General features: G+C 68.1%; 47 protein-coding genes and 2 pseudogenes (1 of these 49 running past the window's edge). 21 read left to right on the top strand and 28 right to left on the bottom strand.

Translation table 11 applies throughout. From position 1 onward, the window contains the following. Positions 1 to 757 carry the 5' portion of an ABC transporter permease gene (locus tag EJ105_RS00245; protein WP_250164865.1) on the bottom strand. It extends 59 nt beyond the left edge of the window, so 757 of the gene's 816 nt are visible here — the first part of the coding sequence; it begins with the start codon at positions 755 to 757; the stop codon falls past the left edge of the window. 121 nt (positions 758 to 878) lie between these two features. On the opposite strand from EJ105_RS00245, the gene EJ105_RS00240 reads away from it, so the two are divergent. After that, positions 879 to 1619 (top strand): GntR family transcriptional regulator, encoded by a 741-nt coding sequence (locus tag EJ105_RS00240; RefSeq protein WP_029556553.1) that lies wholly within the window; start codon positions 879 to 881, stop codon positions 1617 to 1619. Positions 1620 to 1781: 162 nt separating this feature from the next. Here EJ105_RS00240 and EJ105_RS00235 read toward each other — a convergent pair whose 3' ends face one another. The 6 genes and pseudogenes from EJ105_RS00235 to EJ105_RS00210 all read right to left on the bottom strand — a co-directional run bounded on the left by EJ105_RS00235 (position 1782) and on the right by EJ105_RS00210 (position 7310). Then, on the bottom strand, positions 1782 to 2483 hold the full coding sequence (locus EJ105_RS00235) for an ABC transporter ATP-binding protein (protein ID WP_250164864.1): 702 nt from the start codon (positions 2481 to 2483) through the stop codon (positions 1782 to 1784). Then, positions 2483 to 3241, bottom strand: a complete 759-nt coding sequence (locus EJ105_RS00230; RefSeq protein ID WP_250164863.1) for an ABC transporter ATP-binding protein — start codon at positions 3239 to 3241, stop codon at positions 2483 to 2485. The genes EJ105_RS00235 and EJ105_RS00230 overlap by 1 nt, the downstream gene beginning before the upstream one ends. Further along, on the bottom strand, positions 3208 to 4110 hold the full coding sequence (locus EJ105_RS00225) for a branched-chain amino acid ABC transporter permease (protein WP_245279443.1): 903 nt from the start codon (positions 4108 to 4110) through the stop codon (positions 3208 to 3210). The genes EJ105_RS00230 and EJ105_RS00225 overlap by 34 nt, the downstream gene beginning before the upstream one ends. A 165-nt stretch (positions 4111 to 4275) precedes the next feature. Further along, positions 4276 to 5184 (bottom strand): annotated as a pseudogene (locus EJ105_RS00220) (branched-chain amino acid ABC transporter permease); the annotation flags it as partial. A 47-nt stretch (positions 5185 to 5231) separates the two neighbouring features. Beyond that, complete coding sequence (locus tag EJ105_RS00215; RefSeq protein ID WP_250164862.1) at positions 5232 to 6395, bottom strand: ABC transporter substrate-binding protein; 1164 nt, start codon at positions 6393 to 6395, stop codon at positions 5232 to 5234. Positions 6396 to 6488: 93 nt separating this feature from the next. Continuing rightward, positions 6489 to 7310 carry a phytanoyl-CoA dioxygenase family protein gene (locus EJ105_RS00210; protein WP_024278070.1) on the bottom strand — a complete coding sequence of 274 codons (822 nt, stop codon included), beginning with the start codon at positions 7308 to 7310 and terminating at the stop codon, positions 6489 to 6491. 264 nt (positions 7311 to 7574) lie between these two features. Here EJ105_RS00210 and EJ105_RS00205 point away from each other — a divergent pair, with 264 nt between their 5' ends. Beyond that, positions 7575 to 8144, top strand: coding sequence for a TetR/AcrR family transcriptional regulator (locus EJ105_RS00205; RefSeq protein ID WP_250164861.1), 570 nt, complete (start codon positions 7575 to 7577; stop codon positions 8142 to 8144). Here the strand turns inward: EJ105_RS00205 and EJ105_RS00200 are convergent. From EJ105_RS00200 to EJ105_RS00175, 6 genes are all read right to left on the bottom strand, one after another. Further along, positions 8128 to 8319: a hypothetical protein gene (locus EJ105_RS00200; protein WP_250164860.1), complete on the bottom strand. Its 192-nt coding sequence runs from the start codon at positions 8317 to 8319 to the stop codon at positions 8128 to 8130. The two genes, EJ105_RS00205 and EJ105_RS00200, sit on opposite strands and share 17 nt — an antisense overlap. A gap of 90 nt (positions 8320 to 8409) precedes the next feature. Further along, positions 8410 to 9342 carry a carbon-nitrogen hydrolase family protein gene (locus tag EJ105_RS00195; protein WP_250164859.1) on the bottom strand — a complete coding sequence of 311 codons (933 nt, stop codon included), beginning with the start codon at positions 9340 to 9342 and terminating at the stop codon, positions 8410 to 8412. 5 nt (positions 9343 to 9347) lie between these two features. Then, a complete protein-coding gene (locus EJ105_RS00190; RefSeq protein ID WP_250164858.1) occupies positions 9348 to 10034 on the bottom strand; it encodes a flavin reductase family protein in 687 nt (228 codons plus the stop codon). A gap of 98 nt (positions 10035 to 10132) precedes the next feature. Then, on the bottom strand, positions 10133 to 11185 hold the full coding sequence (locus EJ105_RS00185) for an ABC transporter substrate-binding protein (RefSeq protein ID WP_029556544.1): 1053 nt from the start codon (positions 11183 to 11185) through the stop codon (positions 10133 to 10135). Positions 11186 to 11187: 2 nt separating this feature from the next. Then, on the bottom strand, positions 11188 to 12030 hold the full coding sequence (locus EJ105_RS00180; protein WP_029556543.1) for an ABC transporter ATP-binding protein: 843 nt from the start codon (positions 12028 to 12030) through the stop codon (positions 11188 to 11190). Between the two features lie 10 nt (positions 12031 to 12040). Continuing rightward, entirely contained in the window at positions 12041 to 12859 is an 819-nt protein-coding gene (locus tag EJ105_RS00175) for an ABC transporter permease (protein ID WP_250164857.1), read from the bottom strand. Positions 12860 to 13151: 292 nt separating this feature from the next. Here EJ105_RS00175 and EJ105_RS00170 point away from each other — a divergent pair, with 292 nt between their 5' ends. Beyond that, the gene (locus EJ105_RS00170; protein WP_245279313.1) at positions 13152 to 13895 is read left to right on the top strand and encodes a TrmB family transcriptional regulator; all 744 of its coding nucleotides are present in this window, start codon (positions 13152 to 13154) and stop codon (positions 13893 to 13895) included. 9 nt (positions 13896 to 13904) lie between these two features. On the opposite strand, the gene EJ105_RS00165 is transcribed toward EJ105_RS00170, so the two are convergent. Then, the gene (locus tag EJ105_RS00165; RefSeq protein ID WP_250164856.1) at positions 13905 to 16193 is read right to left on the bottom strand and encodes a heavy metal translocating P-type ATPase; all 2289 of its coding nucleotides are present in this window, start codon (positions 16191 to 16193) and stop codon (positions 13905 to 13907) included. Positions 16194 to 16258: 65 nt separating this feature from the next. Between EJ105_RS00165 and EJ105_RS00160 the strand changes: the two genes are divergently transcribed. After that, a complete protein-coding gene (locus tag EJ105_RS00160; RefSeq protein WP_250164855.1) occupies positions 16259 to 16762 on the top strand; it encodes a MerR family transcriptional regulator in 504 nt (167 codons plus the stop codon). Positions 16763 to 16765: 3 nt separating this feature from the next. Here EJ105_RS00160 and EJ105_RS00155 read toward each other — a convergent pair whose 3' ends face one another. Further along, the gene (locus tag EJ105_RS00155) at positions 16766 to 17806 is read right to left on the bottom strand and encodes a helix-turn-helix transcriptional regulator (protein ID WP_250164854.1); all 1041 of its coding nucleotides are present in this window, start codon (positions 17804 to 17806) and stop codon (positions 16766 to 16768) included. Positions 17807 to 18295: 489 nt separating this feature from the next. Between EJ105_RS00155 and EJ105_RS00150 the strand changes: the two genes are divergently transcribed. The 7 genes from EJ105_RS00150 to EJ105_RS00120 all read left to right on the top strand — a co-directional run bounded on the left by EJ105_RS00150 (position 18296) and on the right by EJ105_RS00120 (position 27950). Continuing rightward, entirely contained in the window at positions 18296 to 19117 is an 822-nt protein-coding gene (locus EJ105_RS00150) for an outer membrane beta-barrel protein (protein ID WP_250164853.1), read from the top strand. A gap of 123 nt (positions 19118 to 19240) precedes the next feature. Then, the gene (locus EJ105_RS00145; RefSeq protein ID WP_250164852.1) at positions 19241 to 20491 is read left to right on the top strand and encodes an Hsp70 family protein; all 1251 of its coding nucleotides are present in this window, start codon (positions 19241 to 19243) and stop codon (positions 20489 to 20491) included. Between the two features lie 122 nt (positions 20492 to 20613). Further along, positions 20614 to 23148: an alpha/beta hydrolase gene (locus EJ105_RS00140; RefSeq protein ID WP_250164851.1), complete on the top strand. Its 2535-nt coding sequence runs from the start codon at positions 20614 to 20616 to the stop codon at positions 23146 to 23148. 73 nt (positions 23149 to 23221) lie between these two features. Further along, the gene (locus tag EJ105_RS00135; RefSeq protein ID WP_250164850.1) at positions 23222 to 24076 is read left to right on the top strand and encodes an alpha/beta fold hydrolase; all 855 of its coding nucleotides are present in this window, start codon (positions 23222 to 23224) and stop codon (positions 24074 to 24076) included. 218 nt (positions 24077 to 24294) lie between these two features. Next, complete coding sequence (locus EJ105_RS00130) at positions 24295 to 25332, top strand: AraC family transcriptional regulator (protein WP_250164849.1); 1038 nt, start codon at positions 24295 to 24297, stop codon at positions 25330 to 25332. Between the two features lie 135 nt (positions 25333 to 25467). After that, positions 25468 to 26469 carry a formylglycine-generating enzyme family protein gene (locus tag EJ105_RS00125; RefSeq protein WP_394042194.1) on the top strand — a complete coding sequence of 334 codons (1002 nt, stop codon included), beginning with the start codon at positions 25468 to 25470 and terminating at the stop codon, positions 26467 to 26469. 11 nt (positions 26470 to 26480) lie between these two features. Then, positions 26481 to 27950 carry an arylsulfatase B gene (locus EJ105_RS00120; RefSeq protein ID WP_250164848.1) on the top strand — a complete coding sequence of 490 codons (1470 nt, stop codon included), beginning with the start codon at positions 26481 to 26483 and terminating at the stop codon, positions 27948 to 27950. 39 nt (positions 27951 to 27989) lie between these two features. Here EJ105_RS00120 and EJ105_RS00115 read toward each other — a convergent pair whose 3' ends face one another. Beyond that, entirely contained in the window at positions 27990 to 29429 is a 1440-nt protein-coding gene (locus EJ105_RS00115) for an ATP-binding protein (protein WP_250164847.1), read from the bottom strand. Continuing rightward, positions 29426 to 30145 (bottom strand): response regulator, encoded by a 720-nt coding sequence (locus EJ105_RS00110; protein WP_024281143.1) that lies wholly within the window; start codon positions 30143 to 30145, stop codon positions 29426 to 29428. Before EJ105_RS00110 ends, EJ105_RS00115 begins: the two co-directional genes overlap by 4 nt. A 272-nt stretch (positions 30146 to 30417) precedes the next feature. Between EJ105_RS00110 and EJ105_RS00105 the strand changes: the two genes are divergently transcribed. The 4 genes from EJ105_RS00105 to EJ105_RS00090 all read left to right on the top strand — a co-directional run bounded on the left by EJ105_RS00105 (position 30418) and on the right by EJ105_RS00090 (position 37668). Further along, a complete protein-coding gene (locus EJ105_RS00105) occupies positions 30418 to 32631 on the top strand; it encodes a sulfite reductase flavoprotein subunit alpha (protein ID WP_250164846.1) in 2214 nt (737 codons plus the stop codon). Between the two features lie 193 nt (positions 32632 to 32824). Next, the gene (locus tag EJ105_RS00100; protein WP_250164845.1) at positions 32825 to 34351 is read left to right on the top strand and encodes an efflux transporter outer membrane subunit; all 1527 of its coding nucleotides are present in this window, start codon (positions 32825 to 32827) and stop codon (positions 34349 to 34351) included. Between the two features lie 10 nt (positions 34352 to 34361). Then, entirely contained in the window at positions 34362 to 35639 is a 1278-nt protein-coding gene (locus EJ105_RS00095) for an efflux RND transporter periplasmic adaptor subunit (protein WP_394042190.1), read from the top strand. 13 nt (positions 35640 to 35652) lie between these two features. Beyond that, positions 35653 to 37668, top strand: a complete 2016-nt coding sequence (locus tag EJ105_RS00090) for a MacB family efflux pump subunit (RefSeq protein ID WP_250164844.1) — start codon at positions 35653 to 35655, stop codon at positions 37666 to 37668. Here EJ105_RS00090 and EJ105_RS00085 read toward each other — a convergent pair whose 3' ends face one another. Continuing rightward, positions 37669 to 38526, bottom strand: coding sequence for a tetratricopeptide repeat protein (locus EJ105_RS00085; protein WP_250164843.1), 858 nt, complete (start codon positions 38524 to 38526; stop codon positions 37669 to 37671). Between the two features lie 473 nt (positions 38527 to 38999). Here EJ105_RS00085 and EJ105_RS00080 point away from each other — a divergent pair, with 473 nt between their 5' ends. Both EJ105_RS00080 and EJ105_RS00075 read left to right on the top strand, forming a co-directional pair. Further along, a complete protein-coding gene (locus EJ105_RS00080; RefSeq protein WP_250164842.1) occupies positions 39000 to 41354 on the top strand; it encodes a TonB-dependent receptor in 2355 nt (784 codons plus the stop codon). A 67-nt stretch (positions 41355 to 41421) separates the two neighbouring features. Continuing rightward, complete coding sequence (locus EJ105_RS00075) at positions 41422 to 42105, top strand: Fe2+-dependent dioxygenase (protein ID WP_250164841.1); 684 nt, start codon at positions 41422 to 41424, stop codon at positions 42103 to 42105. 111 nt (positions 42106 to 42216) lie between these two features. On the opposite strand, the gene EJ105_RS00070 is transcribed toward EJ105_RS00075, so the two are convergent. The 6 genes from EJ105_RS00070 to EJ105_RS00045 all read right to left on the bottom strand — a co-directional run bounded on the left by EJ105_RS00070 (position 42217) and on the right by EJ105_RS00045 (position 49824). Continuing rightward, entirely contained in the window at positions 42217 to 42660 is a 444-nt protein-coding gene (locus tag EJ105_RS00070) for an SRPBCC family protein (RefSeq protein ID WP_250164840.1), read from the bottom strand. Positions 42661 to 42869: 209 nt separating this feature from the next. Continuing rightward, entirely contained in the window at positions 42870 to 45083 is a 2214-nt protein-coding gene (paoC, locus tag EJ105_RS00065; RefSeq protein ID WP_250164839.1) for an aldehyde oxidoreductase molybdenum-binding subunit PaoC, read from the bottom strand. A 3-nt stretch (positions 45084 to 45086) separates the two neighbouring features. Further along, complete coding sequence (locus tag EJ105_RS00060) at positions 45087 to 46037, bottom strand: FAD binding domain-containing protein (RefSeq protein ID WP_250164838.1); 951 nt, start codon at positions 46035 to 46037, stop codon at positions 45087 to 45089. After that, positions 46034 to 46678: an aldehyde dehydrogenase iron-sulfur subunit PaoA gene (gene paoA / locus EJ105_RS00055; RefSeq protein WP_250164837.1), complete on the bottom strand. Its 645-nt coding sequence runs from the start codon at positions 46676 to 46678 to the stop codon at positions 46034 to 46036. The genes EJ105_RS00060 and paoA overlap by 4 nt, the downstream gene beginning before the upstream one ends. Before the next feature lie 263 nt (positions 46679 to 46941). Then, the gene (locus EJ105_RS00050; protein ID WP_374252186.1) at positions 46942 to 48549 is read right to left on the bottom strand and encodes a DHA2 family efflux MFS transporter permease subunit; all 1608 of its coding nucleotides are present in this window, start codon (positions 48547 to 48549) and stop codon (positions 46942 to 46944) included. A gap of 21 nt (positions 48550 to 48570) precedes the next feature. Continuing rightward, a complete protein-coding gene (locus tag EJ105_RS00045; protein ID WP_394042239.1) occupies positions 48571 to 49824 on the bottom strand; it encodes an HlyD family secretion protein in 1254 nt (417 codons plus the stop codon). 153 nt (positions 49825 to 49977) lie between these two features. On the opposite strand from EJ105_RS00045, the gene EJ105_RS00040 reads away from it, so the two are divergent. Both EJ105_RS00040 and EJ105_RS00035 read left to right on the top strand, forming a co-directional pair. Next, positions 49978 to 50661 carry a TetR/AcrR family transcriptional regulator gene (locus EJ105_RS00040; RefSeq protein ID WP_250164835.1) on the top strand — a complete coding sequence of 228 codons (684 nt, stop codon included), beginning with the start codon at positions 49978 to 49980 and terminating at the stop codon, positions 50659 to 50661. 89 nt (positions 50662 to 50750) lie between these two features. Next, positions 50751 to 51377, top strand: a complete 627-nt coding sequence (locus EJ105_RS00035; protein ID WP_250164834.1) for a hypothetical protein — start codon at positions 50751 to 50753, stop codon at positions 51375 to 51377. A gap of 42 nt (positions 51378 to 51419) precedes the next feature. Here the strand turns inward: EJ105_RS00035 and lldD are convergent, their stop codons facing one another. From lldD to EJ105_RS00020, 3 genes are all read right to left on the bottom strand, one after another. After that, a complete protein-coding gene (lldD, locus tag EJ105_RS00030) occupies positions 51420 to 52595 on the bottom strand; it encodes an FMN-dependent L-lactate dehydrogenase LldD (RefSeq protein ID WP_029556515.1) in 1176 nt (391 codons plus the stop codon). After that, positions 52592 to 53380, bottom strand: coding sequence for an FCD domain-containing protein (locus tag EJ105_RS00025; protein WP_250164833.1), 789 nt, complete (start codon positions 53378 to 53380; stop codon positions 52592 to 52594). Before EJ105_RS00025 ends, lldD begins: the two co-directional genes overlap by 4 nt. 134 nt (positions 53381 to 53514) lie before the next feature. Then, the gene (locus EJ105_RS00020) at positions 53515 to 54438 is read right to left on the bottom strand and encodes a cation diffusion facilitator family transporter (protein ID WP_250164832.1); all 924 of its coding nucleotides are present in this window, start codon (positions 54436 to 54438) and stop codon (positions 53515 to 53517) included. 301 nt (positions 54439 to 54739) lie between these two features. Between EJ105_RS00020 and EJ105_RS00015 the strand changes: the two genes are divergently transcribed. Then, on the top strand, positions 54740 to 56167 hold the full coding sequence (locus tag EJ105_RS00015) for an aldehyde dehydrogenase family protein (RefSeq protein ID WP_250164831.1): 1428 nt from the start codon (positions 54740 to 54742) through the stop codon (positions 56165 to 56167). Between the two features lie 77 nt (positions 56168 to 56244). Continuing rightward, positions 56245 to 57492 (top strand): ABC transporter substrate-binding protein, encoded by a 1248-nt coding sequence (locus tag EJ105_RS00010; protein ID WP_250164830.1) that lies wholly within the window; start codon positions 56245 to 56247, stop codon positions 57490 to 57492. A gap of 9 nt (positions 57493 to 57501) precedes the next feature. On the opposite strand, the pseudogene EJ105_RS00005 reads toward EJ105_RS00010, so the two are convergent. Continuing rightward, a pseudogene (locus EJ105_RS00005) lies at positions 57502 to 57671 on the bottom strand (IS5/IS1182 family transposase); the annotation flags it as partial.

Genomic DNA, 57671 nt, shown 5'->3' with positions numbered 1-57671 from the left:
CTTGCAACGCCAAGCCCAGCAGGCAGAGTACCGCAAGTATACCCAGCACTGCGGCGCTATCGAGCCGCACGGCGGACTGCTTCATGATCGCCCCAAGATTGACGGCGGCGAGAAACAGTTCGGCGGTAATCATGGCGTTGACCGCGCGCACCACGCCGATGCGCAGCGCCGTAAACAGGAAGGGCAGGCTTTCGGGCAGCAGCACCATGCGCACCTGCTGCCAGGGAGAGGCGCCGAAGGCCCGGCCCACGGCGAGAAGCCGGGGGTCGGCGTTGCGGGCGCCAGTGCTCACCACGATGATCATGTCGAACACGCACATGATGACCACGAGCACCACGCGGGCCTCGAAGTAGAGGCCGCACCAGATCATGATGAACGGGGCCCAGGCGACGCTCGGCACCGCATAGATCAGGTTCACCACCGGATCGAGCAGATCGTTGACGAAGCGCATCCGGCCCATGAGCAGGCCCACGGGCAGCGCAATGGCACAGGCGATGACATAGCCCAGCGCCATGTGCTGCAAAGAGCCGCCGAGCGCGCGGGGCAGCTCCATGGAGAGCGTCATCTGCCACAGCCGGGCCAGCACTTTCAGCGGCGAGGCGAGGACAAAGCTGGAATATCCTTGCGCAACCAGTTGCCACACAAGCAGGCCGGCCACCAGGGACGCCAGATACACGATGCCGAGGGAGCGCTGCCCCAGGCGCGCCGGCAGCTTGCGCGGCGCGGGCGGCTGGGAGGGGACGGCGACGTCGCTCATGGGTGCATCGGCCTCCAGCTCTCGGGGCGCGGTGCCGCTGGCAATATGCGGCTGAAAGTGATCCTATATGCGTATCTGACTACGTGTCTAGTTGGCTATGCAGCTTTTTCGGGGGGCATTTTTGTCTCAAGCCGATTTCATTCCGCTCTACGTGCGGATTCAGCGCTTCCTCCGCGAGGAGATCGAGTCTGGCCGGTTGGCGGAAGGCGATCGCACGCCGTCCGAACCCGAACTGGCCGCGCGCTTCGACACCACGCGCGCCACCGTGGCGCGGGCATTCCAGCAATTGGTATTTGAGGGCGTCATCGTGCGCCGGCCGGGCAGTGGCACGTTCGTCGCCGCGCGCCCGATCAGCGCGCCCATCGATCTCACGCGGGTCCGATCCTTCGAGGAGCAGCTCTCCGCCAAGGGCGCCAGCATCGATTACGAGATGATCGGCTTTTCCCATCGTGCCGCGACGGAGGGGGAGGTCGAGACGCTGCATCTCTCCGCCAAGGCCAAGGTCTATGCGCTGGACCGACTGCGCCTCGTGGGCGGGCGGCGCATGAGCCTGGAATGCCGCATCATTCCCGATGAACTGGGCCGGCGCATGACGCTGGACATGCTGCGTACCAAGTCGATCCATCGCATACTGGACGAAGACTTCGGCCTGCGGGTGCACCGGGTGGAAGGCAAGATCCGTGCGGATCTCGCCAAGCCGCAGATCGCGGAGAAACTGAACGTGAAGCGTGGTAGCGCCTTGCTGATCCGCGATTACGTCCTTTTCAGTGCCGATCGGCGTCCGCTGATCACGGGAGAGTCCTTCTACCGGAATGACTTTCAGATCGACTATGTGGTTCAGCAGCAGCCCAATGGCTCTTGAGGGCGCGGCATTCCTGGTGAGCCAAGCCAATGCCGGATGCTACATGGAAAACAACTGCGCGCCCGTGATGCGGGGCAGTTACCGCGGCAGCGGTTTCGTCCAATTGCGTGTAGCGGCTTCAATCGGTTCCGGTTTCAGTTTTAACAGGCCACCAGACTGCCGTCAGGCGCTGAGGAAGCGCATGCGCAGGGCCTCGTCGGCCATCAGCTCCTGCGAGCTGCCGCTCCACACGATGCGTCCCTTCTCCAGGATGTGGTGCCGGTCGGCGAAGCGGCACAGCATGTCGATGTTCTTGTCGATCACCAGCACCGACTGGCCGCGCTCGCGGATGCGCACCAGCGCGTCCCAGATCTCGCGGCGGATGCGGGGGGCGAGGCCTTCCGTCGCCTCGTCGAGAATGAGCAGGCGGGGATTGGTCATCAGTGCGCGGCCGATGGAGAGCATCTGCTGCTCGCCGCCGGAGAGCAGGCCGGCACTGCGGCGGGCGAGGGTGGCGAGCGCGGGGAACAGGCCATAGACCGCCTCCAGCGTCCACGGCGATGGCGCCCGGCCGCGGTTCGCCGCCGTAGCGACGAGGTTTTCCTCCACGGTGAGGTTGGGAAACACCTGCCGGCCCTCGGGCACCAGTGCGAGACCGTTGCGCGCGACCTTGTAGGCCGGCAATCCGGAAATGCGGGTGCCGCGGAAGCTGATGTCGCCCTGGGTAAGGGAGACGAGGCCCATGATGGCGTTCACCGTCGTGGTCTTGCCCATGCCGTTACGGCCCAGCAGCGTCACCACCTCGCCCTCGGCGATGGCAAGGTCGACGCCGAACAGCACCCGGCTTGAGCCATAGGCCGCTCCCACCTGCCGCAGTTCCAGCATCACAGATCCTCCCCTTCGCCGCCGAGATACGCGAGCTGCACGCGCGGATCGGTACGCACCGCCTCGGGCGGCCCGTCCGCCACCCGCGCGCCGGAGGCCAGCACGAAGACCCGATCGGCGAGGCTGAAGACCGCCTCCATGTCGTGCTCCACCAGAAGAATGCTGAACCGCCCCTTCAGCCCGGCGATGAAGTCGATCATGCGGCGCGCCTCGGCAATGCCGAGCCCGGCCATGGGCTCGTCCAGCAGCAGCACCCGCGGCTCGACGACGAGGGCCATGGCGATCTCCAGGAGCCGCTTCTCGCCGTGGGAGAGCTGGGACGCCGGCCGCTCGGCGCACTCGGACAGGCCGAGGCCCGCGAGTTGCGCCTGCGCCTTGCGGCGCAGCGGCGCCTCGTCCGCCACCTCCCGCCAGAAATGGAAGCTGTGGCCGGCATGGGCCTGGGCGGCAAGCGCCACGTTCTCGATGACGCTCAACTCGGGAAAGATGCTGGCGATCTGGAAGGAGCGGGCGATCCCGAGCCGGGCACGGGCATCCATCGGCAGGCGGGAGATGTCCCGCCCCTCGAATAACACCGCGCCGGCATCGGGGCGGAGGGCGCCGGAGAGGAGATTGACGAAGGTGGTCTTGCCCGCCCCGTTGGGGCCGATCACCGCCACCAGCTCGCCGGCGGCGAGGTCGAAATCCACCGCATCGACCGCATTGAGCCCGCCGAACCTGCGGGTCACGCCCGCGGTCTGAAGAAGGGTCTTGCCCATCGGAATGATCCCTTGAGAACAGGCGCAGGCTGCCCTGCCGGACCCGGCGCGAACAGGGCGCTGAGCCCGCCCCGGCCGAGGAAGACGAGGAGGATGAGCAGCGCGCCGAAGCCGAGCCGCCAGTGGATGGTGAGATCGGAGAGATATTTCTCGATGCCGAGATAGGCGAGCGCGCCGATGATGGCGCCGAAGGGCGTCGCAAGTCCGCCGGCCACGACCATGATCATCAGCTCGGCCGAGCGGGTCCAGTCCATGTATTGCGGGCCGACGAACTCCGCCGCATTGGCGAGCATGGCGCCCGCCAGCCCGCACACCGCCGCCGAGAGCACGCAGGCCGCGAGCTTGTAACGGAAAGTGGGAAAGCCCGCCGCCTCCATGCGCCGCTCATTGATGCGGATACCCTTCAGCACCGTGCCGAAGCGCGCCCGCGCGAGGCGCATGTTGAGGCCGGCGAGCACCACCAGAAGAGCGAGGGCCAGATAGTAGAACTGCCGGGAATCATATAGGTCGACCAGCCCGCCGAAGGTGCTGCGGACAGCGAGGTGCATCCCGTCGTCGCCGCCATAGTCGTAGAGGCTGGAGGCGCCGTAGAACATCATCTGCGCGAAGGCGAGGGTGATCATGATGAAGAAGGTGCCGGAGGTGCGCAGCGCCACCACCGACAGCGCCGCGGCCAGCAGCGCCGAGAGGCCCATCGCCAGCGGCCACTGCACGAAGCCGCTCTCCACCCCGGCATCCGCCAGGATACCCACCACGTAGGCGCCGATGCCGAGATAGAGCGCGTGGCCGAAGCTGACGAGCCCGGTCTGGCCGAGGATCAGATCGAGGCTCAGGGCGGCGATGGCGAAGATGATGACGCGCAGCCCCATGTCCACCCAGAACGGCTGGTCGGCGAAGCCCGCGACCAGCGGCAACAGCAGGAAGGCGCCGCAGAGGAGGCCGATGGCCGGCACGCGCCAGCGGGCGAGCACGCCGGGGCCGGAGGGGCCGTGGTCGGACGCTTCCGGGGGCGCCTCGGGCCGGCGCAGGCCGGCGGCCGGGATGAGCCCCTGCGGGCGGAAGAACAGGATCACCGCCATGAGGATGTAGATGAGCATGGAAGCCAGAGCCGGCGCCACGGTGTTGGCGGCCACCGGCGAGAGGACCAGCGCCATGAGATCCTTCAGATAGGCCCGCCCGATGGTGTCGATGACGCCCACCAGCAGGGCCGCCACGAAGGCCCCCTTCACCGATCCCATGCCGCCCACGACCAGCACCACCAGCGCCAGGATGAGCACATTGTCACCCATGCCCGGATAGACGGTGAGGATGGGCGCCGCGATATAGCCCGCGAAGCCGGCCAGCGCCGCGCCGATGCCGAACACCACGGCATAGATGGCGCCGATATTGACCCCCAGAACGCTGGTCATGACGCGGTTGCTGGCGCCGGCGCGGATGAGCATGCCCATCCGCGTCCGGCCGATGAGGACATAGAGCAGCCCTGCGATGGCAAGGCCGGCGCCGATCATCGCCAGCCGGTAGGCGGGATAGGGCGCGCCGGGAATGAGCTCCACCGATCCGGCCAGAAAGGCCGGGATGGGCGCGTGCAGCGGCTCCGGCCCGAACACCATCCGCGTCGCCTCGTTGAGCACATAGACGAGGCCCACCGTGCACATCACCTGGTCGAGATGGCTGCGGGCATAGAGATGCCGGATCACCAGCCGCTCCAGCACGAGGCCGATGACGAAGGTGGCAAGGCCGGCCGCGACGAAGCCCGCAACGAACGAGCCCGTGACCAGCGCGAAGGTGACGCCCAGATAGGCGCCGAGCATGAACAGGGAGCCGTGCGCAAGGTTCACCAGATTCATGATGCCGAAGGTGAGCGTGAGCCCCGCCGCCATCAGGAACAGGATCACCCCGAGCTGAACTCCGTTCAGGAGTTGCTCGACGAACAAGAGTTGCATGGCCGCCTTCCCGCTGTGTCAGGAGTTCTCTTCAAGATCATCCGCGATCACTTCAGCGGGCATTCCTGGTAATAGGCGTCCTTGGCGTCCGTCATCACCTTCTCGACGGTCTTGGTGACAAGGGTGCCGTCCTCAGCCTTCACCACCTCGCGGACATAGTAGTCCTCGATGGGGAAGTGGTTGGTGTTGAAGGCGAACTTGCCACGATTCGAGGCGAAGTCGGCCTTCTGCAGCGCCTTTCGGATGTCGTCCTTCCGGCTCATGTCACCGCCCACCGCCTTGACCGCGCTGGAGACGAGCAGGATGGAATCGTAGGCGTGGGCGGCGTAGTCGTTGGGCAGGACTCCGTTCTTCTGCTTGAAATCGGAGACGAAGCGGGCGTTCGCGGCATTCGGCAGATCGACGCTCCAGACATTGCCCGAGCGCACGCCGATGGCATCGTCGCCCACCGCAGGCAGCGTCGCCTGGTCCACGGTCCACACGGTGTAGAGCGGCGTCGACTTCGCAAGGCCCGCCTGGGCGTACTGTTTGACGTACTGCACGCCCATGTCGCCGGGGTAGAAGATGAAGGTCGCTTCCGGCGCGGCGGTGCGCAGCGCGCTCAGCTCGGCGGCGAAATCCACCTGTCCGAAGCGGGTGTAGACCTCGCCCACGAGGTCGCCCTTGAAGTTGCGCTTGAAGCCGGAAACCATGTCCTTGCCGGCCTGGTTGTTGACCGTCATGACATAGACGCGCTTGACGCCGAGCTTCTCGAGATAGGCGCCGAGCGCCTCGGCCTGCTGGTCGTTCTGGGACGACACGTTGAAGAAGTTCGCCGAGCAGGACTTGCCGGCGATGGGCGCCGGTCCCGAAATGGGCGAGATCACGAAGGCGTCGGTGCGGGCGAGACCGCCGTGCACCGCCATCATCTCCGAGGAGAAGACGGGACCTACGAGGAAGTCCACGCGCTTCGACTTCACCATCTCGTCGGCCAGTTGCTTGGCGACGTCCGCCTTGCCCTGGCTGTCGCTCCAGAAAAACTCCACCTGCTGGCCACCGAGCTTGCCGCCCTCGTGGGCGACGGCAAGTTCAATGGCGGCCTGCATCTGCTTGGCGAGCACCGCGCCGACGCCGGTCTGGGGCAGGATGACGCCCACCTTCACCGGATCGGCCAAAGCGGGGGCGGCGCAGAGAAGGGACAGGGCTGTGCTGAAAAGAATGCTGGCTTTCATGGAATGCGCTCTCGGTTTCAAAGGGGGCAGACGGACGCGGCTTCCAGATGGCTGAGACCCCGGCCGCGGCATGAGCCGGGCCGGAGGAAAAAATCAGGCGAGGCGCGCGGCCTGAACGGTCGTTGCGTCGTCGCGATAGCTCGCCCAAACCTCCTCCATGAAGGCGAGGCTTTCAGGGTCGAGATCGAACCGCGGCTCGGGGTCCTGGTCCCAGTGGCCGTGGCGATCTTCGCCGGCGATGAGCAGGGCGGAACGGCGCCCCAGCATCGAGCGGCAATGGGCCGGCATGTAGAAGAAGGCGATGCCGATGCGCCGGTCGTCGGACATGTTGGCGGGCGATCCATGCACCGTACGCTCGTGGTGCATGGAGAACTCGCCCGGCTCGAGCGGCATGTCGACGGCGAGGCTCTCGTCCACCGTCACCTTCTGGCCGCGGGCGAGCAGATTGTCGGCATCGAACGTCTCCTCGTGCACCAGATCAGGCCCGAGATGGCTCTTCGGGATCACCTTCATGCAGCCGCTCTCGGTGCTGGCACGCGACAGAGCGAGCCAGACGGTGACTTCCTGGTGCGGGTTCAGCCCGTAATAAGCGGAGTCCTGGTGCCAGGAGACGAAGCGCGGATCACGCGCATTCTTGGCGAAGGCGGACGAGCCGAAGAGCAGCACGTCCGGCCCCAGGATGGCCTGGACGGCCGACACGATGCGCGGGTGCCGCGCCAGCTCCACCAGCCAGGGGAAGGCGAGATGCGCCTTGATCTTGAGGCGCTTGTTGACCTCCTCGCCCGACTGGGCCTCGAAATCTTCGACTTTATTGCGATAGAGGCGTGCCTCTTCCGCGCTGATGGCCCGGACCGGACAGAGGTATCCCTCGGAATTGAAATGCGCGACCTGTTCGGGGCTGAGCACGCCAGTCATTGCGCTTCCTCGCTGTGTTTGCGTATGCCTGCGCATGTGCAGGCGGTTTCGGGGCTTCACAGGAAGGCGGCGCCGGCCGACGCGCACCATGGGCTTCGCTCTCTGAATCCGGATAAAAGCGACAGTGTGTAGTTTTAATCAGCCCGGTTGATTGTCAAGTTGAAGGGCCGGCGATAATCTGGGCAAAATCTCGATGATGGGCGTCAAAATTTGAGCACGAGCAATAAAACCGTTCGCCGCCGCGGTCGCCCGCAAGGTGACGAAGTGAAGATCGCAATCCTCAAGGCAGCGAACGAGCTGCTCGAAGAGCAAGGACTTTCAGGGTTTACGATCGATGCCGTTGCAACCCGGTCGGGTACGGCGCGCTCATCCATCTACCGCTGGTGGCCAAATCGGGGGGCTCTGGCGATCGCCGGCTTTCTCGCGGAGACTGCCCAAAAGATCGGCTACCCGGTGACGGCCTCGGCCGTTGCCGACGTGAAAAGCCAGATGATGCGGGTCGCAGAGGTCTACGGCCAGAAGGTCGGACGCACGATTTCCGCGCTGGTGGCCCAGGGCCAAAGCGATCCGGAGGCGCTGCGCGCGCTCCTCGACGGCTATGTGCTGCCGCGCCGGGAAGAGGCGAAGAAGGCCCTCCTGCGCGGCATCGCCAACGGCGAACTGCGCGCCGATGTCGATCTCGACGTGGTGATCGATGCGCTCTACGGGCCGATCTGGTACCGCATCCTCGTCCCGCACGCGCCATTGACGCCGGAATGGGCCGGGCACCTCGCCGATTACGTCTTCAACGGCCTGCGGCCGGCTGCGGCGGGCGTCCTCACCGCACGCGCATGAGTGACCAATTCAAGCTCGGATCGATGTGGAGCTGCTGCATCACAGGCAGGAAGACGGGGACCACCCCGAGGATGGTCGAGATGCCCTCAAGCATGATGTGCAGCACCGTCAGGCAGTCCGCACCGTTCTCCTGCGAGCCGAGTGACGGCCTGACCGATAGACCCACATATCCCATGTGGCTCTATCGGATCGACGGGGCCTGCTCCGTCCTCGGCATCGCTGGCGAACCCGCGCGCCGGGGAGCGCAATTTGCTGAGCGACGTGCCTAGCCTTCGCCGCGGGCGATGACGGGGAGCTGTGGCGCTTCGTCGACATTGAGGCTGAACAGATCGGGCCGCGCATAGTGGCCGATGGGGTCGAAATCCAGCTTGGCGCCGATGATGTCGTCGAGGTCGACATCGGCGGTGAGGATGCCTTCCTCGTCCAGCAGCGGACCGGCCAGCACTTCTCCCAGTGGGCCGACGATCACCGAGCGGCCGTGCATCATCCAGGCGTCGGGGGCGGCGTCGATGCGGCTGGCGTAGTCTTCAGGGAAGTCCGAGCGGCGCATCACCTGGCAGGCGCTGATGACGAAGCAGCGGCCTTCCATCGCCACATGCCGCATGGTGGAGATCCAGGTCTCCCGGTCGTCGGCGGTGGGCGCGGCCCAGATCTCGACGCCCTTGCCGTAATAAGCGGCGCGCAGCAGCGGCATATAGTGTTCCCAGCAGATGGCGCCGCCGAGCTTGCCGTAGGGCGTATCGACCACGGTCAGGGTCGAGCCGTCGCCGAAGCCCCACACGAGGCGCTCCGAGCCGGTCGGCATCACCTTGCGATGCTTGCCGAGCAGTCCCTCCGGGCCGAGATAGAGCACAGTGCAGTGAAGCGTTCCGCCATCGCGCTCGATGACGCCGACCACCACATGGATGTCGTGCTCCGCGCAGGCCGCGGCGAGCTGGTCCACTTCCGGTCCCGGCACCGTGATAGCGCCGCGCACGTAGCGGACGAAATCCGCCCGCCCCTCGGCCGTCCGCCGGCCGACGCTGCAGCCGAAATCCAGCCCCTTGGGGTAGCCGCCGATGAAGGCCTCGGGGAACACCGCGATCTTCGCCCCCGTGGCGGCGGCTTCGGCGATGAGGGCGACGGTACGCTGGGTGGCGGCCGGGCCGTCGAAGGGGATGGTTGCAGTCTGGACAGCGGCCACCTTGATGCTGGGCATTTCGCTCATTCCTTGTTGTGTGCTGCGCCGTTCCACAGCGGGCGATCGAGATCGAAGAGGTCACGCGTGCGCGTGTAGGCCGTCGGGCCGTGCATCCGGGCGACGAGATCGAGGGCGAGGCCGTCCACCCGCGGACGGGCTGGATCGCCGGTCAGCACATGGGCGGCATAATGGGCGTGCAGCACCTCGCCGACGACCAGAAGCTGGCCAGGGCCGGTCTCCAGCAGATGGGTCATCCGGCACTCGAGGGCGACGGGGGATTCGGCGATGCGCGGCGGCCGCACGCCGATGCTGGGGACGGCCGAAAGGCCCGCCAGAGCGATCTCGTCCACCTCGGGCGGTGCATCCACGCAGGTCGCGTTCATGGCCTCGACGAGGGCGTGGGGGACGAGATTGACGACGAATTCCCCGGTGGCGCGGATGTTGGCGGCCGTGTCCTTCTCCGGCTCCGGCCGCGCGAGGATGCCGAGCGCCACCACCGGCCGGTCCGCGCCAAAGACGTTGAAGAAGGAATAGGGCGCGGCATTCACGACGCCATCGGCGCTCATGGTGACGACCCATGCGATGGGTCGCGGCAGCACGGTGGAGGCCAGCAGCCGGTAGCGCATCTCGGCGGAGAGGAGGCTGAAGTCGAAATGGCGCGTGGCGGGGCCATCCGGGGGCGCCGCGGCCTGTGTCTGGGTATCGGTCATGATGTCCCTGCGGCCGGCGTCAGGTGCTCCGGCCAGCTGGCGGACGACGGCCCTCGCGCGGGGCGGGGCCATCGTCTCCATGGTGACGGACGGCGGCCTCAGGCGCGAAGGATCTTCACGCTCTTCACATCGAAGCTGCCGGTGGCGATCTCCTTGTCCACCTCGCCGGCGATGGCCGTGTTGATGAACTTCGGCACGTCGGGCATACGCGGCAGGAGCTTGGCCTCCACGCCCCATTTGGCGAGGGTTTCCATCTGCGCGATCTGGGCCGGAGAGAGGGCGACCTTGATGTCGGTGAAGGTCTTCGCGCTCCACGCCGGATCGTAGCTCGACGCCTTCTGGAGCACCGGTTCGGGAATGTTCTTGGCCGGCTCCAGCGAGCGAAACCAGCTGTTCGCCAGATCATTGTTCTGCGCGGCGAAGAACAGCGCCTGCGCATTGGCGAGCAGCAGACGGCGCAGCACGTCCGGCTTCTGGACAAAGCGGTTGTTGGCGGCGAGCACGATGACCGGGCTCAGGTTCTCCGAGACGACCACGGCATTGCCCGTGCTCTCGAAGAAGCTCACGAAGGGGTCATAGGTGAAGAACGCGTCGATGCGCTGGGCGCCCACGGCATCGGCCAGTTCCGCCGGGCCGACGTTCACGAAGGTCATGTCCTTGCCGGGCACGAGGCCGGCCTTCAGCACGGCGTCCTGCGCATTCTGGAAAGCGGTGATGCCGAAGGTGCCGTAGACCTGCTTGCCCTTCAGGTCCGCCATCTTGGTGATGCCGGATTTCTTGGTCGCCAGAACCGCCGAGCGGAAGCGGGCCTGGGAGGACACGGTCGTCACCGGCGCGCCGATGGCCATGGTGGTCACGGCGGCGAAATCGGAGAGCGTGCCCACGTCACCCGCGCCGGAGACCAGCGCCTCGGTGATGGCCGGCGAGGCGGCGAGCTGGATCATCTCCATCTTCAGCCCGTTGCGGGCGGGGATGTCCGTGCGCATCAGCACGTGGGCGATCTGGGCCGACACGGTGGTCGTGTTGAACCAGCACATGCGGACCACATCCCCTTCCTGCGCGCGCAGGATGGAGGGGGCGGCCAAAGGAAGGGTGGCGGCAAAGCCTGCGGCCAGCTGGCCGAAACGGCGGCGTGAAAGTCCTGAGGTCATGATTATTCCCCTTTTTGCCATTCCGGCTTGAGCGTTTCCCACAGGTCGTTGACCGTGGAGACGAACCATGGATCGGAGCGCATCTCGGCCGTGCGCGGGCGCGGCAGCGGCACCAGAACCTCCTCGCGCACCCGCCCCGGACGCGGGCTCATCACCACCACGCGGTCGGCCAGGAACACCGCCTCATCGATGCCGTGGGTGACGAAGATCACCGTCTTGCCCGCCTCCGAGGAGATGCGGGCGATCTCCTCCTGCAGCAGCACGCGGGTCTGCGCATCGAGGGCGCCGAACGGCTCATCCATCAGGAGGATGTCGGGATCGGGCGCGAGCGCCCGGGCGATGGCGGCGCGCTGCTTCATGCCGCCGGACATCTGGTGCGGGAACTTGTCCTCGAACCCGTTCAGGCGGACCATGGCGATGAGCGCGCGGGCGATCTCGGCCCGCTCAGCCCTGCCCATGCCCTTGGCCTTGAGCCCGAATTCCACGTTCTGCTGCACCGTCATCCAGCCGAACAGCGCGTAGTCCTGAAACACCACCGTACGGGAGGGACCGGGCCGGGTGATCGGCCGGCCATCCTGGAGCAGTTGCCCACTGGTGGCGGACTGGAAGCCAGCGATGATGCCGAGCAAGGTGGACTTCCCGCAGCCCGATGGACCCAGCAGCGAGATGAACTCGCCGCGGCGGATGCGCAGTGTCACGCCATCGAGCGCGACGACGGGCTCCTCGGTCTTGGACCCGTAGACCTTCCCGACATTGCGGATGTCGATCTGCACGTCCTCGGGCGAGAACTGGGAGGAGAGACCGGAAGAGATGGCGGGAGAGATGAGTGCGGCGTTCGCGGTCATGGCTGGTTCCTCAATTGCGCTCGGAGGGCGCCCAGGCATTCACCCGCCGCTCGATCCGCTCGAGGATGGCCGACATGGCGAAGCCGACGAGGCCGATGGTGACCATGCCGGCCACCACGTTGTTGATCTGGAACAGCATCCGGGACTGCTGGATCAGGTAGCCGAGGCCGGTCTGCGCGGCGATCAGCTCCGCCGTCACGACGCACATCCAGCCGACGCCGAGGGCGATGCGCAGGCCCGGCAGGATGATCGGCAGCGAGGCGGGGATCAGCACGTCCCAGAACAGCTGCCAGGGCTTGGCGCCGAGGCACAGGGCCGCGTTCATCTGGTTGCGGTCGAGGCCGCGCACCGCAGTGTAGGTGGCGACGAAGGCGGGAAAGACCGCGCCGAGGAACACGAGGAAGTAGGACGCGGCATCCCCGAGCCCGAACCAGAGGATGGTGATGGGGATCCACGCCAGCGGCGGGATCGGCCGCAGGGCCTCCACCACCGGCCGCACGAAATCCGACACCGAGCGCCACCAGCCGCACACGAGGCCCAGCGCCAGCCCGACCACACAGGCGAGCAGGAAACCAACGGCGACCCGCTGAAGGCTGGCGGCGAGATGGATCCACAAGGAGCCATCCACGGCCATGTCCCACAGGGCCTGCGCCACGGCGAATGGCGACGGCAGGAGGAAGCCATCCACAAGCCCAAGCCCCGTCACCGCCTGCCAGAAGGCGAAGAAGGCGGCGAGGCCGAGGCCGGCGCGGACCGACTTGTCGGCGAGAAGCCGCGACCAAGGCATCTTCCGCGTCGCCGGCACCGACCTGTCGGGAACCGCCGTCATTGCGCCCGCTTCAGCGTTCGCTCCCATCGGAACATCCTCCTTCAGCCCGCCTGCCGGCGGCTCGTCCGTGCGATCAGCCATGGCCAGAGGCTAAGATATGTCGGTCAATTCCGTCAATTCGCCAATGCCGGAAAAATGGTGATTGATCGGGCAGCAACGCTGACGAATGCGATCAAAGAGGCGGCAAGCCGCACATTCTTTAAGCGCAGACATCGAATTTTTATCGGCTAAAACCGATGCTAGACCTCACCGGCCAGATCGGACATGGTGCATCCATCGGGGGAAAGTGACAGTGACGGCGGACATCGAAGAGAAGCTGGCCCGGATCGGCATCACCGGGACGCTCTACAAGCTCTATCTGACGGCAGTCGGCCTCGGCGGCGCCTCCATCACCGAGGTCGCCGCGAAGGCGGGCCTGGCGCGCACCACGGCGCACGACGCGCTGGCGAAGCTGGAGGAGGAGGGGCTGATCCGGTTCGTCGACCAGGGCAAGCGGCGCTTCGTGGTCGCCCAGGACCCCGGCGTGCTGCTGGAGCGCATCGAGGCGCGCCGGCAGATGCTGGAGGACGTCATGCCGGTCCTGCGGTCCATGTATCACCACGAGACCGGCAAGCCGAACGTGCGCTTCCATCCCGGCCCGGAGGGTATCCGCACCACGCTGTGGGACACCCTCTCCGGCGGCGACACGGTGCTGCGGGCCACCCTCTCCATGAAGGAGCTGATGGCCGAGCCGGGGCTCGACGAGATGGAGCGATACCTCACCGAGCGCGCGCGGCGGGGCATCTGGCTGCACGTGATCCGCTCGGCGGAACGCGACATCGCCCCCATCTGGCCATCGAGCGACGAACAGCGGCGCGAACTGCGCTACGCGCCGCCCGCGCACCAGTTGGCCATGACCTGCTTCATCTATGGCAACAAGGTCGCGCTCATCTCGTCCGCCCGCGAAAGCTACGGCATGATCATCGACAGCGCCGAGTTCGCCGCGTTCCAGGCGTCCATGTTCGACGCCATGTGGAGCCTCAGCATCCCGACGTGAGACGGGGGATCACTCCCCTGTCCGCCGCAGCAGCCGCAGCGCGTTGGCAGTCACGAGCACGGTCGCGCCGGTGTCGGCGAGGATGGCCGGCCACAGGCCGGTGATGCCGGCGACGGTGGTGACGAGGAACACCGCCTTCAGCCCCAGCGAGAGGCCGATGTTCTGGCGGATGTTGCGCATGGTCCGCCGGGACAGGTCGATCATACCGGCGATATCCCGGACGCGGCCATGCAGCACGGCGGCATCCGCCGTCTCCAGCGCCACGTCGGTGCCGCCGCCCATGGCGATGCCGATATCAGCCGCAGCCAGCGCCGGCGCATCATTGATGCCGTCGCCCACCTTGGCGACGACCTCACCCTGCCGCTTCAGCTCGGAGACGATGCGCTGCTTGTCCTCCGGCAGAAGCCCGGCGCGCACCTCAATGCCGAGCGCGCGGCCGATGACGGCGGCGGTTCGGGCGTTGTCGCCCGTCAGCATCATCGTGCGCAGCCCGCGTTCCTTCAGCGCCGCGAGCCCCGCCGCCGCATCCGCGCGCGGCTCGTCGCGCATGGCGATGGCGCCCGCGAGCACATCGCCGACGATGACGAGGGACACGGTCTTGCCCTCGTCGCTCAGCCCTGCGAGGCGCTCTTCCGTCTGCGGTTCGAGCGCCACCCGCGCAGCCCCTGCCGCGACGGAGCCGAGGAACACCTCGCGCCCCTCAACGATCCCCGTCACCCCCTTGCCGCCCAGCGCACGACCCTCGCTCGCGGCGGGAATGGAGAGGCCATCGGCGGCAGCACGGTCGAGGATGGCCTTCGCCAAGGGATGGCTCGATCCGCCCTCCAGAGCGGCAGCAAGGCGCAGCACCTCCGTTTCGGGCAGCGCGAGGCCGATCACGTCCGTCACATTCGGCCGTCCCTCGGTCAGGGTGCCGGTCTTGTCGAGACAGACCACAGTGACCTTGCCCGCCGTCTCCAGCACCGCGCCCCCCTTCAGGAGCAGCCCGCGGCGCGCGCCGGCGGACAGGCCCGAGGCGATGGCCGCGGGGGTCGAGATGACCAGCGCGCACGGGCAGCCGATGAGCAGGATGGCGAGGCCCTTGTAGACCCATTCGCCCCAGCCGCCGCCCAACAGCAGCGGCGGGACGGTCGCCACCAGCGCGCCGATGACCACGACGGCGGGGGTGTAGATCCGCGAGAAGCGGTCGATGAGCCGCTCGGTGGGCGCGCGCGCCTCCTGAGCCTCCTCCACCAGCTTCACCACGCGAGCGATGGTATTGTCCTCGGCCGTCGCAGTGACGCGCACGGTGAGCGCCGCATCGCCGTTGACGGTGCCAGCGAATACACCCGCGCCGACGCCCTTGGTCACGGGCGCGCTCTCGCCGGTGACCATGCTCTCGTCGATCCCGCCCTCTCCCGCGACGACCTCGCCATCGGCCGCGATGCGGTCGCCCGGACGCACGAGGATGGTATCCCCCACGGCGAGCTGCGCCGCCGGCACTTCCACGAAGTCGCCACCCCGCGCCACCAGCGCCGTCTTCGGCACCAGGGCCGCGAGCGCCTTGATGCCATCGCGCGCCCGGCCGGCGGCGAAGCCTTCCAGCAGTTCGCCGACAAGGAAGAGGAACACGACGGCCGCAGCTTCCTCCGCCGCACCAATGATGACCGCGCCCACGGCCGCGATGGTCATCAGCGTTTCGATGGTGAAGGGCATGCCGACCGCTGCGGCTGCGAACGCACGGCGGGCGATGGGCACGAGGCCGACCAGCATCGCGGCGATGAACAGGGGTGTCTGAACCTGCGGCAGGATGAGGCCGGCCAGGAAGGCCGCCGCGAAGGCGGCACCGCTGGCAAGGGTCAGTCGCGCCTTGCCGTTGGACCAGAACCCGCCCTCCCCCGGTTCCGCACCATGGGCGTGATCGTGGCCGGCGGCAGGCGCATCCCGATCCGGAGGATGGCTGGAATGGTCGTGCCCCTCGTGGGGATGATCCGCGTGATCATGCCCGCCATGGTCATGGCCCCCATGGGCACCATGATCATGATCGCAGCACGCCTCGTGCGCCTCGGCGGGAGCGGACGTGCGGGCCGGCTCGGCGTTCGCGAGGGCGAGGCCATAACCCATGGGCTTCAGCCGCGCCGGCAAGGCCGAGAGATCGGCACCGGAATCGTGCCGCACGACCAAGGTCGCCGCCGCCACGGACACGCTCGCCTCCGCCACTCCGTCCAGACGGCTTGCCACGGCCTCGATCTTCGCTGCGCAGGATGCGCAATCCATGCCTGAGACGCGATAGCGAGTCTGAACCTGCCCGGCTGTCATGATGCCGCCTTTCCTTTGGTCATGGTGGCAGCCTAAATGCTCTAGTAACTAGAGGAGCAACCCCCATGGCTCCGGTGCAGGCGCACCTCACAATCGGCGAAGCCGCCCGTATCAGCGGCGTGAAGGTGCCCACCATCCGCTTCTACGAGGAGACCGGCCTGCTGCCGCACCTGCCGCGCAGCGAGGGCAACCGCCGGCTCTATGACGATGCGCAGGTGAAGCGCCTCGCCTTCATCCGCCATGCCCGCGAGCTGGGCTTCGGCCTTGATGCCATCCGCACGCTGCTGACCTTGCAGGATCGCCCCGACCAGCCCTGCGCCGAGGCCGATGCCATCGCCGGCGCTCGCCTCGACGAGGTGCGTCGGCGCATCTCCTCCCTGAGGGCGCTGGAAGCGGAGCTGGAGCAGATGGTGCAGGCCTGCGCCCACGGCCAAGTCGCCGAATGCCGCGTCATCGAGACGCTTGCCGACCATGGTCGGTGCAGCTTCCACCGCGACATCGAGACCTCCCGCGACACGGCTCCCCACCCGGCCACGCAAGTGCACGCGAGGACAAAGGGGCGACGCTAGCGACTACTCGGCCTCGTTGCCGGTGTCCGTCCTCCCGCCGAGCGCGCTGCGCCGCAGGCGACTCGGTGAAGTGCTCGTCCAGCGCCGGATGGCGCGGCTGAAACTGGCGTTGGAGCCGTATCCCACCTCCGCCGCCACGGTCCGAATGGCGCTGCCAGTGGCGGTGAGGCGGGCGATGGCCTGCTCGGCGCGCACCTTGTCGATCAGCTCGGACAGGCTGGCCCCCTCGGCGGCCAGCCGGCGTTGCAGGGTGCGCCGGCTCATGAACGCGAGTTCGGCGATGCAGGCGAGGCTCGGCTCGGTGCCGGCTTCCATGAGGGCTGGCAGGATGGTGGTGATGGAGCCGGCCAGCGTGCCGTCGCCGCGGATCACCGCAGAACCTGCGGGGACGGCAACGTCGGCAACCTGCCGCCCGTTCACATAAGGTCGGTCGAGCACCGCATCGGAGAAGACCATGGTCACGGTGCGGTTCGCCGCCGGGACCACCTCGCAGCCGAACTGGGCGCTCATGCCCTCAACCCCGTGGCGCGGGTGAGGCGTCAGTTCCATCCGCTCGATCAGCGGACCCTCATGGCCCGTGCGCAGGGCCACGGTGCGGATCAATGCGGCCACATACTGGTGCACGAAGGACAGGTGCTCGGCATCCACGGGCACGCGAAAGGCGTGGCGTACCGCGCCGCCGCCGGGATCGGGCGTCAGGGTGAACAGCTCGTGGGAGCCGTGGTGCAGATAGGCGCGCGCCACCTTGATGAAAGCCTCCCGCGGTGTGCGGGAGGTCATGACGATCTGGCCCAGAAAACCGAGCTCCTCGATCCCGGCATGGGCGACCATCCGGCAGGGCACATCATGCCCCTCACGCCCCACGACCTCCATCAGCAGGCGGATTCCGGCCATGAGCGGGATCGGACGGTCACGGTCCTCGATCAGCCCGGCCGGCAGCCCGGCGTCGAGCAGCATCTGGTCGAGCGAGTAACCGCTATCGCGCAGCCAGACCATGAGCGGCGCGATGGCCGCGGCGCGCACCAGAGGCAGTGTCGTGGTCACGGGTGCCCTCGTCTTCCAATCTCTTTCTCGACCGGCTTGGCTTACGGCGACCCGACGTAGCGGCCACCGCTCAAGCTGGACAGTAACAGAGCCTGTTCACACGCTTTCACCGTGGCGCGCAAGATCAAAACCCGCACGGCGTGAGGACTTGGCTTCACACCCGCGCGAACGGAGGCCCTGTTACGAAACGTCAATGATTGCAAGGACGCACGTGAAAACCCGCATTCCATCAGAAATACCCTTGCGCAAGCCCACTCTGCCGTTGCTGCGTGGCCACACCCGGCCGGGAATAGCGTGGGCGGGGCAGTTCCGCCCCCGCGGCTGCGCTAGGATGGCGCGGCCGGCGCATGACAAGACCCGGCGGGGCGCCCCAGGACGGCGCCGGCTCAAGACGGGGGAATTATGGTCCGGGGGCATCAGTTCGAAACAACGGCCGCACACCGCTCGGCCGGGTCAGACGGCACAGCTCGCACGCGCCGGGGGGCGCGAGTGGGATTGCGCGCCGCGCTCGCCATGCTGGTCGCGGGCGCGATGCTGGCGATGGCACCTGCGCGTCCTGCCCACGCTGCGGACCTCAGCGCGGCGCCCGCTCCTCAACCTCAGGCGGCGTCCGGCTGGCAGTATCAGGCCACCTTGTACCTGTGGGCGACCGGCATCGACGGCAACATCGGCATCCGCCGCCTCCCGGCCATTCCGGTGGACATCACCTTCGGCGACGTGATGCAGAACTTCCAGGGTGCGGTGATGGGCAACTTCATCGCCAAGAAGGACAACTGGACCCTGTTCGCCGACGTGTTCTGGTCGCAGCTCGGCACCAGCAAGAACCTGTCGACCGCCGGCCAGCCCCTCGTCGATTTCTCCCAGCGCCTGTTCATCCTGTCCGGCGCCGCCGGCTACCGGCTGCCGGTGGGGGACGCTGATTTCGACCTCTCCGCAACCGCCGGCTTCCGCTATCAGCGTCTGTCGGCCAACACCTCCCTCAGCTCCATCTTCGTGCCCTTCGCCTTTTCCGAATCTGACTCCAAGGACTGGCTCGACCCGACCTTCGGCCTGGCGCTGCAATGGAAGCTCAACAAGCAGTGGTTCCTGAACGCGCTTGCGGACGTCGGCGGCTTCGGATTGCCGGCGAGCTCCAAGCTCTCGGCGCAAGGCCTCGTGGCGGTGGGCTACAACTGGAATGAATCCTGGTCGACGGCGCTCGGCTATCGGGCCCTCTACACCGACTATGAATCCATCACCTCGCCCACCCGCGACTTCCGCTACAACACCACCATGCATGGGCCGTTCATGAGCATCGGCTACCACTTCTGAGCACCCTCACAGTGCCCGGGCGACGGCAGTCGCCCGGGCACTGGCTGCGCTTTCTCTTGCGCTGCAGCGAGACTTGGTCTAGCTAGCCCGGCCTTCCGCACCCGCATACGGCAAGGAGGCCCGATGACCGCCTGCGGCCTCGATTTCGGCACCTCCAACACGACCCTCGGCCTGAACGGATCCAACGGCCCGCGCCTCGCGCGGCTGGAGGGCGCGTCCGACACCCTGCCGAGCGCCATCTTCTTTCCCTGGAACGGCACGCCACTGGTGGGCCGCGCCGCCATGGCCGCCTATGTGGGCGGCGAGCAGGGCCGCCTGATGCGCGCCCTGAAATCCGTGCTCGGCACGTCCCTCATCGAGGAGACGACGCCGGTCGGCCGTCGCCGGCTCGGCTTCAAGGGCGTCATCGGGGAGTTCCTCGCCGAGGTAAAGGCGCGCGGCGAGGCCGGGGCCAACGGGCCGCTGCGCGAGGTCGTCCTCGGCCGGCCGGTGCATTTCGTCGATGGCGATCCGGACGGCGACAAGCGCGCCGAGGAGACGCTGGGCTCCATCGCCCGCGACATCGGCTTCAGCGCCCTCTCCTTCCAGTTCGAGCCCATCGCCGCCAGCCTCGACTATGAGCGGCAGGTGGCCGGCGAGGAGCTGGCGCTGATCGCCGACATCGGCGGCGGCACCTCGGACTTCTCCATCGTGCGCATTGATCGCGGGCACCAGAATTGCGCCGACCGCGCCTCCGACATCCTCGCCAACGAGGGCGTGCGTATCGGCGGCACGGATTTCGACCGGCACCTGTCGCTGGCCGTGGTGATGCCCCTGCTGGGCCATGGCAGCCCGCTGAAGCGCAAGGGCCTCGCCATGCCGGCGGCGCTCTATCACGACCTCGCCACATGGTCCGCCATCAACCGGCTCTATGACGGGCGCACCGCGCGCTCCATCCGCGAGCTGGAACGCGCGGCGGCGCAGCCGGAGCTGGTCTCGCGCCTCGCCCGCGCCGTCGAAGAAGAGCGCGGTCACGGCCTCGCGCTCGACGTGGAGGCGGCCAAGATCCGCGTCGCCGAGGAGGGCGCCACGGAACTCGATCTCGCCGTGCTGGAGGCCGGGCTTTCGGTCGGCATTTCCCATGACGACCTCATCGCTCACACCGGGCTCCTCGCCGAGCGAATCGCCGGGCGGATCTCGTCCTGCCTCTCCGCCGCCGGACTGACGGCGGACGCCATCGATGCCCTGTTCCTGACCGGCGGCTCGACCCGCCTCGCCCATGTACGCGCGGCCATCTGCGCCTGCGTCCCTCAGGCCCGGGTGATCGAGGGCGACACCTTCGGATCGGTGGGCACCGGTCTCGCCATCGAGGCGGCGCGGCGCTACGGCGGCTAAGGGTTCGCGCCGCCCACAGGTTGCGCGCATCCTCCCATCGGCCATGCTTCCCTTGGACGCGCGGGCATGCTGTTCTCTCCTCCGGACGGCGGCAATGACAAAGACCGGCCGCAGGAGGAAACATGAGGTACGCCATAGCCTTGGGCCTCGCGCTCGCCGCGACGGCCCTGTCCGTGACCACCCCTGCCGCCTATGCCCAGACGCCGGCCGCACCGGCCCAGGCTGTTCAGGCGCCGCAACCGCCCCTCACCGGCACCTGCTCGCAGCAGCGGCTTTGCCAGCTCAAGAAATTCTACGAAGTTGCCAACTTCAGGATCGGCGGCCGCTACGACCTGTCGAGCCCGGACAAATGGACGAACGGCGGGGAAGGCGGCACGACGCTGGAATCCCTCGGCGCCGGCCCGGCGAAGACAGCCTACATCGCGCTCGGCACCCCGAAGCGCAACGCCGCCGGCGAGATCACCAACGCTGTGGTGATCAATTCCTTCTATTCCGGCGACGCCACCGACATGTACGCCCAGTGGGTGGAAGGCACGGCCCTTTCCGGCGGCTCGGTGATCGGGCCGGGCAAACCCATCGACACCGACCAGTATTACGTCGTGCTTGTGGACGCCCTCGGCCTGTGGGGCACCAGCAAGCCCTCGGAAGGGCTTGGGCAGAAGTTTCCGCAATACAGCTACCAGGACATGGTGCAGGCCAATTACCGGATGCTGCGCGACCACCTGAAGGTCGCCCGCGCCTCGCTCGTCACCGGCGTCTCCATGGGCGCCACCCAGACCTATGTCTGGGGCGTGATGCATCCGGACTTCATGGACGGCCTGATGCCCATCGGCGGCACCAGCCAGTCGGACGGCGAGGACCCGGTCGGCAACTGGACCTTCCAGCTCATGTCAGCCGCCATCGAGAGCGACCCCCAGTGGCGCGCCACGGGCGGCAATTACTACAACCTCCCCAAGGACAAGCACCCCAATCAGGGCGTCGCCTTCGGCTGGTCGATCCTCAACCTCACCGGGTTCGACTTCCAGCACCGCTCGCAGCAGGACTGGTCGACGGTGCAGCGGGACGTCTTCTACTGGAACCCGCCCAACCCGCAGGCCGGCGCCTCCATCGCCGCCCGCTCGCTGCTGTTCGATGCGGTGGACCTGCTGTGGCGCAACCGTGCCGGCGAGACCTACAACATCAATGCCGAGCTGAAGCGCATCAAGGCGCGCACCCTCGTGATGCACATCGAGAACGACCAGTGGCTCACCTTCGACCGCGCCAAGCGCACGGTGGAGAAGGTGCCCGGCGCGGACTTCGTGCATGAGAAGAGCCCGGTCGCCCATTACGGCGTCTTCCCCATCCTGAAGAATCGCCAGTTCGATCCCACCGTGGCCGCCTTTCTCGGCGACGTCTCCCGCCTCACCCGCAATCGCGAGATGGCGGCGAAGACCTACCGCACGCCCTCGGTCGCGGCCGACATCACACCCGACAAGTCGTTCTGGAACAGCTTCGTCACCTATCCCTTCCCGGTGAAGAAGACCAAGGCGAAGGACAGCCGCGGTGTCGAGTGGGACATCGGCTACATGGACGAATATGCCGGTACGGCGACCAATCCCGACGTGCTGGTCATCGTCCACGGCAAGGGCGCGTTCGGCGGCCACTACGGCAACATCATGCGCATCGCGCTGGAGCGTGGCCTGCGTGTGATCGCCGTGGACATGCCCCATTACGGCATGTCCGGCCCCGGCAACCTCGACAAGAGCCCGGCCCGCACCCTGCAGGACATGCGCGACGTGCTGCACGAGGTGGTGGTGGACCAGCTGAAGGTTCCCAAGGCCGCCTATCTCGGCCATTCCATGGGCGGGCAGATTGTGCTCGGCTACGCCCTGTCCTGGCCCGAGGCGGTGACCAAGCTGATCCTCGAAGCACCGGCCGGCCTCGAGGAATATCCCCGCGAGGTCACGATCGCGCCGGGCAAGAAGCTCGACCTGTTCGATCCCGCCTTCGCCCACGATTTCGACGCCTGGAAAAAGGCGTGGGACCAGACCGGCCTGCGTGAGCGGGAGAAGAACCTCACCGCCCAGCAGATCGACGACTTCTACCACTTCCGCAGCCGCGATCCCGTGACCGGAGCTGTGACGCCCCAGCGCAACGGCTACTTCCTGCGCGACAGCGAATATGCTCGCCTCCACACCGCCCAGCGCATCGGCATGATCAAGGGTGATCCGCGCGAGCTGCAGCAGTGGGTGGACGTGTTCACCTTCGACATCTACGCCATGGTGGCGGAGCTTCAGGAGAAGGACCCCAAGAGCCTCTACAAGCGGCTGACCGACATCAAGGTGCCCATCTTCCTCGCCTTCGGCGACAAGGAGCCCTTTATCCCCGGCACCGCCTTCAACGGGCTCACCGATCTCTCCCGCCAGCTCGTGCTGCCCTTCATGCGCCGCATGAACACGGCGGGGCGCGACGTGCAGGTGAAGATCTATCCCGGCACCGCCCACTTCATCCACACGGACGAGCCGGTCGCCTTCGCCGAGGATGTGGTGGACTTTGTGGAAACCGGCCGTGTGCCCGCCGGCGCGCCGGCAAGCATCGACCGCCTCATTCACGGCGCCCCCGCCGCCGCAGAGGCCGCCCCGGCCAAGGCTGCGGCGCCGACCGGATTGAACAAGTAGGCGCCGCCAAAAGGTTTGCGCTCCGGCCCCGGAGCGCAAACCGCCCTCGGCGCGCCCCTGACAAGAGGCCTCCATGCAGACGCTCGACGTGAACGGCCTTCGCCTCGCCTACCGGGAATGGGGCGCGGGGGACACGACCGTCCTCTTCGTCCACGGCAATCTCGCCAGCAAAGAGTGGATCGAGCTGGCGTCTCCCCACTTCCCGCGCGGCGTGCGCACCGTGGCGGTGGACTGGCGCGGCTGCGGCGACAGCGACAAGCCGGCGCCCGCCGCCGACTTCTCCAACTATTCCATTGCCCAGCATGCCGACGACATGATCGCGGCGCTGGATGGGCTCGGCATTTCCTTTTGCCACCTCGCCACCCACTCCACGGGCGGCATCATCTCGACGCGCATGATCCTGAAGCAGCCGGAGCGCTTTGGCCGGGTGTTCTCGCTGTCGCCGGTCGGCCCGCAGGGCATCGACTTCCCGCCCGAGAAGACCGCCTTCTTCGGCCAGATGAAGGAAAGCCGCGACCTCACCCGCCAGATCATGGCCGCGACCGCGCCCAGCCTGTTCGTGGATGAGACGCTGTTCAAGGGCCCTGCCCGCTTCATCCCCGACGCCGGCCCGCGTGCCGCCCTGTTCGACCGGATCGTCGATCAGGTCTGGGCGGTGTCCGACGGCATCTGGTTCGGTACGCCCGACACCCTCACGAAGGAAGCCAAGAGCGGCGAGCTGAAGGGGAAGATGGCGACCATCCGCCATCCCCATCTCGTGGTCTGGGGCATGCGTGACGGCGTCATCAAGGAAGCCGACATGGTGGAGATGGCTGCGGTGATGCCCGATTGCCGCTTCGTCGCCGTCCCCGGCATCGGTCATTCCATGAATTTGGAGGCGCCGGAGCTTTATGCCGGCTATTTCGGCGCGTGGTTCGGCGGGATCTGACCCTGCCGCCCTCCGCGCCTGTATCCGGGCGCGTCCAGTCCCGGAACCGGTCACTTCGCCCACCTCGAGCCCGAGCCGGTGACGCTACCGGAGCTTGACCACCGCGTCGCAGGTGGGGTTCAAAGGCAAGGGGGCGCCGGATCATCCGGAGACCGATCGCGGGCCGAGCCGCCCTGCGCATCGGCCCCTGATGCCCGCCGATATGGAGTCCGCAGCCCATGTGGGACCGCCATCCGATCCGGCTCTCGCTCGTCCACATGCTGCCCAAGGTCGCCGACGTCCAGGGCGTGCCGCTCGCACCACTGTTCGGCCGGGCCGGGCTTGCCGATGCGACGCCCCGTGATTGCGCGCTCGATGACACATCGCTCGGCGGCGATCGCGTGGTGGCCCGCGGACAGATATCGACCCTGCTGTTCCATCTCGCCCGGCGCAGCGGGGAGGCCGCCATCGGGCTTGATCTCGCCGATGCCGCAGATCCCACGCGGCTGGGCCTTGCCGGCCGTGCCCTGTTCGCCGGGCGCACTTTGCGCGACTGCTTTTCCGCCCTTCACCACCAGATGCCGGACCTGCAGGGCGGTGTCTCGGTCGCGATCGAGGAGCGCGACGGCGTCGCGCGCTGGCGTCACCGTCTCGCCGACAGCGATCCCGAGCACGCGCAGGTGCTGAACGAGGGCGTCGCCACCTTCGTCCTGCGCGCGATGCGCGCCATCGCAGGCGCGGATGCGGCGCCGCTGCACATCCGCTTCGCCCATCGCGCGAAGGCGCCGCCCACGCTCTACGAGGATCGTCTCACTGCCGGCGTCAGCTTCGGTTCGGGCGACGGGATCGAGATCACGTTCGATGCCCGATGGCTCGACAGCCCAAACGTACTGTTCGCCCCGGCACCCGATGGCGGCGGTGCGCCACTCGCCGCTGTTACGCTGAGCGACGATGCTCTCGTCGGCATGATCGAGACCCTGTTCGACAGCGCTGCCCTTACCGGCACCCTCTCCCTTGTGGATACGGCCCGAAGCCTCGGCCTGTCGCCCCGCACCCTGCAGCGGCGGCTCGCCCGGCTGGGCACGTCCTACGAAGAGCAGTTGGACCTCTGGCGGCACGCGCAGGCGCGGCTGCACCTCGGCGGATCGTCGGTGCCGGTCGCGTCGGTGTCGCGCGCCCTGGGCTATGGCCATCCCGCGCATTTCGTCCGCGCATTCCGGCGCTGGGAAGGTCGCACGCCCCTCGCCTTCCGGACCTCCGCACGGCTCGACCTGTAAGCGCCGCGTTGGCGCCAAATGGCAATTGAGAAGCCCCCGCCGCTCCCGCTAGAGCAAGAGCCGGCTAAGACCGTGACATGCGGGGGACATGAACGGGCGCAGGCCGAGCGCGGAACGGTCACTGGCGGAGAGGTCATGCACGGGCAGAGCGGCTGCGCCGTCGCACATCAGGGGACTGGCTCCGTCGAGGACGCACCAGCCGCGGCCGGCGATCCGGACATGATCCGGATCGCCGGCGGGCTGTTCCGTATGGGCTCGAACGATCATTATCCGGAAGAGGCTCCCGTCCATCAGGTGCATGTGGATGCCTTCCTCATGGATCGCACCCCCGTCACCAACCGCGCCTTCGCCCGCTTCGTCGCCGCGACGGGTTACGTGACGGTCGCCGAGCAGGCGCCCCGGCCGGAGGATTATCCCGGTGCCAATCCCGCGCTGCTGGTGCCCGGCTCGCTGGTGTTCCGCATGCCCTTGGACGCAGGCGATCCCGACGACTGGACCCGCTGGTGGCAATTCGTGCCTGGCGCATGCTGGCGCCACCCGCAGGGACCCGGCAGCGATCTAACCGGCAGCGAGGACCACCCCGTCGTCCACATCTGCCACACCGATGCGGCCGCCTATGCGGCATGGGCCGGCAAGGCGCTGCCCACCGAGGCGGAATGGGAGTTCGCGGCGCGTGGCGGGCTTGATGGCGCCGCCTTTGCCTGGGGGGACGAACTCGCCCCCGGCGGCGTTCACCGCACCAACACATGGCAGGGGCGCTTTCCGGTAGAGAACCTCGCCGAGGACGGCTTCGTCGGCACATCGCCCGTCGCGGCCTTCCCGCCCAACGGCTACGGGCTCCTCGACATGATCGGCAATGTCTGGGAGTGGACCGACGACTGGTATCGCCCGCACCATCCCGCTCCCGCGGAGAAATCCTGCTGCCTGCCCCGCAACCCGCGCGGCGGGACCATCGAAGACAGCCTGGAATGGGCCGCCCCCGGTCTCGCTTTGCCCCGCAAGGTGCTCAAGGGCGGCTCGCATCTTTGTGCGCCCAGCTATTGCCGTCGCTATCGGCCGGCCGCGCGCCAGCCGCAATCCGTCGATACCGGCTCCGTGCACATCGGATTTCGATGTGTGCGTCGCCTCACCAGCTGACGAGGTATCAGGTGACTGATCGTAACGAGAAGACTGAAGAGAAGGTCCCGAGCCGCCGAGATGTGCTGGCCGGAAGCGCCGGCTTCCTCGCGGCCGTCGCCGGCCTCTCTTTGCTCGCCCCCGGCGCACGGGCGCAGGGGACGCCGCGTCCGCACATTCTCTACATTCTCGCCGACGACCTCGGCTTCGCCGACGTGGGGTTCCACGGCTCGGACATCAAGACACCGAACATCGACCGCCTCGCCGCCGGCGGCGCCAAGCTCTCCCAATTCTATACCCAGCCCCTCTGCACGCCGACCCGCGCGGCGCTGATGACGGGGCGCTATCCCATGCGCTACGGCCTTCAGGTGGGCGTGATCCCGTCCGGAGGCACCTACGGCCTCGCCACCGAAGAATTCCTGTTGCCGCAGGCGCTGAAGGAGGTGGGCTATCGCACCTCCCTCGTGGGCAAGTGGCACCTCGGCCATGCGGACCAGAAATACTGGCCCCGCCAGCGTGGCTTCGACAGTTTCTACGGTCCGCTGGTGGGCGAGATCGACCACTTCAAGCACGAGGCGCACGGCGTCACCGACTGGTACCGCGACAACACGCTGGTGAAGGAAGAGGGCTACGACACCGACCTGTTCGGCGCCGAGGCGGTGCGGCTGCTGGGTGCCCATGATCCCAAGACCCCGCTCTTCCTCTATCTCGCCTTCACCGCTCCGCACACGCCCTATCAGGCGCCGCAGCGCTATCTCGACATGTACGCGCACATCGCCGATCCCTCACGGCGTGCCTATGCGGCGATGGTCACCGCCATGGACGACCAGATCGGCAAGGTGGTCGCGGCGCTGGATGCGCGGGGCATGCGCGAGAACACGCTCATCGTCTTCCATTCGGACAATGGCGGCACCCGCAACAAGATGTTCGTGGGCGAAGGGGCGCTGGCCGGCGATCCGCCGCCCAACAACGCCCCCTATCGCGACGGCAAGGGCTCGCTCTACGAGGGCGGCACCCGCGTGGTGGCGCTCGCTAACTGGCCCGGCCGCATCAAGCCGGGGCAGGCGGACGGGGTGATGCACATCGTCGACATGCTGCCGACCCTCGCGAAGCTCGCGGGGGCGGACCTCAAGCAGTCCAAGCCCCTCGACGGCAAGGATGCCTGGGCGGCGCTCGCCGCCGGCGCCCCCGGCCGCGACGAGCTGATCTACAACGTGGAGCCGACCACGGGCGCCGTGCGCGACGGCAAGTGGAAGCTCGTCTGGCACGTCCTGCTGCCGCCGAAGGTGGAGCTGTTCGATCTCGACGCCGACCCTGAGGAGAAGACCGACCTTTCGGCGCAGAACCCCGCGAAGGTGGCCGAGCTGAAGGACAAGGTGGTCGCCCTCGCGCGCACCATGGCGCCGCCCCTGTTCTTCTCCAATGCCCTCAAGGCCACCCTCTCCGCCCCGCTCGCGACGCCAGATGCCGGCCTCTACGAACTGGAAATGGAGGATGACTGACGCCTTGCCGCCGCCGCGGCCGGGCTGAAGAGCGAGCCTTCAGCTTTGCATGGCCGTCGGCAGCACGATCTCGGCCCGGAGGCCGCCGCCGGGGCGATTGGCGAGGGTCAGTTCGCCGCCATGGGCCTTGACGATGCTGCGGGCGATGGCAAGGCCGAGGCCGATGCCGCCGGTCTCGCTGCTGCGCGAGGGTTCCAGTCGCACGAAGGGCTGGAACGCGTCCTCGAAACGATCTTCCGGCAGGCCCGGCCCATCGTCCTCGACCCGGATGGAGACGGTGCCCGGCCCTGTCTGGCCAACCGTGACTTCAGCGCGGCGCCCATAGCGCACGGCATTGTCCACGAGATTGCGCAAGGCCCGCCGCATGGCGACCGGCCGGCATGGCAGCAGGACGTGAGCGGCCATCTGGTCCGCCATCCCCGCGTCTGCGCCGACGCCAGCGAATTCCTCCACCACGTCCGCGCACAGATCCGCGATGTCCACCGTCCGGGTCTCCTCACTCGTCGCCTCGGCGCGGGTGAAGGCGAGGGTCGCCTCGCAGATGGCGACCAGTTCGTCGATGGTCGCGACGATGTCGTTGCGCACCTCCACGTCGTCCACGAACTCCGCCTTGAGACGCAGGGTGGTGAGCGGCGTGCGCAGGTCGTGGCTGATGGCGGCGAGCAGGCGCATGCGGTCGCGCACGAACTGGCTGAGGCGCTGCTGCATGGTGTTGAAGGCGCGCGTCGCCGCCGCCACCTCGGACGGTCCCCGCACGTCGAGCGGCGGGACACTCTCACCGCGGCCGAACCGTTCGGAGGCATCGGCAAGGGAACGCAGGGAGCGGGTCTGAAACCGCACGCAGGCCACCGTAACCAGCGAGACGGCCAGCGCCGAGATGAGGAAGGAGAGCACGATGGGCCGGCTCCAGATGCCCGGCAGGCCCACCACCGCATCCACATGCAGCCAGCGCTGACCCGACAGCGGCACGCTGAGCGCCACAACGCCGAGACCCGGCCGCAGAGGGCGACTGGGCCCACCCGTGCCACGGCGCAGCCAGGGAAAATCCTCGCTGCTGCGCTCGGGGCAGCGGCTGTCCCACTGGCCGTCGGTGTCGATGTGCACCGCTGGCGCTCCGTTGCCGACGCCATGCAGGCGCCGCGACAGGAGGCGGGCGAGCCCTTCCTCCGTGGAGGTCATCTCATGCGGGTCGGGCGGGTCGGCGGAAACCCAGGCGCAGGTGCCGCGCGTGGTGAAGGCGCCTGCGAGCCGGTCGGTCTGCTCCTGCGGCATGGATTCGATGAGGCGGGTGAGCGTCACCGTCTGGCTGAGCGCCTGCCCGCGCACGATGCCTGCCACCACCGCGTCATGCTCGCTCTGGAGAACCAGCACCAGCAGCACCTGCGCCAGCGCCAGAGTCGCCACCAGCAGCAGCACCAGCCGCCCGGCGAGGCTGCCGGGCCAGAGGAACCGCAGAAGCCGGTTCGCAAGTCCTCTCACGCCTCCACCTCCACCGGCGCGGCGAAGACGTAGCCATCGCCCCACACCGTCTTGATGAGGGTGGGGTTCTGCGGGTCGCGCTCGATCCGGCGCCTCAGGCGGCTCACGAGGTTGTCGATGCTGCGGTCGAACACCTGGGCCGGGCGGCCGGCGGTGATGTCGAGCAGCTGGTCGCGCGAGAGCACCACCGAGGGGCGCGTGACGAAGGCGAGCAACAGGCGGAATTCCGCGCTGCCGAGGCGCACTTCGCTGCCGGTCTCGTCCAGCAGCACGCGCCGGCCGGGATCGAGCTGCCAGCGGTCGAAGCGGTAGAGCGCGGGATCGCCCTGCTGCGCCCGCGCCGGCCCCTGCGCCCGGCGCAGGATGGCGCGGATGCGCGCGAGCAGCTCGCGCGGATTGAACGGCTTGGTGACGTAATCGTCGGCGCCCAGTTCCAGCCCGACGATCCGGTCGGTCTCCTCCGCCACCGCGGTGAGGAGCACGACGGGAATGTCGCTCGCCTGCCGGAGCTGGCGGCACAGGGTCAGGCCGTCCTCGCCCGGCATCATGATGTCGAGCACCACGAGGTCGAAGGTGCCGGTGCGCATCTGCTGGCGCATGTCCACGCCGCCGGATGCGACGCTGACCCGAAACCCGTTCCGCGTCAGGTATTTGGCCAGGAGTTCGCGAATTTCGCGATGATCGTCGACGACCAGGATGTGCGGCGTGCGTTCCATCTTGCCGTTGGGCTGCCGTTCTCTCGGGTTGGGACGCGGGCGCCGGCCGCGTTCCCTTCGGTGCGACTTGAGCCGACCGGCAGGCGCCCGGCCACCGCGAAATTGTATCCAACTGTATCAGCGCCGCCGCGTGGGACGAACATTTACGAAGCGACCGCTGCGGGACAAATTTTCCGGACGCGGATAAGGCATGAACATCCGCAGCGAACCCCGTAGCCAGACCGCCCCGCGCGTCCAGCCAGCACGCTCAGGTTTCGTCTGGAGTTGCAAAGATGTCGTTTGCCGCCGTGCGCCGCACGCTGATCTTCCTCCACCGCTGGATCGCGCTGATCCTGACGCCCGTCTTCCTCGTCATCATCGTCACCGGCGCGGTGCTGTCCTTCCGGCCCATCGTGAACAGCGGACAGGGACCACAGCCCGGCACGACCGTGGACGTCGCCGCCCTCACCCAGATCGTCGGCACCATCGAGAGGACCGGAAAACCCGGCGCAATCAGCGTGGTGGAGGGCGGCCCCGCGCTCCAGGTCCTGTCGCAAGACCCGGCTGTCGCGGGCCGCTGGGACGTCGCCAGCGGCGCCCACACCCCCGCGCCTTCGGGCGGCATCGACATCTTCCGCACCGCCGAGGGACTGCACAAGACGCTGCTGCTCGGCCTCGGCATCGTGGTGGAGATCGCAAGCTTCCTGATGCTCGGGATCATGGTGGCCGGGCCCTTCCTCGCCTGGCTGCGCTTCCGCAACAGCCTGTTGGGCTGGCACACGGCGATGGGCTGGCTCCTGCTGCCGCTCACGCTGACCTCGCCGGTGACGGCAGTGATGCTCTCGCTGCACATCGGCACCGGATCGCGCCCCGAGCTGCCGCGTGCCAAACGCCCGGTGAGCATCACCCAGGCGCTCGCCATCGCCGGGCCTGATCTCGACCTGAGCCGTCTCGCCGGCGCCCGCCGGTTCCGTGGCGGCACGGTGATGCTGCAGATTGCGCCGGATGCGACCGGCCGGAACGGGGGCGGCTTTGTGGTCACCGATACCGGCGTCACGCCGCTTGTCGGCGGCCCGAACCTCGTCAAGCAGATCCACGAGGGCACCTGGGGCGGCGCGTGGTCGGGGGCGCTCAATTTCGGAATTTCACTGGTTCTTCTGGGCCTTACCGTCACCGGGGTCTATTCCTGGGTGCGACGCAGGGCCCGCAACCGGGTACGGCCGGTGGCGGCCGGTGGCGATATCCTCGTCGCGCACGCCAGCCAGACCGGCACCGCCGCGCGTCTGGCGGGGGCGGTGTTCGAAGGGCTGGTTGCGGGTGGGGAGAAGGCGACGCTGGCGCCCCTCGGCGCGCTGAAGCCGGCCGACATCGCCCGCTTTCCCCTTGTCCTCCTCGTGGCCTCCACCACCGGCGAGGGCGAGGTGCCGGACGGCGCGCGGGCCTTGCTGAAACGTCTGAAAGCCAGTGATCTCAAGGGGGTACGCTTCGCGATGCTCGCCCTGGGCGACCGCAGCTACGCCAATTTCTGCGGCGGTGGCCGGCGCATGAGGGAGGCTCTGCTGGCGGCGGGCGCGGTCGAGGCGCTGCCGCTTCGGGAGGCCGATGGCGAGCCATCCGGCGCCTTCCGCGCCTGGGTGGACGCGGTGCGCGGCGAACTTGCCCTGAACTGCACCATCGCCGGCCTGCCGCCGGTCTCGCCGCCGCTCGCCCTCACCGTCGCCGACCGCCAGCGCCTTGATGTGCCCGGAACCGACAACACGCGAGAAACATGGAAGATTTTTCTGCAGAGCGCGGAAGATCTCGCCTTCCGTCCCGGCGATCTGGTGCGCATCGCGGCGGGTGCGGGAGAGCGGCCGCGCTCCTACTCGGTGGGCAGTTCCAGCCGGGTCGATCCGCGCCGCATCGCCCTCACCGTCCGGCTGCATGAATGGACCACAGAGGATGGCGGGCGGCATCTCGGGCGTGTCTCCGGGTTCCTGTTACGTGAAGCGGAACAAGGGGTTATGGTCGAAGCCCGGCTTGATCCGCATCCCGGCTTCAACCCGCCGGCCGATCCCTCCTGGCCGATCATGATGATCGCCGCCGGCTCCGGCATCGCGCCCTTCCCCGGCTTCATCGCGGAGCGGCGCGCCTCGGGGCGGGCGGGGCCGGCGTGGCTGATCTTCGGCAACCGCCATCGTGACGGCGATTTCCTGTGGCGCGATATGTTCGAGACGGCCCTCGCCGATGGCACGCTGACCCGCATGGACACTGCATTCTCGCGCGATTCCGACGACGGCGCGCGGGTGCAGGACCGGCTTCGGCAGCATGCTGCGGAGGTATTTGAATGGCTCGTTGAGACGAAGGCCATCGTCTATATCTGCGGTCGCCGGGCCATGGCGGAGGCGGTATTGAAAAACCTTGCGCAGGTGCTGGTGACGGAGGGCGGGCTGAAGCCGGAGGCCGCGCGGGCGGAGATCGGGCAGTGGGTCGCCGAAGGGCGGGTCCGCGTGGACACGTTCAACTGATGGCGCATATTGGCGCACTTTCACCAGGTGTCAGGTGGGTGTCAGGGCGGCATTCGGTGCAGGTTCGGGACAAGATTCAATTTCGGGGCGGGAAGGCAGGTTGCGCGTGCATGGTTTAGACGGCCAGACCGACCCGGCGGCCCCCTCTCCGGCCGGATATCCCCCGGTCGCGAGACCCGTGGGGGAGAGACCGGTGGGGTGGCGACCTCAGCGGGCGAGATCCCTGCGGGCGACCCTGGGCGTCCTCGCCGCGCTCACCCTCTCCGCCTGCGCGGTCGGGCCGGAATACGACACGCCGGAGCTGACCCTCCCCGGCCACTGGGGGGCGACGGCGAAGACAGGGGAGCCGGCACCCAACCTGAAGGCCTGGTGGCGGCGCATGGGCGATCCCATGCTCGATGCCCTGATGGCGGAGGCGGTCACCGGCAATCTCGATGTGGCCACCGCCAAGGCCAATGTGCGGGCCGCCCGCGCCTCCTACCACCAGCAGATGGGAACGCTGTTCCCCCAGATCACCGGCAACGCCTCCGGCACGCGGGGCGACAGCGGCGGCGGGGTCAGCCCCAATGGCGACATCACCGTGTCCAACGGCTACGGCCAGTACCAGGCCGGCCTCGATGCCAGCTGGGAGGTCGACCTGTTCGGCGCCAACCGTCGCGGGGTGGAGGCGGCGGCCTACAATGTGGATGCGGTGGTCAACAGCCTCGACGCGGTGCTGCTGACGCTGGTGGGCGATGTCGCCTCCTATTATGCGGACGTGCGCGGCTATCAGGCGCAGATCGCCCTCGCCCGCAGCACCGCCGCCTCCCAGAAGGAGACGGAGGCGCTGACCCGGCGCAAGCTCGATGCCGGCGCCGCCTCGGCCGTGGACCTCGCCAACGCCTCCGGCCTCGTCGCCTCCACCGAGGCCAACATCCCGGAGCTGGAAGCGTCCCTCGCGGCGGCCATCCACCGCATCTCGGTGCTCACCGGCCAGCCGCCGGCGGCGCTCATGCTGCGCCTGTCGCGGGTCAAGCCGGTTCCGACCCCGCGCCTGCCGGTGCCGCGCGGCATTCCCGCCGACGTGCTGACCAACCGGCCGGACGTGCGCGCGGCGGAACGCGCGCTCGGCCAGTCCACCGCCCTCATCGGGCAGGCGGAGGCGAACCGCTATCCCTCCATCAGCATCACCGGCAACATCAACGCCACCGGCTCGCGGCTCGGCGATCTCGGCCGCGCATCGTCCATCAGCTGGGCATTCGGGCCGACGCTCACGGTGCCGATCTTCACCGGCGGGCAATTGAAGGCGCTGGTGGACCTCGCGGAGGCCAATCGCGACGTGTCCTTCATCGCCTACAAGGCGAGCGTGCTGACGGCGCTGGAGGACGTGGAGAACGCCTCCGTCTCGCTCTCCCAGCAGCGCCTCAAGACCGGCAAGCTGACCATCGCCGTCACCTCCTACGGGGAGGCGGCGCGGCTCTCCCGCGCGCTCTACGAGAACGGCTCCACGAGCTTCCTCGACGTGCTCACCGCGGAGCGCTCGCTTTATTCCGCACAGACCCAGCTCATCCAGAGCCGGGTCGCGACCACGAAATACTACATCGCCCTCAACAAGGCGCTCGGCGGCGGCTGGGACGGGGGGATCGACACCTCCAGACCTGAGGTGGTGGACCAGAACACCGGCCCCCACTTCGCCCGCATCGCGCCACTCGCGCGCCCCGACGGGAGCGCCCAGCCATGACGGTGCTGCCGTGAACGCCTTGCCTCCCCTCGACGAAACCCGCGCGGCGCCCGCCGCCACCCGGCCGAAGAAGAAGCCCCGCCGGCTGTGGCGCTGGGGGTTGCTCGCGCTGCTCGTCGCCGCCGGCGCCTATGGGTACAGCCGCTACACGGCCCCGGTGCCCGGCTCCGGGCTGATGACCGCCCCCGTCACCCGCGGGAACGTGGAGGAGACGGTGCTGGCCTCGGGCACGCTTAAGCCCTCCGACCTCGTGGCGGTGGGCTCGCAGGCCTCCGGCCGCATCCTCTCCATCAAGGTGAAGCTGGGGGATGAGGTGAAGAAGGGAGACCTCATCGCCCAGATCGATTCCGTGACCCAGGAGAATGCCCTGCGCACCGCCGAGGCGGCGCTGGCCAACACCCGCGCGCAGAAGGCGGAGAAGGAGGCGACCCTCGTTCTCAACGAGCAGACCCTCGCCCGCCAGAAGACCATGGTGGCGCAGAAAGCGGTCTCGCAGGCGGACTACGAGGCGGCCGATTCCGCGGTGAAGGTGACGCGCGCGCAGCTCGCGGCGCTGGATGCGCAGATCATCTCGGCGCAGGTGGCGGTGGACACCGCCCGCGCCAATCTCGGCTACACGCAGATCACCGCCCCGGTGGACGGCACGGTGCTCGCCCTCGTGGCCCAGCAGGGCCAGACGCTGAACGCGACCCAGACCGCACCCACCGTCGCCATCCTCGGCCAGCTCGACGTGATGACCGTGCGCGCCGAGATTTCCGAGGCCGACATCATCAAGGTCGCGCCCGGAATGCCCCTGTGGTTCACCGTGGTGGGCGCGCCGGACGAGCGGCACAATGCGAAGCTCGGCTTCATCGAGCCGGCGCCGGAGAGCCTGAAGAACGACAGCAGCTTCTCCACCACCAGCAGCTCTTCGTCCTCCTCCTCGTCCGCCACCACCTCCGTGGCCATCTACTATATCGGCGTGTTCGACGTGCCGAACCCCAAGGGCCGCCTGCGCACCTACATGACGCCCGAGGTGCACATCATCCTCGGCCGGGCCGAGAACGTGCTCACCGTGCCCTCCACCGCGCTGGAGCGGGCCGGCAAGGGCTGGCGCGTGCGCGTGCTCCATGGCGACGGCACCGTGGAGCGCCGCCCGGTGGAGGTCGGCCTCAACGACAAGGTGACGGCGGAGATCCGCTCCGGCCTTTCCGAGGGCGAGCGGGTGGTGACGGGCGAGGCCGTGGCCGGCGCACCCGGCGGCGGTGCCGGCGGCCCGCCCCGCCGCCCGCCCATGGGCGGGCTGTGAGGGAGCGGCGGGCATGAACGCGCGAAATATGAACCTATCCCTCGCTCCGCCTCTGGCGGAAACCGGCGAAGCGCCACTGATCCAGCTCAAGGGCGTGTGGCGCGAATATCCCTCCGGCGAGGGCACCATCGCCGCGCTCAAGGGCATCGACCTCGACATCGCCCGCGGCGAGATGGTGGCCATCGTCGGCGCCTCGGGCTCGGGCAAGTCGACCCTCATGAACATCCTCGGCTGCCTCGACCGGCCCACCTCCGGCAGCTACCGGGTGAGCGGCAAGGAGACGGCGGCGCTGGAGCCGGACGAGCTGGCGGCGCTCAGGCGCGAGCATTTCGGCTTCATCTTCCAGCGCTATCACCTGCTCGGCGAGCTTTCGGCGCTGGGCAATGTGGAGATCCCCGCCGTCTATGCCGGCGCCAATGCCGAGGCGCGGCGCGAGCGGGCGGAAGCCATCCTCGCCCGGCTCGGCATGGCGGACCGCACCGGCCACCGGCCGGGCCAGCTCTCCGGCGGCCAGCAGCAGCGCGTCTCCATCGCCCGCGCCCTGATGAACGGCGCCGACGTGATCCTCGCCGACGAGCCCACCGGCGCGCTCGATTCCCGGAGCGGCGCCGAGGTGCTGCGCATTCTCGACGAGCTGAACGCGGAAGGCCGCACCATCATCATCGTCACCCACGACATGAAGGTGGCCGAGCGGGCCCAGCGGGTGATCGAGATCCGCGACGGCGAGATCGTCGCCGACCGTCCCTCCGCCGCCGCCCGCACCCGCATGGTGAGCGTGCCCAGGGCCGCCGCCGCGCCGCCCTCGCGCATCGCCCGCTGGCGCGCCTTCGGCGACCGGCTCTACGAGGCCTTCATCATGGCGCTGCTGGCCATGAACGCGCACCGGCTGCGCACCTTCCTCACCATGCTCGGCATCATCATCGGCATCGCCTCGGTGGTGTGCGTGGTGGCGCTGGGCGAGGGCTCGCGGCAGAAGGTGCTCGCCAACATCTCCAGCCTCGGCACCAACACGCTGGAGATCTTCGCCGGCCGCACCTTCGGCGACACACGATCGGGCAAGATCACCACCCTCGTGGTGGCGGATGCCGATGCCCTCGCCCGCCAGCATTATGTGGCGGCGGTGACGCCCACCGTCTCCAAATCCACCACAGTGCGCTTCGGCGGCACCGAGGCCAGCGCCCTCATCAACGGCGTCGGCGAGGGATACTTCGCCGCCAAGGGCGTGCGGCTGACGCAGGGCCGGCTGTTCGACGCCGACAGCGTGCGCGCCCGCACCCTCGAGGCGGTGATCGACGAGAACACCCGCAAGACCCTGTTCGCGGACGTGCCCGGCGGGCCGCTCGGCAAGGTGATCCTCATCGGCGACGTGTTCGCCCGCGTGGTGGGGGTGGCGGCGCCGCAGCAGGGCGGGTTCGGCTCCAGCCAGAACCTCTCCGTCTACCTGCCCTACACCTCGGTGCAGTCCCGCTTCGTGGGCTCCACCTCGCTGCGCTCGATCACCGTGAAGGTGGCCGACGACGCGCCCATGGATGTCGCCGAGCAGCAGGTGACACGCTTCCTCCTGCAGCGCCACGGCACCAAGGACTTCTTCATCATCAACACCGACGACATCCGCAACACCATCACCGCCACCACCGAGACCATGACGGTGCTGATCGCCGCCATCGCGGTCATCTCCCTCATCGTCGGCGGCATCGGGGTGATGAACATCATGCTGGTGTCGGTGTCGGAGCGGGTGGGCGAGATCGGCGTGCGCATGGCGGTGGGAGCGCGGCAGAGCGACATCCTCAACCAGTTCCTCATCGAGGCGGTGCTGGTGTGCCTCGTGGGCGGCGTCACCGGCATCGCGCTGGCGCTGGGGTTCGGCGTGCTGTTCGCCTATTCGGGCTCGAACTTCACGCTGATCTATTCGGCCAGCTCCATCATCGCCGCCGTGGTGTGCTCCAGCCTCATCGGGGTGGGCTTCGGCTATCTGCCGGCGCGCAACGCCTCCCGCCTCGACCCGGTGACGGCGCTGGCGCGGGACTGATCAGCGCCTGCGCAGCCAGCGCCCGAAGCCGCGACGCGGGCGGGCGGCGCGGGCGGCGGCGCGGGCCTGCGCCTCGTCTCTCTCGGCCGCGGCCTGCGCCTCCTCGGCGGCGCGCACCCGCTCCAGCGCCCGCGTGGCGATGGCTTCGAGCGCAGGATCGCCGGACGCGCGCAGGCCCTCGGCCGCCAGCCGGCAGAAGTCCGGGACGGCCGTCTCGACGGAGCGCGCGAACCAGGCGCACGCCTCCTCCGCCGCGCCGTCCGCATAGCGCGTGCGGGCATAGTCGAACTGGCCGCGATAATCCCCGCCGAGCGCCGCGCGGCGATACCAGCGGCGCGCCGCCACGGGATCGGCCGGCCGGCCCCAGCCCTGCTCCAGAAACCGGCCGACCATGGCCATGGCCTTGGGATGCCCCCGCCGCGCCGCCCGCACGAACCAGTGGAGCGCAAGGGCCGGATCAGCGGCGAAATCGGCGGCATTCACCAGCAGCGTGCCGAGGTTGAACTGCGCCCACACATGCCCCGCGTCGGCCGCCGCGCGATAGCGGCGCGCCGCCGCGTCGAGGTCGCGCGGCACGCCCCAGCCCTTCTCATGGCAGCGCCCCACCATGTTCACGCCGTCGAGGCTGCCGGCCTCCGCCGCGCTGGTGAACCAGCGGTAGGCGGCTTGCGGATCGCGCGCGACGCCGAGGCCGTCGAGCAGCATCTGGCCGTACACCACCTGCGCGCTCAAGATGCCGTTGTGCGCCGCCGCCCGCACCAGCGCGACGCTCCGCGCCGGCTCCGCCGCCAGCCCCGCGCGCAGCTCATCCGCGCTCATGCCCTTCAGGGCGCTGTAGGAAATCCGCTCGTCGCCCATGCCCGGCCCGCCGCGCCCCGAGGGGCATGCCGGGGCGATAGACCGTTGCGACGCGCCTTCATGTCAAGCCGGGACGCGCAGTTCTTAAATGGAACAGTTCTTGTTTTGAATGATTTCAGGCGGTGTACCGATATGTATCATTGATTATTGCCATATCTCCATCCGCCACTTTTCGACCCACCTTGGACCAGATCAAAAACATAGTTGTTGCGCTGCGGAATGCGCGGCCTCTATACGTCACGTAACAGAATGATGACTTCCATATACGTGCCGCCGCCCGGTTGAGGGGTGGCGCGCCTACAGTCAGGCTTTGCTTCGTCATGGTCCGAGACAGACCTTAACTCCTCATTTCGCGCTCATTATTGCAGATACCGCCCTGACGCCCGTTCCGTCAGCGCTCGACTATTGCCGAAACCAGCCCGCAGCGCGCCGCCGCAAGCATCGCCGGGCATCTCACCTTACGGGGAAAGATCATGGGAGCGTTGAGCACACTTCGGCCCACCATGTCGCGTTCGACGGTGGGCGCCGGCCTGGTGATGGGCCTGTCAGCCGTGCCGTTCATGGAGGCCTTCGCGCAGCAGGCGACCGCGCCGGGCGGCGGCGACACCGACCTGCCGACCATCGTGGTCGATGCCGATGGCGAGCCGGTCAATTCGCTGGAGGCGACCACCGGCCTCTCCCGCCTGCCCGGCACCATTCAGGACACGCCGCAGACCGTCACCGTCATCTCCCAGCAGACCATGCAGCAGCAGGGCGTGACGACGCTGGAGCAGGCGCTGCGCAATGTTCCGGGCGTCACTGTCGGCATCGGCGAGGGCGGCGGTGGCATGAACGGCGACCAGTTCCGCATCCGCGGCTTCCAGGCCAAGGGCGACGTCTTCATCAACGGCCTGCGCGACTTCGGCGTCTATGTGCGCGACAACTTCGCCTACGAGAACGTGGAAGTGTTCAAGGGGCCGAGTTCCGAGAGCTTCGGTTCCGGCACCACGGGCGGCGCCATCAACATGCAGCTGAAGCAGGCGCACCGCGGCGACAAGTATGACGTGGACGGCCAGTTCGGCTCCGGCCCGCTCTATCGCGGCGTGTTCGACTTCAACAAGCAGATCGACGACACCACGGCCGCCCGCATCGTCGGCATGTTCAACGCCCAGGACATCGTGGACCGCGACCATGTGGAGGCCAACCGCTGGGGCCTCATGGGCTCGCTGGGCTTCGGCCTCGGTACCAGCCAGACGCTCTACCTCAACTATCTCTACCAGCACGGCGACCGCACGCCGGACTATGGCGTGCCCATCGTGACGCCGCTGTTCAACGATGCGAAGAAGTTCGGCGCCATCGGCGTGCCGGTGACGGAATGGGGCGTTCCGCGCTCCAATTTCTACGGCAAGGTGACGGACCGCGACATCACCGACACCAACATGTTCACGGCGAACTACAAGAACGAGATCAACGACTGGCTGACCTTCACCAACGACAGCCGCGTCGGATACTACACGCGCGATTTCGCCGCCTCGGTGCCGGGTTGCAGCAACGGCTCGACCAATACGGTACCAGCCACGCCGAAGACCTATGCCGCGAGCTGCACGGGGCAGTTCTTCGCCGGCAACAACCCGGCCATCACCTTCGGCGGCGGCAATCCGGGCTATCTGCAGGAAAGTCTCGCGGCCGAGAATGTCGCGACCATGACCGCCAAGTTCAACACCGGCTTCCTCAGGCATGAGCTGGTGACGGGCATCGACTATTACTTCGTCAACGACAGCCGCAACCTGCTTTCCCTCAACGGCTCCAAGGGCCTCTCGACCATCTGGCTCCCGGTCTACGAGAACACGACCGGCTATTATCTCTACGAGAATCCGTTCGGCAACAACGGCCAGAAGATCAGCAACAGCTATGATTTCGGCGCCTTCGCCAGCGACCGCATCTGGTTCACGGACCAGCTCTCCATCCTCGGCGGCATCCGCTGGGACAATTATTCGGCCGATTACAAATACTGGTGCGTGGACGCGCAGGGCACCTCCACCGTGCCGGGCTGCAAGAACAGCAACGGCACCTGGATCAACGCCGATTCCAACACCCGCTTCTTCAGCCCCAAGGCCTCGCTGATCTGGGAGCCGACCAAGACCCAGACCTATTATGTCTCATACGCCAAGTCCTTCAGCCCGCAGGGCGGCTTTCCCACCAACGACGTAACCGTGGTCAACCCGGTGCAGAACAATCTCGAGCCGGAAGACAACGAGACGTGGGAGGCCGGCGCCAAGGTCTCGGTGCTGGACGGCAGGCTCGGGCTCACCGGCGCGGTCTTCCGCATCAACAAGAGCAATGTCTTCTACACCGATCCCGTGACCGGAAATTCGGTGGAGAGCGGTGAAAACCAGCGGGTGCAGGGCATCGAGCTGGGCGTGACGGGCACCATCACCGACGCCTGGACCATCCAGGCCGGCTACGCCTATTATTCCAGCGAAATCCTCACCTCGACCACGCTGAGCTACATCGGCAACGAGGTGCCCTTCGTCTCGCCCAACAACTTCACGCTCTGGACCACCTACGACCTCATCAAGGGCGGCGTGGTGCGGGCCATTCCCGGCCAGCTTCTGGTGGGCGGCGGCATCACCTATGCCGATGGCTATTTCACCAACAGCGCCAACACGGCCATCATTCCCGAGACCTTCTCGCTCGACGCGCTGATCTCGTACAAGCACGACAAGTATCGCGTGGCGCTCAACGGCTACAACCTCACCAACGCGCTGAACTATTCGGCCGGCTGGGGCAACCGCGCCGTTCCCGCGCCGGGCCGCTCGTTCACGCTGAGCGTGGGCTACACCTTCTGATCGTCACGAAAACGGCGTCGGCGCGGTCGACACGGCCGGGCCGACGCTCCCCGTTTCTGGATGCGCGATGCTCGTTGAAATCCCCGATCTCCTCACCGCGGCCGAGGTCGCCCACTGCCGCCGCGTGCTGGAAGGCTCGCCCTGGGTGGACGGCCGCGTGACGGCCGGCGTGCAGGCGGCGAAATCCAAGCAGAATTTGCAGATTCCGGTGGAGTCGGCCGAGGCGCAGGAGCTGGGTGATCTCATCCTGCGGGCGCTGGGCCGCAACGGGATTTTCAACTCGGCGGCCATGCCGCTCCATGTGCTGCCGCCCATGTTCAACCGCTACGACGTGGGCATGAAGTTCGGCGCCCATGTGGATGGCGCCATCCGGGCCATCCCCGGCGCGGGGCGGCGGATGCGGGCGGATGTCTCCACCACCGTCTTCCTCACCGATCCCGCCGATTATGACGGCGGCGAACTGCTCATCGAGGACAGTTACGGCGTCCACGAGGTGAAGCTGCCGGCGGGCCATGCGGTGGTCTATCCCGCCAGCAGCCTGCACAGCGTCAACGAGATCACCCGCGGCAGCCGCTGGGGCTCCTTCTTCTGGACCCAGTCCATGATCCCGGACGATGGCCGCCGCGCCCTGCTCTACGATCTCGACCTCGCCATCATGGCCGTGCGCAGCCGCCTGCCGGACCACGAGCCGGCGGTGCTCCAGCTCACCAACGTCTATCACAACCTGCTCCGGAGCTGGGCGCAGATGTAAAGCCCGCGCGGCGTTTGAGCGAAGGCAACGGAGAAGCCCGCGCGGTGTTTGAGCGAGGGCAACACAGAAAGCCCGCGCGGCGCCTGAGCGAAGGCAACGCGAAAGCCCGGGCTACTGGTTGATCTCCGGCTCCACCAGCCGCGCCAGATTGCGCAGGGAGTCCTGCCAGCCGAGATAGCAGGCCTCGACGGGAATGACGTCCGGGATGCCGGTCTGGGTGATCTCCACCTCGGTACCCATGGAGACCTTCTTCAGCACGATGGTCACGTCGATATCGCCGGGCAGGGCGGGCGTGTCGAAGCGGTCGGTGTAGCGCACGCGTTCGCCGGGGACTAACTCGTGGAACTCCCCGCCGAAGGCATCGCTGTGGCCGGTGGTGAAGTTGCGGAACGACATGCGGAAGGTGCCGCCCACCACGGCGTCGAGATGATGCACCGTGCAGGTATAGCCGTTGGGCGGCAGCCACTTGGCGAGGGCATCGGCCTCGATGAAGGCGCGATAGACCTTCTCCGGGCTGGTGGTGAGGATGCGATGCAGGCGAACGGTGCCGGGCATGTCTCTTCTCCCTGTCAGAGCACGCGCCGATCTGATCGCATCGCGATCAGATCGGATCACGCGTTCTCTTGCTTAAAGTGAGAGGGCGATTCACCGATCAAATTGATTCAATTTGATCGGATCGCGCTCTAGAGGCGGCGGCGCCGCCCGTCACCCCTAAAGGACGAACGGCGCGCGGCACTCCCGACAGTCGCGCACGCGTTTTCCGCTCACCCCACCTCGGGCAGGCGGTGGATGTATTTGTCGAGGGTGATGGGATAGTCCCGCACCCGCACCCCGGTGGCGTTGTAGAGCGCGTTGGCCACCGCCGCGCCCACCCCGCACAGGCCCAGCTCGCCCACGCCCTTCGCCTTCATGGGCGAGGATGTGGGATCGGTCTCGTCGAGGAAGATCACCTCCTGGTGCGGGATGTCGGCGTGCACCGGCACCTCATAGCCGGCGAGGTCGTGGTTGACGAAGAAGCCGTGGCGCGTGTCCACCGCCAGCTCCTCGAACAGCGCGGCGCCCACCCCCATGGTCATGGCGCCGATCACCTGGCTGCGGGCGGTCTTGGGGTTGAGGATGCGACCCGCCGCGCACACCGCCAGCATGCGCCGCACCCGCGCCTCGCCGGTGGCGGCATCCACCGCCATTTCCACGAAATGGCCGGCGAAGGTGGATTGCTGGTAGCGCTTGGCGAGGTCGCCATATTCGATGGTGTCCTCCGCCGTCAGCCCCTCCGCGCCCGCCGCCTGCGCCAACGGCACGGCGCGGTTGCCGGCGCGCACCTCGCCATCGGCGAACACCGCTTCCTTGGAATTGAAGCCGAGGGTGCGGGCCACCTCCTCGCGCAGCTTCATGCAGGCGGCATAGACGCCGGAGGTGGCGTTGTTGGCGCCCCATTGCCCGCCCGAGCCGCAGGAGGCGGGCAGCGATGAATCGCCCAGCACCACGCGCACCTTGTCGAGCCCCACGCCCATCATCTCCGCCGCCGTCTGGGCGAGGATGGTGTAGCTGCCGGTGCCGATGTCGGTCATGGCGGTTTCCACCGTCACCCGGCCCTCGGCATCGAGCCGCACCCGCGCGCCCGACTTCATGAGGAGGTTGTTGCGGAAGCCCACCGCCATGCCCATGCCGATCAGTTGGTCGCCCTCGCGCACCTGTCCGGGCTTGGGATTGTGCCGGCTCCAGCCGAACCGTTCCGCACCGAGGCGCAGGCAGGCGACCAGCTGGCGCTGGGAGAAGGGGCGGTCGGGGTTTTCGGGGTCGCGCTCGGTGTCGTTGAGGACGCGGAATTCCACCGGGTCGATGCCGAGCTTCTCCGCCATCTCGTCCATGGCGATTTCCAGCGCCATCAGACCGGGCGCCTCGCCGGGGGCGCGCATGGCGTTGCCCTCGGGCAGATGGAGGGTGGCGAGCCGCATGGCGGTGAGGCGATGGGCGCCGGCATAGAGCAGGCGCGTCTGGTTCACCGCCGTCTCCAAGCCGCCGCCGGGCAGGTCGCCGGACCAGCTCTTGTGGCCGATGGCGGTGATGCGCCCGTCCCGCCCGGCGCCGATGCGGATGCGCTGGATGGTGGCCGGACGGTGGGTGGTATTGTTGACGATCAGCGGACGATGCAGCGCCACCTTCACCGGCCGCCCCGCCGCCCGCGCGCCCAGCGCGGCGAGCAGCGCATCGGCCCGGATGAACAGTTTGCCGCCGAAGCCGCCGCCGATGTAGGGGGAGATCAGGCGCACCCTGTCCTTGGGCAGGCCGAGCATGCGCGCGAGGTCGCTGCGGCCCCACTCGATCATCTGGTTGGAGGTCCACACCGTCAGCCGGTCGCCGTCCCAGGCGGCGGTGGAGGCGTATGGCTCCATCATGGCGTGGGTCTGGTCGGGGGTGGAATAGGTGGCGTCGAGGCGCACCGGGGCGGCGGCGAAGGCGCCGTGGAAATCGCCCACGGCCGTGTCGGCCGCCCCGCCCATGCCGTCGCCCTTCTCAGGTCTAACGGCGCCGTCCATGGCCTTGGCGAGGTCGAAGGCGCCCTCGGCGGGGGCATAGTCCACCTTCACCAGCGCGGCGGCCGCGCGGGCCTGCTCGAACGTGTCGGCCACCACCAGCGCCACTGCCTGGTGATAGTGCTCCACCTCCGGGCCGGCGAGGAGCAGCGCCGTATTGTTGTTGCCCTTCTTCAGCGGCCCCGCGTTGGCGGCCGTGACCACGGCGACGACGCCCGGCGCCGCCTCCGCGGCCGACGTGTCGAGCGCGGTGATGCGGCCCCTGGCGATGGTCGCGCCGACAACGAAGCCGTGGGCGGCATTGGGCGCCACGTCGTGGCGCTCATAGGCATAGGGCGCTGTGCCTGTGGTCTTCAGCGGCCCGTCGATGCGGGAGACGGGCTGGCCGATGATCTTCAGCTGGTCGATGGGATTGTCGGCGGCAGGGGTGTCGAACTTCATGGCTCAATTCCTCCCGTCCGCCAGCACGGCACCGAGGGTGCGCTCCACGAGCGTCACCTTGAACGCATTGTCGGGGGTGGGCTTGGCGCCGGCGAGCAGGCGCTCGGTCACGGCCTTGGCGCCCCGCGGCAGTTCGGCTTCCGCCGCCTCCACCCGCCACGGCTTGTGGGCCACGCCGCCGAGCGCGATGCGCCCGGTGCCGTCCTCCTGAACCAACGCCGCCACCGAGACGAGGGCAAAGGCGTAGGAGGCGCGGTCGCGCACCTTGCGATAGACCTGCCGCCCGCCCACGGGCTTCGGCAAGGTCACGGCGGAGATGAGCTCGCCGGGCTCCAGCGCGGTCTCGATGTGCGGCGTGTCGCCGGGCAGGCGATGGAAGTCGGCAATGGCGATCTTCCGCGTGGTGCCCGTGGGCTGCACCGTCTCCACCACCGCATCGAGGGCGCGCATGGCCACGGCCATGTCGCTGGGATGGGTGGCGATGCAGGCCTCGCTTACGCCGATCACCGCCAGCTGGCGTGAATAGCCGCCGAGCGCGGCGCAGCCGCTGCCGGGCGCGCGCTTGTTGCAGGCCTGCGCGGGGTCGTAGAAATAGGGGCAGCGCGTGCGCTGGAGCAGGTTTCCGGCGGTAGTCGCCTTGTTGCGCAATTGCGCGGAGGCGCCCGCCAGCAGGGCGCGGGAGAGCACCGGATAATCCCGCCGCACCCGCGCGTCGGCGGCAAGATCGGTGTTGCGCACCAGCGCGCCGATGCGCAGGCCGCCGTCGTCCGTCGCCTCGATGCGGTCGAGGCCGAGGCCGTTCACGTCGATGAGGTGGGCCGGCGTCTCGATCTGGAGCTTCATGAGATCGAGCAGATTGGTGCCGCCGGCGATGAAGCGGGCGCCGGGGGTCGCCGCCGCCGCGCCCGCCGCAGCGGCCGGCGTCAGGGCGCGCTCATAGGTGAAGGGCTTCATGCGCGCCTCCCCGCCACCTCGACGATGGCCTCCACGATGTTGGAATAGGCGCCGCAGCGGCAGATGTTGCCGCTCATGCGCTCGCGGATTTCCGCCTCGGTGAGGGCGATGGGCGCGGTGAGGTCATCGGTGACGTGGCTCGGAATGTCGGCCTTCACCTCGGCGAGCACCGCCACCGCCGAGCAGATCTGCCCCGGGGTGCAATAGCCGCACTGGTAGCCGTCATGCGTCACGAAGGCCGCCTGCATGGGGTGGAGCTGGTCGGGCGTGCCCAGCCCCTCGATGGTGGTGATGCTCTGGCCCTCGTGCATGAGCGCGAGCGACAGGCAGGAATTGATCCGCCGGCCGTCCACGATGACCGTGCAGGCGCCGCACTGGCCGTGGTCGCAGCCCTTCTTGGTGCCGGTGAGTTGGAGGTTTTCGCGCAGCAGGTCGAGGAGCGTGGTGCGGGTGTCCACCTCGATTTCGCGGATGACGCCGTTGACGGTGAGGGAGACCGTCGCGTGGCTGGGGCCGGATGCCCCCGGCAGGGCAGCGGGCTGGGCCTCGGCGCCGCCGGGAAGGGAGGAGGCGACCGCGGTGGCGGCCCCGGCGAGGATCACCTCACGCCGGTTGATATCGAGATCATGGGAGCGCGCCATGGGTGCCTGATCCTCCTTCGGACGGGTGCCTGTGGCTGATGGAATCGGATGCGGAGCGGCGCGAGCGCGGCCGTTGCCGTCAGGATGCGCATGGATCGGGCCGGCCGGCCAGACGACGCCTGCCGAACCGGCGTCCAACGCCGGCGCGGACGCGCGGTTCCGCACTGCGGGATCACGGAACCGTCAGGCCGTCGCGCGCGCGGGCCGGGCCTCGTCCGGGCATGAAGGTAGTGACTCCCGCCGCCTCCGGCGCCGGAACCTTCTCAGTGGCCCCCGCCGCCTCCTGCGCCGGGTTTGGGCCGCTTCATCAGAGGCGCGGCGATCACCAGCGCGACGAACAGGAAGGTGAGCAGGTAGAAGACGTCCGAGAAGGCCATCACCAGGGCCTGCTGGCGCACCATGGCCGCCATCTGCTTCAGCGCCGCCGCGGAGGCATCCGAGCCGAGCCGGGCGAGGCCGGCGGTGATGGTGTCCAGCCGCTCCACGGCCGTGGAGCTTGCCCAGTCCACATGCTCGTGGAGGCGGGCGAGGTGGAGATCCCAGCGGTTGTTCAACACCGTGTTGATGAGCGCGAGCCCCACCGCGCCGCCCAGATTGCGCATGAGGTTGAACAGGCCGGACGCGTTCTTCATCTGCGCCGGCGGCATGGTGCCGAGCGAGATGTTGTTGATGGGGATCATCGCGATCATCAGCCCGACGCCGCGCAGGATCTGCGGGATGAGCAGCTCCCAGAAGTCCCAGTCCTTGGTGATGTACGTCACCCACCACGTGCCCACCCCGAAGGCGGCGAAACCGGCGCCCATCATGAGGCGCGGGTCGATCTTGGTCATCAGCCGTCCGGCGATGGGCGCGGTGAGGAACATGGCGATGCCGGTGACGAACATGGTCTCGCCGATCATGAGCGCCGAGTAGCCGCGCACCCGGCCGAGGAAGACGGGATAGAGATAGGTGAGCCCGTAGAGCCCGATGCCCATGATGAAGCTGAAGGCCGAGCCGATGGTGAAATTGCGGTTCTCGAACGCGCGCAGGTCCACCACCGGATGATCGGTGGAGAAGACGCGGGCGAAGAAGGCGAGGGATGACACGGCGCACACGATGGCGAAGGCGACGATGGTCTGGTCCTCGAACCAGTCGTTGGTCGGCCCCTCCTCCAGCACGAATTCAAGGCTGCCGAGGAAGCCGGCCATGAACAGCAGGCCCCACCAGTCGAACTTGTCGAGCAGCGCGAAATCCGGTTCGTCGAAGTCGATCAGCGTCACCGCCGCCAGCACCACGAACATGCCGGGGATGACGTTGATGAGGAACAGCCAGTGCCAGGAGAACAGGTCCGTGAGATAGCCGCCCACCGTCGGGCCGATGGTGGGCGCCAGCGTCGCCACGAGGCCGATCATAGGCGCCACGATGGGCTGCTTCTCGCGCGGGAACACCGTGTAGGCGGCGGCGAAGACGGTGGGGATCATGCCGCCGCCGAGGAAGCCCTGCAGCGCGCGGTAGACGATCATCTCGTTGATGGAGGAGGCGGTCGCGCACATGAAGCTCATGAGCGTGAAGCCCGCCGCCGAGGCCGCGAACAGCCAGCGCGTGGACAGCGCCCGCGACAGGAATCCCGAGAGCGGGATCATCACCACCTCGGCGATGAGGTAGCTGGTCTGCACCCAGGAGATTTCGTCCGACGACGCGGCAAGGCCCGCCTGGATCTCGGCCAGCGAGGCGGAGACGATCTGGATGTCCAGGATCGCCATGAACATGCCGAACACCATGCACAGGAAGGCGAACATGCGCCGCCCGTCCACATGCGCGGCGGGGGCCGCAGGAGGCGCGGCAGGAGGGGCGCCGGCCGCGGATGGCTTCAGTGTCAGGGTGTCGGCCATGGCCGCGCCTCCGGTCCGGGCTCAGGACGCGGGCGAAGGGGCGGGCGCGGCGGCCGTGGAGGTGGCGGGGGTGGACTTGGTGTCCACCGTCGCCGTCACCGACATGCCGGGGCGCAGCTCGCGCTTGGCGAGCACCCTGGGATCGATGGCGATGCGCACGGGAATGCGCTGCACGATCTTGGTGAAGTTGCCGGTGGCGTTCTCCGGCGGCAGCAGGCTGAATACCGAGCCCGAGGCCGGCGACACGCTCACCACCTTGCCGGCGAACTCATGGTCCGGATAGGCATCCACATAGACATCCACGCTCTGGCCGGGCTTCAGGCGACCGAGCTGGGTCTCCTTGAAGTTGGCGTCCACATAAACGCCCTCCAGCGGCACCACGGCCACGAGGCGCGTGCCGGTCTGCACCAGCTGGCCCACCTGCGCCGCCCGGTTGCCCACCACGCCATCGATGGGCGCGCGCACCACGGTGAAGTCGAGGTCGCGCTGCGCCTGATCGCGGGCGGTCTTCAGCTCGTCGAGCACATGGGACGCCTCGGTGCGCTGGGCGGCGAGCACCACCACCTGCGCCTCGGCGGAGGCGATGGCGGCCTTGGCGGCCTCCACGCTGGCGGCGGTCTTGTCCTTGTCGGCGCGGGCATTGTCGACGGTGGAACGGCTGGCGAAGTCGGAGCGGGCGAGCTTGTCCTGCCGGTCGAATTCCGCCTGCGCGCGCTTCTGGTCGGCCTCGGCCGAGGCCAGCTGCGCCTTCATCTGGTCGACGGTGGCGCGGGCCGCCGTCTCCTGCTGGTCGAACCGCAGGAGGGTCGCTTGCTGGGTGGCGATCTTGTTCTCCGCCGCCTGGAGGGCGAGGCGATAGTCGCCGTCATCGATGCGGGCGATCACGTCGCCGGCCTTGACCCACTGGTTGGCCTCCACGTCCACGCTCTTCACGTAGCCGCCGACCTTGGCCGCGATCACCGAGGTGTCGGCCGCCACATAGGCGTCGTCCGTCGACACGTGGAAGCGGCCCACCTGCCACCAGTGCATCCCATACCAGCCGCCGGCCGCGACCAGCACCGCCAGCACCGAACCGAAGATGAGCGGCTTGCGCGAGCGCGGCTTCGAGGGGTCCTTGGCGTCGGCCGGAGCCTCCACTTCGACCGCAGGCGCGGCGGGATGGGTCTCCTCCCGCCGCGCCTTGAGCACGGTCACGCCGGCCGAGGGGGGTTCGGCCTGCGCGTCCGGCTGCGGTTCGGGTGCAAAAGCGGGCGCCGCCGCTTCATTCCTGATGATCTGAGCCACCTTGATCTCTCCCGGCCAGCTGGGGCCTGACTGAACGGTTTAGTCAAAACCTGGAGCCATCATATTGAACTGAACGGTTTAGTCAATTACTTTGACAAAATGTTGGAACGGTCCCATGCAGGAACCCGCCGAAGGAGGGCGGACATGAACGAGGCACTCGAACACGCCAAGGCGCGCGCCACGGACGGGAACGCCCCCTCTCCCGCCGAGCAGGACATGGAGGCGAAGAAGCGCCTCGACATCATCGACGGTGCCCGACGCGTCTTCTTCCACAAGGGCTTTGATGGCGCGAGCATGGACGAGATCGCCCGCGCGGCCTCGGTCTCCAAGGCCACCATCTACGTCTATTTCCAGAGCAAGGCGGACCTGTTCCGCGCGCTGGTGGAGGCGGACCGCCGCCAGTCCGCCGAACGGCTCTTCGAGTTCGACGAGGCGGACGCGGACGTGGAGAGCCTGCTGAAGCGCATCGGCGTGTCCTTCATGAGCATGATGATCCGGCCGAACCACATCCGCCTCGTGCGCATGGTGTTCGGCGTGGCGGAGAAGTTTCCGGCCATCGGCCAGACCTTCTTCGAGACCGGCCCCTGCTATGGCGGGCGGCGTCTCGGGGAACTGCTCCAGCGGCAGGTGGAACTGGGCCGGCTCGACGTGGACGACTGCCAGGCCGCCGCCTTCGAGTTCTTCAACCTGTGCCAGGGCAATCAGGTGAAGGCGCTCATGTTCGGCCTGTCTGAGGGACCGACGCCGACGGACATCGAGCGCACCGTCGGCCGCGCCGTCCGGGTGTTCCTCGCCGCCTACGGGCCGAAGGACAAGCCCGCCGGCTGACGCCCGCGCATTCGCGGGCGTTTCGGGTGGGCCTGACCGGCTTCCGGCCGTATCCTTGGACCATCGCATTCCCTGCGCGGGAGAACCGATTGTCCGCGACGCACCGCCAGAACCGGGTGACGCCCTTCGGCCTGTTCGAGGCGGTGCCCGCGCGCGGCCTGTTCATGGGCAACCGGGGCAATCTGCGCCGGCGGGACGGCACGCAGAAGATCTGGCACGCACGCGGCTGGGTGTGCTGCGTTACATCCTTCCGGGGCCGGCGGATCGATCTTGATGATCCGCGCCGCTACACGCCGCTCTTCTTCATGGACGAGGCGGTGGCGCTGGCCGCCGGTCATCGACCCTGCGGCGAATGCCGGCACGCGGATTATCAGGCGTTCAAGCAGGCGTGGCGCCGGGCCTTCGCCATTCCCGATGATGCGGCCCTGCGTGCTGGCGACATGGACAAGGCGCTGCATAAGGCCCGCATCGCGCGCGGCCATCAGGTGACACACGTCGCCGCCCTACGCGATCTGCCCGCCGGCACCTTCGTGGCGCTGGACGAGCGGCCGGGCGAGGCCTTCCTCGTGGAGGCCGGCGCGCTCCACCGCTGGAGCCACGCCGGCTACGGCGCGCCTGTCCCGATCCCGGATACAGACGCCACCGTGCTCACGCCCCGGCCCACGGTGGCGGTGCTGCGGGCTGGCTATGCGCCGCGGATGGCGGCGCGGGAATGAGCGGCACCGCGGTCATGAAGGTGCGAAACCGCCCTCCCCCGCTCACTCCGCCGCGGCGGAGATGGCCTTCAGCGGCCGTTCCACCTCGCGCACGAGGCTCTCGCTGGAGATTTCCGAGAGGTTGCGCGCGCCGGTGAGGGTCATGGCGACCCGCATCTCCTTGGCGAAGAGATCGAGCAGATTCTCCACGCCCTTCTGTCCGTCGGTCGCCAGCGCATAGACGAAGGCGCGGCCCAGCAGCACGCCGTCGGCGCCCTGCGCCACCATGCGCACCACGTCGAGGCCGGAGCGGATGCCGGAATCGGCGAGGATGGCGAGGCTGCCCTTCACCTTGTCGGCGATGGGCGGCAGCGCGCGGGCCGAGGAGAGCACCCCGTCGAGCTGCCGGCCGCCATGGTTCGACACCACGATGCCGTCGGCGCCGAAGCGCACCGCGTCCTCGGCGTCCTCGGGATCGAGGATGCCCTTGATGACCATCGGCCCCTTCCAGAACTCGCGGATCCATTCGAGATCGCGCCAGCCGATGGAGGGGTCGAAATTGGCGCCGAGCCAGCCGACGTAATCCTCCAGCGTGGTCTTGTTGCCGCGGTAGGCGGAGACGTTGCCGAGATCGTGCGGCGTGCCCATCAGGCCCACGTCATAGGCCCAGAAGGGATGCAGCGCCGCCTGCACCATGCGGCGCACGGCGGCGTTGGGGCCGGACATGCCGGAATGGGCGTCGCGATAGCGCGCGCCGGGCACCGGCATGTCCACGGTGAAGACCAGCGTGCGGATGCCCGCCGCCCAGGCCCGCTCCAGCGCGTTCTTCATGAAGCCCCGATCCTTCAGCACATAGAGCTGGAACCAGAAGGGCTTCTCCACCTTGGCGCGCACTTCCTCGATGGGGCACACCGAGACGGTGGAGAGGGTGAACTGGATGCCCTTGTCGAGCGCCGCCTTCGCCGCCTGCACCTCGCCACGGCGGGCGAACATCCCGCACAGGCCGACCGGGGCCAGCGCCATGGGCATGGCAAGCTTTTCGCCGAGCAGTGTCGTGGACAGGTCCACCTCGCCCACGCTCTTCAGCACCCGCTGGCGCAGGGCGAGCTGGGTGAGGTCGGAGACGTTGCGGCCCAGCGTCACTTCCGCATAGGCGCCGCCGTCGATGTAGTGGAACAGGAAGGGCGGCAGGCGCCGGCGGGCGGCTTCGCGATAGTCCGAGGCGGAGGAGATGATCACGGCGTCAGTTCTTTCTCTTGCTGGTTCTGGCGTTGGGCGACGCGGGAGGAGCGACGGCGGCGCGCCGCGTCGTCCTCGATCTCCCGCAGGGTTTCCTCGACGAATTCGAGATGCAGCAGCGCGGCCGTGCGCGCCTCTTCGGGCCGCCCCGCGATGATGGCGGCGGCGATGGCGCGGTGCTGGTCGTCCAACGCCTGCGCGGTGCTCGGAATGAGGTAGAGCTTTTCGAGGCTGCGGGAGATGGAGTGGCGCAGGAGGTCGAAGAGGCCCGCCATCACCTGCCGCATCACCGCATTGTGGGAGGCTTCCGCCACCGCCATGTGGAAGGCGGAATCGGCCTTGGCCTGCGTCTGCGCATCGGTGGCGGCGGCGGAGAGGACATTTTCCAGCGCCGCCTGGAGGTTCGCCTTGTCCTGCGGGCCGGCGCGCAGCGCGGCGTGAAAGGCCATGTCCGCGTCCAGCGACTTGCGGATCTCCATCACGTCATGCCAGTAGCCCGGCTCCCCCGCCGCCTCGGCCGCCAGCGGGCCAAGAGCGTCGGAAAGCGCCGCGTCGGAAAGCGCCGCCTCGGAGAACCGTGCCTCTGCCGGCGCGGCCACATAGGTGCCCCCGCCCCTGCGGCTCACCAGCCGGCCCCGGCTCGACAGATGCCGGATGGCCTCGCGCAGCTTCGGCCGCGACACGTTCAGCTCCGCCGCCAGCGCCCGCTCGGCCGGCAGGCGCTCGCCGGGCTCGAGGCCGCGTTCGGCGATGAGGGCTTCGATGGTGTCGGTCAGGTCGGCCAAAGGGCGGCTCCCGCGCAGCATCGGGATATTGGTCAGTCCAATATCGTCGTGTGGCGCGGGAAAACTCTATGACTTGAGATTGGTCAGGCCGCAAGCGGAAAATTGGCCTGACCAATTTACGCGCTGCGGCAGGCTCAGTCCGCCCATTCCGGGTCCGTGGTGAAGGCGATGGTCAGCCAGCGGTCGGGCGTGTCGCTGCCGATGGCGACGCCGATCTCGTCGCGGATCACGTCCCAGTCCTCCAGCCGCATGGCCGGCCAGCCGTGGGGCACGATGAAATAAAGCTCGATCTGCCGCCCCCGCCCCACCCGCGCGACATAGGAGCGGAAGGACAGGAAGCCGTAGCGCGCCACGACGGCGGCGGCCACCTGATCCACATGCTCCTTCAGCGCCGGCGGGGTCACGAGCAGGATGTCCGCCAGCGCCTGCTTCACCGTGGCGAACGGCAGGGGGATGATGACGAGGCACACCACCGCCAGCGCCACCGGATCGATATAAGGCGAGATCCACGCGCGCGGCGTGCCCTCCACCGCGAGGCCGATGAGGAAGGCCACCAGCAGCGCGAAGGTGAGCCCGGCCGACATCATCCACGCCTTGGCGTCGAGGGCGAGGAAATCGGATTTGATGGTCCTGTTCGCCCGCCGCACGAACAGGGCCATCGAGAGCGCCACGCAGACCGTGATGACCGCGTAGAGGATGGCCTGGTCGAAATCGAGCGCCCGCCCGCCGGACATGAGGCTGCCCACGGCATTGATGAGCGCATAGACCGACGCGCTCATGAGCAGGATGCCGTTGAGCCCCAGCACCATGGGCTCCAGATGCCAGAAGCCCATTGTGAAATGGGCGATGAACCCCTTGGCCGGCGCTCCCGGCGCGGTGGAGGTCGCGATCAGCCGCGCCACCACGAGGGCGAGCACCGTCATGCTGGCATCGGTGAGCGCGTAGACGCCGTCGAACACGATGGCATAGGAGCCCGACATCAGGCCGAACACGATGCCCAGCAGCGCCAGCAGCAGGGTGACGCCGATGGATATGCGCAGCACCCCCTGCTCGGTCATCCCCGCCCCTCCCCGCGCCCCGGTTCGAGACACAGACTATCCCGCGCCGGCCCCGGCTTGAAACCGCCGCGTTGAGGCGGGAAGCCCCGTGCGGGACGGGCCTCGGCAACGACAGCGGCGGGTCAGGACGGCCCACCACCCGCGTCTCCCTCATCCTGCGCAGGGCGCGCCAGCAGGGCATCGCTTTTCGTTATATGCGGATTGGAAAACGGTATTATTCCTCCATATCCGGCCTTCCTAGAGTGACCATCGACTTTGCGCCAACCCAGCCTCGGGGCGGCTCGCCAAACATGCAAAAGCGATGCTCACATTCCCGAACGATGCCAAGCTTCTGATCTGCGGACAGCTGACCGACGGGGCGGACCATGTTCCGATCCTCGACAAGTTCAGCACCAAGCCCTGCGGCGTGGTCCACATCCCTTCGCGGGCACAGGTGCGCGAGACGGTGGTGCGCATGCACCGCGCCCATCTTGCCGACAGGCTCTCCCCCTATGAGCGCGGCCAGATTCTGGAGCGGGCGGCCGGCGAGGTCGCGGCGCGCGCGGAGCACCTCGTCGACATGCTCCAGCGGGAGGCGGGGTTTACCCGCTCCGACGCTCTCGGAGAAATCAACCGCACCGTCGACACGCTGAAGCTCTCCGCCATCGAGGCGCGCCTTCTCACCGGGGATGTGGTGCCTTTTGGCGGCGCGCCCGGCCAGAAGAACCGCTTCGGTCTCACCATCCGCGTGCCGGTGGGCATCGCCTGCGCCATCACGCCGTTCAATGCGCCGCTGAACACGGTGGCGCACAAGGTGGGCCCGGCGCTCGCAGGCGGCAACGCCATCATCATCAAGCCGTCGCTGCACACCCCCTCGCCCTCCAATTTCCTGGCGGAAGCGCTGATCGCCGCGGGCCTGCCCCCGGACCTGATCGCGGTGCTGCACGGCGGGGGCGAAGTCGTGCGCTGGATCGCCGAAGAGCCGCTGGTCAATTTCTTCGCCTTCACCGGCAGCACCGAGGTCGGCGGCATCATTCAGGGCTATGCCGGCCTGCGGCGGACGCAGATGGAGCTAGGCTCCATCGCCTGCACCTATATCGGCGATGACGCGGATCTCGATGCCGCATTGCCGAAGGTCGCCGCCGCCGCCTATCGCAAGGCCGGACAGGTGTGCACCTCCATCCAGCTCCTCATGGTGCATCAGACGCGCCTTGCCGAGGTGGGAGAACGCCTGCGGCCGCTCGTCGAGGCCATCGCCTATGGCGATCCGCGCGATCCGAAGACCGGCATGGGTCCCGTCATCAGCCTCGAGTCCGCCGAGCGCATCGAACGCTGGATTGCCGAGGCGGAAGCCGCGGGCGCGCGCCGGCTCGTGGGCGGCCCCCGCCGAGGCGCGGTGGTGCCCCCCACCCTGCTCGAAGGGGTTTCCGCGTCCACGCCCCTCGGGTGCCGGGAGGTGTTTGGCCCGGTGATGTCGCTGGTGCCGGTGAGATCCCTGGACGACGCCATCGCCCGCATCAATTCCACCCCCTACGGGCTCGCCGCGGGCCTGTTCACCAACCGCATCGACGACGCGGTGAAGGCGGCCTTCGCACTCAGGGTGGGCAACGTCTTCATCAACGAGACATCCAGCTCGCGGGTGGACCTCATGCCCTATGGCGGCTCGAAGGACAGCGGCTTCGGTCGGGAGGGACCGCGCCATGCGGTGCGCGAGATGACCGAGGAGCGCCTCGTCAGCTGGACCGTGTGAGCCCGCAGAAGCAACTCAGGGCCGGGAACAGAAAACAAAGAAAAATGAACACCGTTATGCGGTGAAGGGAGGACGACATGAAGAAGACGCCTTTGAACGGTTGGAAATCGTCTCTTGCGGTGACGCGCCGTCGTGCGCTCGCGGTCGGCGGAGGGCTGCTCATGCTGGCCGCCGCCGGCAGTGCACGCGCGGATGACGGACCGGTGAAGATCGGCATCATCACGCCCAAGCAGGGGCCGAGCGCGGCCATCGGCCTGCACATGGCCCGGGGCGCGGAGCTCGCCGTGGCGCTGGAGGGGGGCAAGGTCCTCGGCCGGCCGGTGGAGACCGTCTGGCTCGACGAGGCGAGCCCGCAGATTTCCCAGCAGAACATGCCGCGCATGGCCGACGAATATAAGGTCGCCGGTGTCGTCGGCGGCAATTCCAGCGCCGCGGTTCTGGCCATGATGAGCGTCGCCCAGCGCGAGAAGGTGCCGCTCATCGCCGCGGGCGCCGCCGCGCGCGAGATCACCGGTGCCAACTGCAACCGCTATACGTTCCGCACCCAGGCGCCGGCGCTGGTGCAGCTGAAAAGCGTGTTCGGCGACCTGAAGGGCAAGAAGATCTACTTCATGACGCCGTCCTACGCCTTCGGCCAGGACGTGCTGCGCTCGGCCCGCTCCCTGCTCCAGGAAGCCGGCGCCACCGAGGTCGGCAACGACGAGGTGCCGGTCAATACCGCGGACTACAGCTCCTACATCCTGAAGATCCGGCAGGCGAAGCCGGACGTGGTGGTGGGTGCGCTGGTCGGTCTCGACCTGTCCAACTTCATGAAGCAGTGGAACGAGCTGGGCATGAAGGGGCGCATCCCGATCTACGAGGTCGCGGTCAGCGACACCGACTTCTGGGATATCGGCGCCACCGCCGCCACCGGCACCCATGTGAAGCCCTGGTATTACAACGACCCCAAGAACAGCGAGCGCGAGAAGGCCTTCACCAAGGCGTATATCGAGAAGTACGGCCAGCCGCCCTCCGACAAGGCGTGGTCGGGCTGGGTCGCCATGCGCGCCCTGCTGGAATCCATCGACAAGGCGAAGTCCACCAGCCCGCAGGCGGTCGTGGCGGCGCTCGAGACCTGGCAGGCGAAGGACGGCGTCGTCCCCTACGGCTTCCGGGCCTTCGACCACCAGCTGGTGCGCCCCGCCGTGGTGGTGCGGCTGAAGGACAAGATCACCGACAAGTGGGACTACATGGACGTGGTGCGCTGGACCTCCGACACCGCGGACACGACCGAGAAGGCCTTCGGCACGAAGGCCGAGATCGGCTGCACCATGGACCCGTCCTAGGGTCCAGACTCATAACCAGTAGCTGACGGTTGCCGCGATGCTGACTGCTGCGAGGAAGTTGATGGCGAGGCGGTCATATCGTGTGGCGATGCGCCGGAAGTCTTTCAGGCGGCAGAACATGCGCTCGATGGCGTTTCGGTCGCGGTAGAGCACGGGAGAGAAGCAGTTCTTCCAGAGCC

The organism is Xanthobacter aminoxidans (assembly GCF_023571765.1).
GTDB classification, from domain to species: Bacteria; Pseudomonadota; Alphaproteobacteria; order Rhizobiales; family Xanthobacteraceae; genus Xanthobacter; species Xanthobacter aminoxidans.
The sequence above is the reverse complement of the archived record's forward strand: the minus strand, read 5'-3'. Positions and strand labels throughout refer to the sequence as shown.

Coding starts and splice junctions, on each gene's coding strand:
- EJ105_RS00060 (WP_250164838.1), bottom strand. CDS start 46,037: ATGAAGCCCTTCACCTATGAGCGCGCCCTGACGCCGGCCGCTGCGGCG.
- EJ105_RS00145 (WP_250164852.1), top strand. CDS start 19,241: ATGACCGCCTGCGGCCTCGATTTCGGCACCTCCAACACGACCCTCGGC.
- EJ105_RS00090 (WP_250164844.1), top strand. CDS start 35,653: ATGAACGCGCGAAATATGAACCTATCCCTCGCTCCGCCTCTGGCGGAA.
- paoC (WP_250164839.1), bottom strand. CDS start 45,083: ATGAAGTTCGACACCCCTGCCGCCGACAATCCCATCGACCAGCTGAAG.
- EJ105_RS00140 (WP_250164851.1), top strand. CDS start 20,614: ATGAGGTACGCCATAGCCTTGGGCCTCGCGCTCGCCGCGACGGCCCTG.
- EJ105_RS00110 (WP_024281143.1), bottom strand. CDS start 30,145: ATGGAACGCACGCCGCACATCCTGGTCGTCGACGATCATCGCGAAATT.
- EJ105_RS00125 (WP_394042194.1), top strand. CDS start 25,468: ATGCACGGGCAGAGCGGCTGCGCCGTCGCACATCAGGGGACTGGCTCC.
- EJ105_RS00105 (WP_250164846.1), top strand. CDS start 30,418: ATGTCGTTTGCCGCCGTGCGCCGCACGCTGATCTTCCTCCACCGCTGG.
- paoA (WP_250164837.1), bottom strand. CDS start 46,678: ATGGCGCGCTCCCATGATCTCGATATCAACCGGCGTGAGGTGATCCTC.
- EJ105_RS00210 (WP_024278070.1), bottom strand. CDS start 7,310: ATGACTGGCGTGCTCAGCCCCGAACAGGTCGCGCATTTCAATTCCGAG.
- EJ105_RS00180 (WP_029556543.1), bottom strand. CDS start 12,030: ATGACCGCGAACGCCGCACTCATCTCTCCCGCCATCTCTTCCGGTCTC.
- EJ105_RS00085 (WP_250164843.1), bottom strand. CDS start 38,526: ATGGGCGACGAGCGGATTTCCTACAGCGCCCTGAAGGGCATGAGCGCG.
- EJ105_RS00225 (WP_245279443.1), bottom strand. CDS start 4,110: ATGGGGCTGCGCGTCATCATCTTCGCCATCGCCGCCCTGAGCCTCGAT.
- EJ105_RS00215 (WP_250164862.1), bottom strand. CDS start 6,395: ATGAAAGCCAGCATTCTTTTCAGCACAGCCCTGTCCCTTCTCTGCGCC.
- EJ105_RS00175 (WP_250164857.1), bottom strand. CDS start 12,859: ATGACGGCGGTTCCCGACAGGTCGGTGCCGGCGACGCGGAAGATGCCT.
- EJ105_RS00040 (WP_250164835.1), top strand. CDS start 49,978: ATGAACGAGGCACTCGAACACGCCAAGGCGCGCGCCACGGACGGGAAC.
- EJ105_RS00165 (WP_250164856.1), bottom strand. CDS start 16,193: ATGACAGCCGGGCAGGTTCAGACTCGCTATCGCGTCTCAGGCATGGAT.
- EJ105_RS00010 (WP_250164830.1), top strand. CDS start 56,245: ATGAAGAAGACGCCTTTGAACGGTTGGAAATCGTCTCTTGCGGTGACG.
- EJ105_RS00050 (WP_374252186.1), bottom strand. CDS start 48,549: ATGGCCGACACCCTGACACTGAAGCCATCCGCGGCCGGCGCCCCTCCT.
- EJ105_RS00160 (WP_250164855.1), top strand. CDS start 16,259: ATGGCTCCGGTGCAGGCGCACCTCACAATCGGCGAAGCCGCCCGTATC.
- EJ105_RS00230 (WP_250164863.1), bottom strand. CDS start 3,241: ATGGGCAAGACCCTTCTTCAGACCGCGGGCGTGACCCGCAGGTTCGGC.
- EJ105_RS00020 (WP_250164832.1), bottom strand. CDS start 54,438: ATGACCGAGCAGGGGGTGCTGCGCATATCCATCGGCGTCACCCTGCTG.
- EJ105_RS00195 (WP_250164859.1), bottom strand. CDS start 9,342: ATGCCCAGCATCAAGGTGGCCGCTGTCCAGACTGCAACCATCCCCTTC.
- EJ105_RS00185 (WP_029556544.1), bottom strand. CDS start 11,185: ATGACCTCAGGACTTTCACGCCGCCGTTTCGGCCAGCTGGCCGCAGGC.
- EJ105_RS00190 (WP_250164858.1), bottom strand. CDS start 10,034: ATGACCGATACCCAGACACAGGCCGCGGCGCCCCCGGATGGCCCCGCC.
- EJ105_RS00070 (WP_250164840.1), bottom strand. CDS start 42,660: ATGCCCGGCACCGTTCGCCTGCATCGCATCCTCACCACCAGCCCGGAG.
- EJ105_RS00235 (WP_250164864.1), bottom strand. CDS start 2,483: ATGCTGGAACTGCGGCAGGTGGGAGCGGCCTATGGCTCAAGCCGGGTG.
- EJ105_RS00015 (WP_250164831.1), top strand. CDS start 54,740: ATGCTCACATTCCCGAACGATGCCAAGCTTCTGATCTGCGGACAGCTG.
- EJ105_RS00130 (WP_250164849.1), top strand. CDS start 24,295: ATGTGGGACCGCCATCCGATCCGGCTCTCGCTCGTCCACATGCTGCCC.
- EJ105_RS00200 (WP_250164860.1), bottom strand. CDS start 8,319: ATGGGATATGTGGGTCTATCGGTCAGGCCGTCACTCGGCTCGCAGGAG.
- EJ105_RS00135 (WP_250164850.1), top strand. CDS start 23,222: ATGCAGACGCTCGACGTGAACGGCCTTCGCCTCGCCTACCGGGAATGG.
- EJ105_RS00080 (WP_250164842.1), top strand. CDS start 39,000: ATGGGAGCGTTGAGCACACTTCGGCCCACCATGTCGCGTTCGACGGTG.
- EJ105_RS00075 (WP_250164841.1), top strand. CDS start 41,422: ATGCTCGTTGAAATCCCCGATCTCCTCACCGCGGCCGAGGTCGCCCAC.